This is a genomic window from Paenibacillus sp. FSL R7-0313, assembly GCF_037969885.1.
Lineage (GTDB): Bacteria > Bacillota > Bacilli > Paenibacillales > Paenibacillaceae > Paenibacillus.
In genome coordinates this window covers 920,779-978,449 of record NZ_CP150219.1, presented here as the reverse complement: position 1 = coordinate 978,449, position 57,671 = coordinate 920,779, and the positions used below count along the sequence as shown (strand labels likewise).

At 46.2% G+C, this 57,671-nt stretch carries 47 protein-coding genes, 1 tRNA gene and 1 other RNA gene (1 of these 49 running past the window's edge); 42 read left to right on the top strand and 7 right to left on the bottom strand.

The genetic code is table 11. The features are described from left to right. The 8 genes from NSQ38_RS04295 to NSQ38_RS04260 form a co-directional block, all read left to right on the top strand. Nucleotides 1-477: the final stretch of an AI-2E family transporter gene (locus NSQ38_RS04295; protein WP_339787376.1), read on the top strand. 594 nt of this gene lie to the left of the window's left edge; the window shows 477 of its 1,071 coding nt (coding positions 595-1,071); its start codon lies off the left edge, out of view; it ends in the stop codon at nucleotides 475-477. Nucleotides 478-923: 446 nt separating this feature from the next. After that, nucleotides 924-1,874 carry an ROK family glucokinase gene (locus tag NSQ38_RS04290; protein ID WP_062837749.1) on the top strand — a complete coding sequence of 317 codons (951 nt, stop codon included), beginning with the start codon at nucleotides 924-926 and terminating at the stop codon, nucleotides 1,872-1,874. Between the two features lie 51 nt (nucleotides 1,875-1,925). Beyond that, nucleotides 1,926-2,825, top strand: a complete 900-nt coding sequence (gene rapZ, locus NSQ38_RS04285; RefSeq protein ID WP_047841457.1) for an RNase adapter RapZ — start codon at nucleotides 1,926-1,928, stop codon at nucleotides 2,823-2,825. 13 nt (nucleotides 2,826-2,838) lie between these two features. Further along, complete coding sequence (locus tag NSQ38_RS04280) at nucleotides 2,839-3,825, top strand: YvcK family protein (RefSeq protein ID WP_017691250.1); 987 nt, start codon at nucleotides 2,839-2,841, stop codon at nucleotides 3,823-3,825. Between the two features lie 6 nt (nucleotides 3,826-3,831). After that, nucleotides 3,832-4,770 (top strand): DNA-binding protein WhiA, encoded by a 939-nt coding sequence (gene whiA, locus NSQ38_RS04275; protein ID WP_091038642.1) that lies wholly within the window; start codon nucleotides 3,832-3,834, stop codon nucleotides 4,768-4,770. Between the two features lie 255 nt (nucleotides 4,771-5,025). Then, nucleotides 5,026-5,295: an HPr family phosphocarrier protein gene (locus NSQ38_RS04270; protein ID WP_017691248.1), complete on the top strand. Its 270-nt coding sequence runs from the start codon at nucleotides 5,026-5,028 to the stop codon at nucleotides 5,293-5,295. A gap of 156 nt (nucleotides 5,296-5,451) precedes the next feature. Next, complete coding sequence (locus tag NSQ38_RS04265; RefSeq protein ID WP_074092967.1) at nucleotides 5,452-6,204, top strand: SIMPL domain-containing protein; 753 nt, start codon at nucleotides 5,452-5,454, stop codon at nucleotides 6,202-6,204. A gap of 388 nt (nucleotides 6,205-6,592) precedes the next feature. Further along, nucleotides 6,593-7,690, top strand: coding sequence for a DUF4163 domain-containing protein (locus tag NSQ38_RS04260; protein WP_339787373.1), 1,098 nt, complete (start codon nucleotides 6,593-6,595; stop codon nucleotides 7,688-7,690). Between the two features lie 166 nt (nucleotides 7,691-7,856). Here NSQ38_RS04260 and clpP read toward each other — a convergent pair whose 3' ends face one another. Then, nucleotides 7,857-8,453 carry an ATP-dependent Clp endopeptidase proteolytic subunit ClpP gene (gene clpP / locus NSQ38_RS04255; protein WP_017691245.1) on the bottom strand — a complete coding sequence of 199 codons (597 nt, stop codon included), beginning with the start codon at nucleotides 8,451-8,453 and terminating at the stop codon, nucleotides 7,857-7,859. 177 nt (nucleotides 8,454-8,630) lie between these two features. After that, a tRNA-Arg gene (locus NSQ38_RS04250) sits at nucleotides 8,631-8,705 on the bottom strand. A 426-nt stretch (nucleotides 8,706-9,131) separates the two neighbouring features. Between NSQ38_RS04250 and NSQ38_RS04245 the strand changes: the two genes are divergently transcribed. The 25 genes from NSQ38_RS04245 to NSQ38_RS04125 all read left to right on the top strand — a co-directional run bounded on the left by NSQ38_RS04245 (nucleotide 9,132) and on the right by NSQ38_RS04125 (nucleotide 40,239). Beyond that, nucleotides 9,132-10,157, top strand: a complete 1,026-nt coding sequence (locus NSQ38_RS04245) for a sugar-binding domain-containing protein (protein WP_221822444.1) — start codon at nucleotides 9,132-9,134, stop codon at nucleotides 10,155-10,157. Between the two features lie 106 nt (nucleotides 10,158-10,263). After that, nucleotides 10,264-11,271, top strand: a complete 1,008-nt coding sequence (gap, locus tag NSQ38_RS04240) for a type I glyceraldehyde-3-phosphate dehydrogenase (protein WP_017691243.1) — start codon at nucleotides 10,264-10,266, stop codon at nucleotides 11,269-11,271. Nucleotides 11,272-11,422: 151 nt separating this feature from the next. After that, on the top strand, nucleotides 11,423-12,604 hold the full coding sequence (locus tag NSQ38_RS04235; RefSeq protein WP_310342101.1) for a phosphoglycerate kinase: 1,182 nt from the start codon (nucleotides 11,423-11,425) through the stop codon (nucleotides 12,602-12,604). Nucleotides 12,605-12,640: 36 nt separating this feature from the next. Next, a complete protein-coding gene (tpiA, locus tag NSQ38_RS04230; RefSeq protein WP_036616221.1) occupies nucleotides 12,641-13,393 on the top strand; it encodes a triose-phosphate isomerase in 753 nt (250 codons plus the stop codon). A gap of 1 nt (nucleotide 13,394) precedes the next feature. Continuing rightward, nucleotides 13,395-14,939, top strand: a complete 1,545-nt coding sequence (gene gpmI, locus NSQ38_RS04225; protein WP_076333468.1) for a 2,3-bisphosphoglycerate-independent phosphoglycerate mutase — start codon at nucleotides 13,395-13,397, stop codon at nucleotides 14,937-14,939. A gap of 240 nt (nucleotides 14,940-15,179) precedes the next feature. Further along, nucleotides 15,180-16,466 (top strand): phosphopyruvate hydratase, encoded by a 1,287-nt coding sequence (gene eno / locus NSQ38_RS04220; protein ID WP_062837741.1) that lies wholly within the window; start codon nucleotides 15,180-15,182, stop codon nucleotides 16,464-16,466. 211 nt (nucleotides 16,467-16,677) lie between these two features. After that, nucleotides 16,678-16,911: a preprotein translocase subunit SecG gene (secG, locus tag NSQ38_RS04215; protein WP_062837740.1), complete on the top strand. Its 234-nt coding sequence runs from the start codon at nucleotides 16,678-16,680 to the stop codon at nucleotides 16,909-16,911. Between the two features lie 560 nt (nucleotides 16,912-17,471). Continuing rightward, entirely contained in the window at nucleotides 17,472-20,261 is a 2,790-nt protein-coding gene (gene rnr, locus NSQ38_RS04210) for a ribonuclease R (protein ID WP_339787370.1), read from the top strand. A gap of 260 nt (nucleotides 20,262-20,521) precedes the next feature. Beyond that, nucleotides 20,522-21,004 carry an SsrA-binding protein SmpB gene (gene smpB, locus NSQ38_RS04205; protein ID WP_036674736.1) on the top strand — a complete coding sequence of 161 codons (483 nt, stop codon included), beginning with the start codon at nucleotides 20,522-20,524 and terminating at the stop codon, nucleotides 21,002-21,004. A gap of 568 nt (nucleotides 21,005-21,572) precedes the next feature. Then, nucleotides 21,573-21,937, top strand: a transfer-messenger RNA (tmRNA) gene (gene ssrA / locus NSQ38_RS04200). An 805-nt stretch (nucleotides 21,938-22,742) separates the two neighbouring features. Beyond that, on the top strand, nucleotides 22,743-23,045 hold the full coding sequence (locus NSQ38_RS04195; protein WP_339787368.1) for an RNHCP domain-containing protein: 303 nt from the start codon (nucleotides 22,743-22,745) through the stop codon (nucleotides 23,043-23,045). A 416-nt stretch (nucleotides 23,046-23,461) separates the two neighbouring features. Beyond that, entirely contained in the window at nucleotides 23,462-23,659 is a 198-nt protein-coding gene (locus NSQ38_RS04190; protein WP_339787365.1) for a hypothetical protein, read from the top strand. Then, nucleotides 23,652-24,224, top strand: a complete 573-nt coding sequence (locus NSQ38_RS04185) for a zeta toxin family protein (protein WP_339787362.1) — start codon at nucleotides 23,652-23,654, stop codon at nucleotides 24,222-24,224. Before NSQ38_RS04190 ends, NSQ38_RS04185 begins: the two co-directional genes overlap by 8 nt. Before the next feature lie 545 nt (nucleotides 24,225-24,769). Continuing rightward, the gene (locus tag NSQ38_RS04180; protein ID WP_339787359.1) at nucleotides 24,770-25,696 is read left to right on the top strand and encodes a metal-dependent hydrolase; all 927 of its coding nucleotides are present in this window, start codon (nucleotides 24,770-24,772) and stop codon (nucleotides 25,694-25,696) included. 223 nt (nucleotides 25,697-25,919) lie between these two features. Beyond that, nucleotides 25,920-26,534 (top strand): uracil-DNA glycosylase, encoded by a 615-nt coding sequence (locus tag NSQ38_RS04175; protein WP_339787356.1) that lies wholly within the window; start codon nucleotides 25,920-25,922, stop codon nucleotides 26,532-26,534. 128 nt (nucleotides 26,535-26,662) lie between these two features. Beyond that, nucleotides 26,663-27,004 (top strand): hypothetical protein, encoded by a 342-nt coding sequence (locus NSQ38_RS04170; RefSeq protein ID WP_339787353.1) that lies wholly within the window; start codon nucleotides 26,663-26,665, stop codon nucleotides 27,002-27,004. A 639-nt stretch (nucleotides 27,005-27,643) separates the two neighbouring features. Beyond that, nucleotides 27,644-29,674 carry a sensor histidine kinase gene (locus NSQ38_RS04165; RefSeq protein ID WP_339787350.1) on the top strand — a complete coding sequence of 677 codons (2,031 nt, stop codon included), beginning with the start codon at nucleotides 27,644-27,646 and terminating at the stop codon, nucleotides 29,672-29,674. Further along, entirely contained in the window at nucleotides 29,665-31,431 is a 1,767-nt protein-coding gene (locus tag NSQ38_RS04160; RefSeq protein ID WP_339787347.1) for a response regulator, read from the top strand. Before NSQ38_RS04165 ends, NSQ38_RS04160 begins: the two co-directional genes overlap by 10 nt. Nucleotides 31,432-31,616: 185 nt before the next feature. Beyond that, nucleotides 31,617-32,930 (top strand): extracellular solute-binding protein, encoded by a 1,314-nt coding sequence (locus NSQ38_RS04155; protein WP_339787344.1) that lies wholly within the window; start codon nucleotides 31,617-31,619, stop codon nucleotides 32,928-32,930. A 214-nt stretch (nucleotides 32,931-33,144) separates the two neighbouring features. Then, a complete protein-coding gene (locus NSQ38_RS04150; RefSeq protein ID WP_339787341.1) occupies nucleotides 33,145-34,014 on the top strand; it encodes a sugar ABC transporter permease in 870 nt (289 codons plus the stop codon). A gap of 15 nt (nucleotides 34,015-34,029) precedes the next feature. Then, nucleotides 34,030-34,905 carry a carbohydrate ABC transporter permease gene (locus NSQ38_RS04145; protein ID WP_339787338.1) on the top strand — a complete coding sequence of 292 codons (876 nt, stop codon included), beginning with the start codon at nucleotides 34,030-34,032 and terminating at the stop codon, nucleotides 34,903-34,905. A gap of 187 nt (nucleotides 34,906-35,092) precedes the next feature. After that, on the top strand, nucleotides 35,093-35,734 hold the full coding sequence (locus NSQ38_RS04140) for a polysaccharide deacetylase family protein (protein ID WP_339787335.1): 642 nt from the start codon (nucleotides 35,093-35,095) through the stop codon (nucleotides 35,732-35,734). Between the two features lie 145 nt (nucleotides 35,735-35,879). Beyond that, nucleotides 35,880-37,133 carry a mechanosensitive ion channel domain-containing protein gene (locus tag NSQ38_RS04135; protein ID WP_339787330.1) on the top strand — a complete coding sequence of 418 codons (1,254 nt, stop codon included), beginning with the start codon at nucleotides 35,880-35,882 and terminating at the stop codon, nucleotides 37,131-37,133. 193 nt (nucleotides 37,134-37,326) lie between these two features. Further along, the gene (locus NSQ38_RS04130; RefSeq protein WP_339787325.1) at nucleotides 37,327-39,246 is read left to right on the top strand and encodes an AraC family transcriptional regulator; all 1,920 of its coding nucleotides are present in this window, start codon (nucleotides 37,327-37,329) and stop codon (nucleotides 39,244-39,246) included. A gap of 141 nt (nucleotides 39,247-39,387) precedes the next feature. Next, the gene (locus NSQ38_RS04125) at nucleotides 39,388-40,239 is read left to right on the top strand and encodes an aldo/keto reductase (RefSeq protein ID WP_339787322.1); all 852 of its coding nucleotides are present in this window, start codon (nucleotides 39,388-39,390) and stop codon (nucleotides 40,237-40,239) included. 234 nt (nucleotides 40,240-40,473) lie between these two features. Here NSQ38_RS04125 and NSQ38_RS04120 read toward each other — a convergent pair whose 3' ends face one another. Next, entirely contained in the window at nucleotides 40,474-43,644 is a 3,171-nt protein-coding gene (locus NSQ38_RS04120; protein ID WP_339787319.1) for an alpha-mannosidase, read from the bottom strand. Between the two features lie 198 nt (nucleotides 43,645-43,842). Between NSQ38_RS04120 and NSQ38_RS04115 the strand changes: the two genes are divergently transcribed. After that, entirely contained in the window at nucleotides 43,843-44,766 is a 924-nt protein-coding gene (locus NSQ38_RS04115; protein ID WP_339787316.1) for an AraC family transcriptional regulator, read from the top strand. A gap of 201 nt (nucleotides 44,767-44,967) precedes the next feature. Here NSQ38_RS04115 and pdxA read toward each other — a convergent pair whose 3' ends face one another. The 4 genes from pdxA to NSQ38_RS04095 form a co-directional block, all read right to left on the bottom strand. Beyond that, entirely contained in the window at nucleotides 44,968-45,969 is a 1,002-nt protein-coding gene (pdxA, locus tag NSQ38_RS04110; protein WP_339787312.1) for a 4-hydroxythreonine-4-phosphate dehydrogenase PdxA, read from the bottom strand. Continuing rightward, nucleotides 45,966-47,261, bottom strand: a complete 1,296-nt coding sequence (locus tag NSQ38_RS04105) for a four-carbon acid sugar kinase family protein (protein ID WP_339787308.1) — start codon at nucleotides 47,259-47,261, stop codon at nucleotides 45,966-45,968. Before NSQ38_RS04105 ends, pdxA begins: the two co-directional genes overlap by 4 nt. Before the next feature lie 93 nt (nucleotides 47,262-47,354). Next, on the bottom strand, nucleotides 47,355-48,341 hold the full coding sequence (locus NSQ38_RS04100; protein ID WP_338589963.1) for a 2-keto-3-deoxygluconate permease: 987 nt from the start codon (nucleotides 48,339-48,341) through the stop codon (nucleotides 47,355-47,357). Nucleotides 48,342-48,507: 166 nt separating this feature from the next. After that, the gene (locus tag NSQ38_RS04095) at nucleotides 48,508-50,190 is read right to left on the bottom strand and encodes a PrpR N-terminal domain-containing protein (protein WP_339787305.1); all 1,683 of its coding nucleotides are present in this window, start codon (nucleotides 50,188-50,190) and stop codon (nucleotides 48,508-48,510) included. 229 nt (nucleotides 50,191-50,419) lie between these two features. Here NSQ38_RS04095 and NSQ38_RS04090 point away from each other — a divergent pair, with 229 nt between their 5' ends. From NSQ38_RS04090 to NSQ38_RS04055, 8 genes are all read left to right on the top strand, one after another. Next, entirely contained in the window at nucleotides 50,420-50,638 is a 219-nt protein-coding gene (locus NSQ38_RS04090; RefSeq protein ID WP_338589967.1) for a hypothetical protein, read from the top strand. 227 nt (nucleotides 50,639-50,865) lie between these two features. Continuing rightward, on the top strand, nucleotides 50,866-51,567 hold the full coding sequence (locus NSQ38_RS04085) for a PspA/IM30 family protein (protein WP_339787302.1): 702 nt from the start codon (nucleotides 50,866-50,868) through the stop codon (nucleotides 51,565-51,567). A 191-nt stretch (nucleotides 51,568-51,758) separates the two neighbouring features. Then, nucleotides 51,759-52,790 carry a hypothetical protein gene (locus NSQ38_RS04080; RefSeq protein WP_047841485.1) on the top strand — a complete coding sequence of 344 codons (1,032 nt, stop codon included), beginning with the start codon at nucleotides 51,759-51,761 and terminating at the stop codon, nucleotides 52,788-52,790. After that, nucleotides 52,787-53,587 carry a TPM domain-containing protein gene (locus NSQ38_RS04075; RefSeq protein ID WP_339787299.1) on the top strand — a complete coding sequence of 267 codons (801 nt, stop codon included), beginning with the start codon at nucleotides 52,787-52,789 and terminating at the stop codon, nucleotides 53,585-53,587. Before NSQ38_RS04080 ends, NSQ38_RS04075 begins: the two co-directional genes overlap by 4 nt. Nucleotides 53,588-53,633: 46 nt before the next feature. Further along, nucleotides 53,634-54,677 (top strand): SPFH domain-containing protein, encoded by a 1,044-nt coding sequence (locus NSQ38_RS04070; protein WP_339787296.1) that lies wholly within the window; start codon nucleotides 53,634-53,636, stop codon nucleotides 54,675-54,677. 250 nt (nucleotides 54,678-54,927) lie between these two features. After that, nucleotides 54,928-55,155 carry a DUF896 domain-containing protein gene (locus NSQ38_RS04065; RefSeq protein WP_076333539.1) on the top strand — a complete coding sequence of 76 codons (228 nt, stop codon included), beginning with the start codon at nucleotides 54,928-54,930 and terminating at the stop codon, nucleotides 55,153-55,155. A 132-nt stretch (nucleotides 55,156-55,287) separates the two neighbouring features. Then, complete coding sequence (locus NSQ38_RS04060; RefSeq protein WP_339787293.1) at nucleotides 55,288-56,244, top strand: ring-cleaving dioxygenase; 957 nt, start codon at nucleotides 55,288-55,290, stop codon at nucleotides 56,242-56,244. A gap of 230 nt (nucleotides 56,245-56,474) precedes the next feature. Continuing rightward, the gene (locus NSQ38_RS04055) at nucleotides 56,475-57,563 is read left to right on the top strand and encodes a low temperature requirement protein A (protein WP_339787290.1); all 1,089 of its coding nucleotides are present in this window, start codon (nucleotides 56,475-56,477) and stop codon (nucleotides 57,561-57,563) included. Nucleotides 57,564-57,671: the final 108 nt, after the last annotated feature.

Here is a 57,671-nt window from a genome sequence, read left to right as displayed (position 1 = left end):
GGAGACAAATTCGTGTCTTCATTTGGTAAAGTCATCGAGGCACAGCTTCTGATTGCGGTGTTCAATACAGTGCTGACGATCTTGGGCTTATGGATTCTGGGTTTCCCGTATCTGTTCGCTCTGACCATTCTGGTGTTCCTGCTCAGTCTGGTTCCCGTTGCTGGGGTTATTATCTCACTTGTACCGCTCTGTCTGATTGGGTATCAGATGGGTGGACTGAAATTAAGTATTATTGTGATCATCATGATTATTGTAATTCATGCCTTGGAGACGTATTTCCTGAATCCAAAACTGATGGCACATAAGACCAAACTGCCGATGTTCTACACCTTTATCGTACTGATTCTGTCGCAACACTTCCTGGGGATCTGGGGGCTGATCATTGGTATTCCGATTTTCGTCTTCCTGCTTGATATTCTGGATGTGAATAAGATGGAGAAAACAGAAGAGCCGGTACGTTTGGAAACGAAGTTGTGACGTATAGCTGAAGAATGGCTGAGTTCAATCCAATTGAACAACTTCAGATATTTGTGAAAAGTAAGGTGCCTTCCAACCATGGAAGGCGCTTTTTTGTTGGCAATACGTCAATAGATCGCTTTCTGCATGGGAATGACAGGTGGTGGGGGGCATAAGACGAGTCACCTATATGAGGGGACGATGTTGATCTTTTATGAATGGAACGAGTGGTGATGCAATATCATGAGTTGAGGCTTCCTCTGTTATGGAGGAAGGAATGAAGCGTGCGTTTATAAATGAAGGTAATAAGATTGTATACGTATTCAAAAATGCTATGTGATGTGGTTCACAACCCTAACGGAGCATGGTGTATCCGAGTTCTTATCGTCTTGACCCAGGCGTATCCTTCAATTATAGTTGGTACGTAGGACTTAAACTATTTTAGATAGATAAAGGTGGCTTGCAGCATGTCTGAGAAAATCTACGTTGGGGTCGATCTCGGCGGAACAGCAATCAAGGTCGGTATATGCGATGAACAAGGTCAGCTAATGCATACGTATGAAGGACCGACTGAAGTGGATAAGGGCGTAGACACGGTCATCGCCAACATCGAGAAGTATGTCCGACATATCGTAGCCGAATCACCATACAGTTGGGAACAGCTTGAGGGTGTAGGTGCTGGAGTGGCCGGTTTCACGAATGTACGCGAGGGAATTATCGTTCATGCCCCTAACATTGGATTTCGGAATGTGGCCATTCGTTCGATTCTGGAAGAACGTCTGGGCAAGCCAATCAAAATAGATAACGATGCAAACGTGGCTGCACTGGGTGAAGTATGGGCAGGTGCCGGCAAAGGCGTAGACAACTGCGTATGTTATACACTCGGCACAGGCGTTGGCGGAGGCTTGATCTTGAATGGGAACATCTATCAAGGCTTCTCGGGTATGGCTGGTGAGCTGGGTCATATCAGTGTTGTACCTGACTTGGAGGCCATCAAGTGCGGTTGTGGTAAAATGGGATGTGTAGAAACAGTATCGTCTGCAACAGGAATTATCCGTATGGCGAAGGATGCAGTAGAACGTGGTGATCATACGTCACTGGCACTTGTCGACAAGATTGCAGCCAAAGAAGTATTTGATGCTGCCAAGGCAGGCGATGAAGTGGCACAGCGCATTGTAAACCGTGCGGCCTTCTACCTGGGCAAGTCCATGGCTACTGTAGCTGCTGTCATTAACCCGGAGATGTTCATCATTGGTGGTGGCGTATCCAAAGCGGGCAACTTCTTGTTCGATGAAATACGTACCGTATTTGCCAAGCTGACACCGGAACCGCTGCAAGAAGGGGTTCAGATTCTGGAAGCTACACTTGGTAATAATGCAGGTATTGTGGGTGCGGCAGGTCTTCTCTTGCGTTCCTAGTAACCTCGTAACAATATATGAATACAGCAATATGATAAGGAGGGGACATTTATGCTTGAAGGTGAAGGCTCACCAGGCACAGGCGCCACGCTCATTATCATTACGGGCATGTCCGGGGCAGGTAAAACCATTGCAGTACAAAGCCTGGAAGATCTGGGTTTCTTCTGTGTGGATAATCTGCCACCGGTATTGATTCCGAAATTTGCGGAACTAATTGAACAGTCAAACGGCAAGATTGGTAAGGTTGCATTGGTTATCGATCTGCGCGGGCGTGAATTCTTTACGGCTCTGTCCGAGTCTTTGAACTATATTAAAGATCATTTTACCATTCATTGCGAAATTTTATTCCTGGATGCTACAGATTCTGTACTTGTTCAGCGTTACAAAGAAAGCAGGCGCAGACATCCACTGGCTCCTGAGGGCATGCCGCTGGACGGCATCCGACTGGAACGCAAGATGTTGGAGGAACTCAAAAACTCTGCGACTCAGGTATTGAATACTAGTACAATGAAGCCTGCTCAACTGAAAGAACGCATCATATCCCGCTTTTCTCATCTGGAAAGCCAAATGTTGTCGGTGAATATTACGTCGTTTGGATTCAAGTATGGCATTCCGATTGATGCTGATCTGGTGTTTGATGTACGTTTTTTACCGAATCCGCATTATATTGAGCATTTGCGACCAAATACGGGACAGAATAGTGATGTGTACGAATATGTTATGAAGTGGCCAGAGACACAGGCGTTTCTGACCAAGCTGCTGGATATGCTGCATTTCCTGATTCCGCAATACCGGAAGGAAGGCAAAAGCCAGGTTATTATTGGAATCGGCTGTACCGGAGGCAAGCATCGTTCGGTAGCAATATCGGAATATTTGGGCAAGATGTTGGGAAGCAGCGAGACAGAAGCTGTCACCGTGAGCCATCGCGACGCTGACCGGGACCGTCATTGAAGAGGGTGAAGGGATGAAAGAGGCCGGACCACGAAGAGAACGTCCGAGAATAGTTGTAATGGGCGGCGGAACCGGATTATCCGTGATGTTACGCGGTTTGAAAGAGAAGCCGCTGGATATCACGGCCATCGTCACGGTTGCAGATGACGGTGGAAGTTCAGGCATCCTGCGCAATGAGCTACAAATGCCGCCTCCGGGCGACATTCGCAACGTGCTTACGGCACTGGCTGATGTAGAACCATTGCTTTCAGATATGTTGAAGTACCGTTTCAATACAGGCGCGGGGCTTGCAGGCCACAGCTTGGGAAATTTGATTTTGGCTGCAATGACGGATATTTCGGGCGACTTTGTGACCGCAGTGCGGGAGCTTAGCCGCGTGTTTGCCGTTCGAGGTGAGGTATTACCAGCCGCAGGCCAGGCCGTTGTGTTGCATGCCGAGATGGAAGATGGGACAATTATTACAGGCGAGTCCAAGATCCCTGAGGCAGGTGGACGCATCAAACGTGTTTTCCTTGAACCGGATCACGTGGAGCCGTTGCCAGAGGCAGTAGAGGCCATTCGTCAAGCTGACGCCATTCTGATCGGGCCAGGCAGCCTCTATACAAGCATCCTTCCCAATCTGCTCGTACCTAAGCTTGCAGAAGCTGTGGTAGAGGCTGATGCGGTGAAGATGTTTATCTGTAATGTTATGACACAGCCAGGAGAAACAGATAACTATACGGTAAGTGACCACCTTAAGGCGGTACATGAGCACATAGGTCATCAGCTCTTCGACTATGTTATCGTAAATAATGGTGATATTCCGCTGCAAGTGCAAAATAAGTATGCGGAAAAAGGAGCAAAACCGGTTGTACTGGATATGAATGTACTCGAAAGTGCCGGTTATCAGGTGGTTGCAGATACTCTTGTTCTGTTCAAAACCTATCTGCGTCATGATGCCGACAAGTTAAGTCATCACATCTACCAACTGGTACAAAATTGGATGTTACGGAAGAGGTGAAGTCCCATGTCGTTTGCAGCACAGACCAAAAAAGAGTTAACCATGATCGAGAGCGAACCGTGCTGCGAAAAGGCGGAACTTTCAGCCCTCATCCGTATGCTTGGTGCAGTGCAGTTATCGAATAAAAAAGTGATCTTGGATATTTCGACGGAGAATGCCGCCATTGCAAGACGGGCATACTCTCTGCTTAAAAAGCATTTTCAAGTGCATACGGAACTACTGGTCCGCAAAAAAATGCGGCTGAAAAAGAACAATGTATATATTGTTCGAATTCCAACTATGGTACAAGAGATTCTCAACAGTCTTCATATTGTATCGGAAGGTTTTCTGTTTACGCCAGGAATTAATACGGAGTTATTTCAGCAGAACTGTTGTAAACGTGCCTATCTTCGCGGTGCATTTCTGGCCGGTGGATCGGTTAATAACCCGGAAGGTTCCTCGTACCATCTGGAGATTGCGTCCATGTATGAAGAGCACTGTCAGGCACTAGTTGATCTGGCCAATGAATTTCATCTGAATGCCCGGTGCATAGAACGGAAAAAAGGATTCATCCTATACATTAAGGAAGGCGAGAAAATCATTGAGCTGCTCAGCATCATTGGTGCTCATCAGGCCTTGTTCAAGTTTGAAGATGTACGAATTATGCGTGATATGCGTAACTCCGTTAACCGGATTGTCAATTGTGAGACCGCCAACCTGAATAAAACGATTGGAGCGGCGGTAAGACAAATCGATAATATTCGGTTGTTACAAAAGGAAGTTGGTCTGGAATCGTTGCCTGAGAAACTTCGCGAGGTGGCGGAGGTTCGACTCGCTCATCCAGATATCAATTTGAAAGAAGTAGGCGAGCTCCTTAAAGGTACAGTTAGCAAGTCGGGAGTGAACCATCGGCTTCGTAAAATTGATGAGCTGGCTGAGAAAGTACGCACAGAACGTTATGGTTAAGACGGAGTAGGGTAAAGTAACAAGGTCGGCTGTTTCTGCTGAACAGAAAGGCCGGGAAAGTCAACCGTTAAGGACCTAGGGAACTTACTTAGGTCATTGGATGCGCTGTGCAAAAGATGAAATTAGGGCAAGATAATGTCCTCTAAAGCACCCTGAGTTTTTTCTTCTAGTGTCCTGCACGGGTTAATGGTATAATGTTGTATAAATATAATTGTGTATTTAATGTCCAGATTTCATAATAGGGGGTAAGTTTCCATGACAAAGCACCCGGTAGTTGTCCGTTTGAAAACGGGTCTCCATGCCAGACCTGCGGCACTGTTCGTTCAAGAAGCGAATAAGTACTCGTCTGAAGTGTTCGTCGAGAAGGACGACAAAAAAGTTAATGCAAAAAGTATCATGGGGATCATGAGCCTTGCAATTAGCACAGGTACGGAAATCCAGATTAGTGCAGAAGGCGCGGATGCCGAACAGGCTGTAAACGCTTTAGTTAGTCTGGTAAGCAAGGAAGAGCTCGAAAACCAATAAGATATGATCAATCCAATGAAGAAGTCCCGAAAGGGGCTTTTTTGCTTTATTGACGTATTTGCTATCGTCAAGTGCAACATTATGGAATTTGTCCCGTCTGTTAAGGTATCAAATCGATTAAAGTTTGAGATGTTAACACATAAGGAGGCTATCGTGATGGGTAAACAATGGATGAAACCGTTTGGTGCGGTGCTGGTGGCAAGTACGTTGCTTGTTGGAGGAACAGCATGGGTTGCACCAGGTAACTATGCTTACGCTGCAGAGGTTCAGGGAGTACAACAGAATGTGATTAATGTTGTGGGTAAAGGTGAGATTCAGGTGAAGCCTGATATCGCTTATCTGTCCATTGGTGTGAACAGTACTGCAGAGACAGCTGCATCTGCTCAAAAAGCGAATGCTGCGAAAGTTCAAAAGGTATCCAACTTGCTGAAGAATACGTGGAAGATCAGTGCAGACGACATTCAAACGAGTCAGTTCTCTGTACAACCCAACTATACGTATAGCGAAAAAGACGGACAACAAATTAAAGGATACACAGCGCATCATACGCTGACTGTCACATATCGTGAGATGGATAAGATCGGCGAGTTGCTCGATGCTGCTTCAGGGGCGGGTGCCAACAACATTGAAAACGTGCGCTTTACTGTAGAAAATCCGGAAAGTTATGAATCCCAAGTGATTGAGAAAGCTGTTGCCAATGCAGATGTGAAAGCAGGCGCCATTGCAAAAGCAGTTAAACGTCAACTGGGTGCTGTTCTTTCCGTGAGCCAAGGTGATGCCAATGTGCCTGTATTCTATGCAAGTGAGGCGCTGATGTCCAAAGCACAAGACACAGCAGGTGGCACTGAGATTGAAACAGGCCAGGTTAAAGTGAGCACAATCCTGAATATCACGTATGAAATGAAATAAACAAGATTGAACTAAGGATTGTAAGCTCAAGTAACCTTTTCAAGGGTCATTTGAAGGGTACAACGAAATGATGACAAAGACTTTGTCCTGTGGACAGAGTCTTTTTTTGTTGGAAAAGCAAACTTTGATGAAGTTAGATAGGAGGGTGCCTTTTTGAAGCAACATGAAATGCTGGTTATTGGTATCTTTTTTGTATAGTTGTTCGTGACAAAAAGGTCATATCCCGTTATATTTTCCGCTTGATATTCATCAACATTGTAACTCGAGCTGTAAACCTTTCCGAAATCGGGTTAATTATAATAGAGAGGTGAGCGTATGAGATATGCGATCAGGTCAGGATTACATACGCAATGATCCCTAATTGTGAATTCAGAGAGGAGTTTTATATATGACATCATGGAAAAAATGGACAAGTGCTTTGCTCGCAGCAGGAATTATTGTAGGTAGCGGTACGGTATGGCAGGACAGTTCGGTTCAGGCAGCATCGGTATCCTCGAAAGTGACAACCCCGGCTGAGGTAACTCTGAAATCGGGTGGGAAAACACTGACTCAAAAAGGACTTCTTCAAGGTGGCTCAACTTGGGTCTCTCTTACTGCAGTTAAAGATGTGGCAGGTGGAACGCTGAAATATGATGCGAAAACCAAGTCATATACGGTAACAGCAGCCAACAATGCGATGACCGTTAGCCTGATGGATGGACAGCCAAACGTTTATATTAACGGGTATTACCCTCAGGTGGAAGCAAAATTGATTCAGGGTCGATTATATATCCCATTCTCGGCAATGAGAGATTATCTGGGTGTACAGGGGAATTGGGATGGCAAAACCAAAACGTTGACACTCAGCAAGGTGAAACAAAATAACGTTAAAATTAAAGCGGCGACAGTTAATGTTACTGTAAAAAATGCTGAAGTAGATGTTCAATATCCACAGGTGAGTGGACTTGCCAGCAAAGAAGCTGAAGCAGCGATCAACAAAGTACTGAAAGACGAAGTGGATGCTTATGTAGCTGACTTCAAGAAACAGACATCTGAATTCGGCGGTGCTACAGCCAACCGTCCATATGCATTTGAGAGCTCTTATGTAGTGACGTACAACGAAAAAGGCGTGCTGGGACTCATTACACAACGATACGAAGATTATGCTGGCGCTCATGGTATGACATACCGTACGGGCCACACCTTTGCACTGGACACAGGTAAGGAGCTTACATTAGATGATGTGCTGCAAAATAACAAAACCATGCGCGAGACGTTGGGTAAAAAAGTGGGCGAGCAACTGAAAGCCCGCGGTGGATACCTCGATGGGTATAAAGGGTTAAATAAAGATCAGGATTTCTATGTTACACCAACGGGTGTGGTCGTGTTCTTCCAGCTGTATGAGTATACAGCGTACGCAGAGGGATTCCCTGAAATGCCATTTACGTATAAAGAGATTCTTCCTAAAGGCACAGAACCATTTAGCGATGTAACGGGAACCAAATAAAGAAACATTATTATGCACTCTTAAGTTATTTTTCTTATAAAATGAAAAAAGAAGCCCTCATCATGATCATGATGAGGGCTTCTTCTCGTATAGACAACACAATGAGGTGTTGCTGATTACGTTAGGTATTGATATATTAACGCGAAGACCGTGGTCTAACTAACACTTAGATTCCTTGGGAACCTACGTTTTCAATAACTTTATCAATGATACCGTAATCGGCAGCTTCAGCAGCACTCATGAAGTAGTCACGATCTGTATCTTTCTCAATCCGCTCCAGAGGTTGACCTGAACGCTCAGAGATGATGCGGTTCAACGTATCACGCATTTTCAGGATGCGGCGAGCACGGATTTCGATGTCGGAAGCTTGACCTTGAGCACCACCAAGTGGTTGGTGAATCATGATTTCACTGTTAGGCAACGCAAAACGTTTCCCTTTTGCACCGGCATTCAACAAGAATGCACCCATGGAAGCCGCCATACCTACACAGATGGTAGATACATCCGGTTTGATGAATTGCATTGTATCGTAAATGGCCATACCGGCTGTAATCGATCCGCCTGGGCTGTTGATGTATAAGTGAATGTCTTTCTCCGGATCTTCCGCAGCCAGGAACAACATCTGTGCCATAATGGCATTAGCCACTACGTCATTAACATCGCTACCAAGGAAAATAATACGATCCTTCAGCAATCTGGAGTAGATGTCGTAGGCGCGCTCACCCCGGTTGCTCTGTTCAACGACCATTGGAATAAAACTCACGTGAAAAACCTCCTTGGAATGTAAAATGTTATTGGTGTTTATACTTAAACTGTTACCGTATTACCCACATAATAAACAATTCCAAACAAAAAGTCAAAGAAAGTCAAACTAACTTGCAAAAAAAAGAAACCTTTCCGGTTTCATTGGTTAAATGGGTTATGAGCTGTTAAATAAAAATGGCGCGCCCGCCAAGAATCGAACTTGGATCTCAGGCTTCGGAGGCCTACGTCATATCCATTGGACCACGGGCGCACATTATGTGACAGCAATAATGATTATAGCTCATGAAATATTTAATTGCAAGCAGTTCGTTGTGGTATTGGTTTGGATTAACCCAAAAATGATCATGATGAAGAAGAGTGGATAAAGAGTGCATTTAAGTAAATGCTATTAGAGGTTTTGGACATGCCGTATGAAATGTGATTCTGAGCGATATGTAGATTGAATTCATTTGTTTCTTCTATATATGGTATGCGTGAGCTAGTCCTTGATCATGAAAGTCTAGGATTGTGAAAATAGGCGCGTACAAACGCTGAATGCGTGTCGAAATAACACGTTGAAACACTTGCATGTCACGTCAGTTTTAGGTAGAATAGACGTGGGACTTAAAAAGTTAACCCGGGACGTTTTAGGGCCACGAAAGAGAGCTTAGAACGAGAACTTGCGGGAGTGGAAAGCATGCGAACGATTTTAGAAGTACAAAAGCAGCTTCTGCCTGATCTCATGGATATCTTGAAAAAGAGGTATACGATTCTGCAACAGATCATGTTATCGGATGTGATCGGACGGAGAACGTTAGCTAATTCCATGCAGATGACCGAGCGGGTTCTGAGGGCTGAGACCGATCTGTTAAAGGCTCAGGGACTTATTGAAATTGACAGTGCAGGAATGAAGATCAGCGAGGCAGGGTATGATTTGCTGCAGCAGTTAGAGCCCGTAGCCAAAGAGTTGTTCGGATTATCCGAGCTGGAAGAGCGCATCAAGCAAGCCTACGGTCTGCAAAAGGTAGTTGTGGTTCCTGGTGATTCGGACGTTTCTCCATTTGCCAAAAGGGAACTGGGCAGAGCCGGAGCGAAGGCTCTCGGCAATATCATGAGTGACAACGACGTTGTCGCCGTTACTGGCGGATCAACAACGGCCGAAGTCGCAGAGCAACTGACTCCGCCAACATCGCTCAAAGGTGTCTGGTTCGTACCGGCACGCGGTGGACTTGGAGAAAGCCTTGAAATTCAGGCAAATACGATTGCATCCACAATGGCAAAACGGGTAGGAGCGCAATACAAACTCCTGCATGTACCGGATTTGCTTAGTGATCATGCCTACGAATCATTAATCCAGGACCCCAGTGTTCAGGAGATTCTGCAGCTGATTCGGAAATCGCGGATTGTAATTCATGGAATTGGTGATGCCGTGGAGATGGCGACAAGACGTAAACTTGCGACGGAGATTATCGATGAACTTCAGGAGCAAGGAGCCGTATCTGAATCTTTCGGTTATTACTTTAATGATCAGGGTAAGGTGGTACATACCATGCTTACACTGGGTATGCGACTTCAGGATATTGAACGAACCGATGTCGTGATTGGAATTGCAGGTGGCAAAAGCAAAGCTGCTGCCATTCACTCCGTGTTGCGATTTGGTCAGGAAGATATTCTGATTATTGATGAGGCTGCTGCCGAAGTCATCGTTGCTGAAATGGAATAAGGGTTTACTTTGCATCACAACTATTGTTGTCTTGACGGACTTCACCGTCTGTCTTGAATATATAAGTTTCATAAAAAATTAATCAAAACTTGGGAGGAACTTACTCATGATTAAAGTAGGTATTAACGGTTTTGGACGTATTGGACGCTTGGCATTCCGCCGTATTCAAAATGTAGCAGGCATCGAGGTAGTAGCAATCAACGACTTGACTGATGCTAAAATGCTCGCTCATTTGCTCAAATATGATACAACTCAAGGTCGCTTCGATGGCGATGTTGAAGTACACGATGGCTTCTTCAAAGTGAACGGCAAAGAAGTTAAAGTATTGGCTAACCGTAACCCGGAAGAACTTCCTTGGGGCGACCTGGGCGTAGATATCGTTCTGGAATGTACTGGTTTCTTCACAACTAAAGAAGCAGCTGAGAAACACTTGAAAGGTGGAGCTAAGAAAGTTGTTATCTCCGCACCAGCTACTGGCGACATGAAAACCATCGTTTACAACGTAAACCATGAAATCCTCGACGGTACTGAAACTGTAATCTCCGGCGCATCTTGCACAACAAACTGCCTGGCACCTATGGCAAAAACACTGCAAGACAAATTCGGAATCGTTCAAGGTTTGATGACTACAATTCACGCTTACACTGGCGACCAAAACACGTTGGATGCTCCACACCCTAAAGGTGACTTCCGTCGTGCTCGCGCAGCAGCTGAAAACATCATCCCTAACACAACTGGTGCTGCTAAAGCAATCGGTCTGGTAATCCCAGAACTGCAAGGCATCCTTGATGGTGCAGCTCAACGTGTACCAGTAGCTACTGGTTCCCTGACTGAGCTCGTAACTGTTCTGAACAAAAAAGTAACTGCTGAAGAAGTTAACGCAGCTATGCAAGAAGCTTCCGATCCAGAAACTTTCGGATACACAGAAGACGAAATCGTATCTTCCGATATCCAAGGAATCACTTTCGGTTCCCTGTTTGATGCAACTCAAACTAAAGTTCTGACTGTTGGCGACCAACAATTGGTTAAAACTGTAGCTTGGTATGACAATGAAATGTCCTACACTGCACAATTGGTTCGCACTTTGGAGCACTTTGCAAAAATGATTAAGTAATATCTGAAATAAAATAGAGCGGAAACAGATGCTATATTGTTTCCGCTCTTTATATATCTACATTTTGCAAATTTCTCAAAAACACCAGGATTGACAAGGGATTTTAGCTCTTGATTGGTCCACCAAATACATGGGTGCGGAGGAAATACAGATGAACAAAAAAAGTGTACGCGATATCGAATTGACAGGAAAACGGGCTTTTGTCCGTGTAGATTTCAATGTGCCGCTCGAAGATGGTAAAATTACAGATGACAAACGTATTCGTGCAACGCTTCCTACAATCAACTTCTTGATTGAAAAAGGCGCTAAAGTCATTTTGGCAAGCCACATGGGTCGTCCTAACGGCGAAGTGGTTGAATCCTTGCGTTTGACTCCAGCAGCTGAGCGTTTGTCTGAATTGCTTGGTAAAACCGTTGTTAAAGCTGACGATTCTGTTGGTGACGCTGTTAAAGCTCAAATCGCTGAACTGAACAACGGCGACGTATTGTTGCTTGAAAACGTTCGTTTCCACGCTGGCGAAGAGAAAAACGATCCGGAACTGGCAAAACAATTTGCTGAACTGGCTGACGTTTTTGTTAACGATGCGTTTGGCGCGGCTCACAGAGCACACGCTTCGACTGAAGGAATCGCTCACTTGCTTCCAGCAGTGTCCGGTTTGTTGATGGAGAAAGAACTTGAAGTGTTGGGTAAAGCAATCTCCAACCCTGAGCGTCCTTTCACAGCTATCATTGGTGGATCCAAAGTTAAGGACAAAATCGATGTAATCGACAACCTGCTGAACATTGCAGACAACGTGATCATCGGTGGCGGTCTGACTTACACGTTCTTCAAAGCACAAGGACATGAGATTGGACAATCCTTGTTGGATGAATCCAAACTTGATGTTGCTCTCGGTTTTATCGAAAAAGCGAAAAAACTGGGCAAAAACTTCTACCTGCCGGTAGATATCGTAGTGTCTGACGATTTCAGTGCGAAAGCAAACACACAAATCGTTGACATCGATGGCATCCCAGCAGATTGGGAAGGTATCGACATCGGTCCTAAAACACGTGAGATCTATGCTGACGTAATCAAAAACTCCAAATTGGTTGTATGGAACGGACCAATGGGCGTATTTGAAATCGAGCCATTCTCCCACGGTACTCGTGCAGTAGCAGAAGCTTGCGCTGAGACAGAAGCTTACACTGTAATTGGTGGCGGTGACTCCGCAGCAGCAGCAGAGAAGTTCAAATTGGCTGACAAAATGAACCACATCTCTACAGGTGGCGGTGCATCCCTCGAGTTCATGGAAGGTAAAGTACTTCCAGGCGTAGTGGCATTGAACGACAAGTAAGTTTTAGTAGTCTATAGCATGAAGGAGTTGAAACCCATGAGAACACCGATTATCGCAGGTAACTGGAAAATGTTCAAAACGGTTTCCGAATCCAATGACTTCATTCAGGAAGTTAAAGGAAAAGCGGAAGTTGAAGGCGTGGAAACTGTAATCTGCGCACCGTTTACAAATCTGCCATCCCTGGTAGAAGCCGTTAAAGGCACAAACATCAAAATTGGTGCACAAAATCTTCACTTTGAAGACAACGGTGCATTCACAGGTGAAATCAGCGGCGTGATGCTGAAAGACCTGGGTGTGGATTATGTCATTATTGGTCACTCGGAGCGCCGTCAATATTTTGCGGAAACCGATGAGACTGTTAATAAAAAGTTGCATGCAGCATTCCGTCACGGATTGACTCCAATCTTCTGCTTGGGTGAGACGCTTGAAGAGCGTGAAGCGAACCAAACAAAAGACGTATGCAAAGTGCAAACAGTAGCTGCTTTTGCAGGTCTGTCTGCAGAGCAAGCGGCACAAGTTGTTATCGCTTATGAGCCAATCTGGGCGATTGGCACAGGCAAATCCTCCACTTCCCAAGATGCGAATGAAGTTATTGCTTACATCCGTACGCTGGTGAAGGATCTGTACAACGAGACGGTTGCGAATGCAGTTCGTATTCAATACGGCGGCAGTGTTAAACCGGAGAACGTAACAGAATACCTCGGACAAAGCGACATCGACGGCGCACTTGTTGGCGGTGCCAGCTTGCAGCCGGCTTCGTTCATCGCGCTTGTTGAGGGGGCGAAGTAAGATGACAGCTCCAAAACCTGTAGCACTGATCATCATGGATGGCTTTGGTCTGCGTAACACGGTGGAAGGCAATGCGGTAGCGCAAGCCAAGAAACCGAACTACGACCGTTTTATGAGCCAATTCCCACATACAACTCTGACTGCTTGCGGTGAAGCTGTAGGTTTGCCAGAAGGGCAAATGGGAAATTCCGAGGTAGGTCACCTGAACATTGGTGCCGGCCGGATCGTATACCAGGATTTGACCCGTATCTCCAAATCCATTCGTGACGGCGAGTTCTATGACAATGAAACACTTGTCAAAGCTGTTCGCGAAGCGAAACAAAGCGGCAAAAAGCTTCATCTCTACGGCTTGTTGTCCGATGGCGGCGTACATAGTCACATCGACCACCTGTTTGCTATGCTGGATCTGGCCAAAAAAGAAGGAATGAATGATGTATATATTCATGCTTTCATGGATGGCCGTGATGTTATGCCAGACAGTGGTAAAGACTTCATGCAGAAACTGATCGCTAAGATTGAAGAAGTCGGTGTAGGTAAAATCGCAACGGTTCAAGGTCGCTATTACGCGATGGACCGTGACAAACGTTGGGAACGGGTTGAGAAATCATACCGCGCCATCGTTTATGGAGATGGACCGAAATACACTGACCCACTCAAAGCGGTTGAAGAATCGTATGAGAAATCCGTATTTGATGAATTCGTTGAACCAACGGTTATCGTCAAAGCTGATGGTGAGCCGGTAGGTTTGGTAGAGAGCGGCGATTCCGTTATCTTCCTCAACTTCCGTCCTGACCGTGCGATCCAGTTGTCGCAAGTATTCACGAACCAGGATTTCCGCGGTTTCGATCGTGGTCCGAAGTTCCCTGTAGGCTTGCACTTTGTATGTTTGACTTTGTTCAGTGAGACGGTTGAAGGTTATGTGGCTTATTCGCCGAAGAACCTCGACAACACCCTGGGTGAAGTTCTGGTACAAAACAATAAAAAACAACTGCGTATTGCAGAAACTGAGAAATACCCGCACGTTACCTTCTTCTTCAGCGGCGGTCGTGATGTGGAGCTTCCGGGCGAAACTCGCGTACTGATCAACTCACCAAAAGTTGCAACGTATGATCTGCAACCGGAGATGAGCGCGTATGAAGTGGCTGACGCATGTGTTCGCGAGATCGAAGCAGACAAACATGACGCCATCATTCTGAACTTTGCTAACCCTGACATGGTTGGACACTCCGGTATGCTGGAGCCTACCATCAAAGCGGTTGAGGTAACAGATGAGTGCATGGGCCGTGTTGTGGATGCAGTACTTGCCAAAGGCGGCGTTGTACTGATCACGGCGGATCATGGTAACGCGGATATGGTGTTCGATGAGCAAGGACGTCCGTTCACAGCTCATACAACGAACCCGGTTCCATTCATCGTTACGGATGCCAATGTAACCCTGCGTGAAGGCGGAATCCTGGCGGATATCGCGCCAACGATCCTTGACCTGATGCAATTGCCTAAACCGGAAGAAATGACAGGTACATCCGTCATCGCTACCCGTAAATAAGTTACGCAACAACATATATGAAATTGGGAAGTTTGGAGTTTACCCCGAACGAAGGAAGCAGAAATTGTCCGAAGAAGCAACGCGTTCGCCTTTATCACATGATTCCAACTTATGAAAATAAGTTCAATGGAATCAGGGGATAACAGCGATCAGAGGACGATTCTGCTGACGTAGTGGAAAAGGGAAAACACAAGTGGTCCTAATTTTTAATAAATTTAAATTTAAAGGAGATTATCACAAATGACTATTATTTCTGACGTGTACGCTCGCGAAGTCCTCGACTCCCGCGGTAACCCTACAGTAGAAGTTGAAGTATACCTGGAGTCCGGCGCAATCGGACGCGCAATCGTTCCATCCGGTGCATCCACTGGTGCCCACGAAGCAGTTGAGCTTCGCGATGGCGACAAATCCCGTTACCTCGGTAAAGGTGTTCTGCAAGCTGTTAAAAACGTAAACGAAACAATCGCTCCAGAAGTTATCGGTATGGATGCATTGGATCAACTGGGTATCGACAAATTGATGATCACTTTGGATGGTACGCCAAACAAAGGTAAACTGGGTGCTAACGCAATCCTGGCTGTATCCATGGCAGTAGCTCGCGCAGCTGCTGACGCTCTGGACCTGCCATTGTACGTTTACCTGGGCGGATTCAACGCTAAAGCACTGCCAGTTCCAATGATGAACATCATCAACGGTGGTGAGCATGCTGACAACAACATCGACGTTCAAGAGTTCATGGTTCTTCCAGTTGGAGCACCAAGCTTCAAAGAAGCTCTTCGCGTAGGTGCAGAGATTTTCCACAACTTGAAATCCGTATTGAGCTCCAAAGGCTTGAACACAGCTGTAGGTGACGAAGGTGGTTTCGCACCGAACCTTGGTTCGAACGAAGAAGCAATCACTACAATCATCGAAGCAATTGAAAAAGCTGGTTACAAACCAGGCGTTGACGTATTCTTGGGTATGGACGTTGCTTCCACTGAGTTCTACAAAGATGGTAAGTACACACTTGCTGGCGAAGGTAAATCTTACACTTCCGCTGAGTATGTTGACCTTCTGGCTTCATGGGTTGAGAAATACCCAATCATCACAATCGAAGACGGTATGTCCGAAGATGACTGGGATGGTTGGAAATTGCTCACTGAGAAATTGGGAGACAAAGTACAACTCGTTGGTGATGACCTGTTCGTAACAAACACTGAGCGTCTGGGCAGAGGTATCGACGAAGGTATCGGTAACTCCATCCTGATCAAAGTTAACCAAATCGGTACATTGACTGAAACATTTGATGCTATCGAAATGGCTAAACGCGCAGGATACACAGCTGTAATCTCCCACCGTTCCGGTGAGTCCGAAGACAGCACAATCGCTGATATCGCTGTTGCAACTAACGCTGGTCAAATCAAAACGGGTGCTCCTTCCCGTACAGACCGTATCGCGAAGTACAACCAATTGCTCCGCATTGAGGATCAACTGGGTGAACTGGCTCAATACAATGGTCTTAAAGGATTCTACAACCTTAAAAAATAAGCTGGATATCCAGCTTTTACGGGCAAGCCGGGTAATCGGCTTGTCTTTTTTATTGCAACGAAGTAATGGTATAACGTAAGGATCACGCAGATGGTGAAATTTAGGGCATCGTATAAACTGTACTACTTGTAGTACAACCATAGCTATGTTACAATTAAAGTAACTGTTTTTATGGTGAGATGTATGCCCACATGGGTAGGAGGTGGAAAGAATGGATATTGCTTTGAAATTGCTGCTCGTTGTTTTCTCGATCGGTCTAATCACTGTAGTATTGCTGCAGCACGGGAAAAGCGCTGGTTTGGCGGGTGCCATCTCCGGTGGTGCGGAACATCTTTTCGGTAAAACGAAAGCGCGCGGATTGGATCTCTTCCTGCAACGTGCAACGGTGGTACTGGGTGCAGGATTTATGATTTTGTCTATTATTGTTACGGTGGTTTCCAAGTAAGATTCGGAACTACTGTTCAATGAATAGCTTAAGCTAATGGCTTAATTGATGAACCTTCGTTTCGTGAAGAAACGGGGGTTTTTTAATAAATTCTTACGCGTCCAAACTTTTCCAACAATCTAATCTATAGACTCCATGATTTTCGGTCTTCTTCTCACTTCTGTTTGGTTTCCTTCCTTAACATGCAACACACTCCTATCATGTATGGTATGTCCCTCGCTTATTCGTTACGCGAACTCACTCCCTATAATGAACGTCATGTGTACAGAAAATTTTCGGATGTAGTCCTTTTTCAGATGCGCACAGCACGTGTATCGCATAAAATGTCTGTAGAGATACGTGAAAGCATGATTTTAGAGGAGCGCCCGGCAACTGTGGTTTTTTTGCGAGGTACGGATGGGCCGGATTGAATTCGTGTATACTAGGGTATGAGATAGTATGGTTGTACTACTACACTCTTCACAGCAGTGATAATGTATTGCATGAAAATGGTAAGAATTCCGATACATAAAGAGATGAGACTTGCTTACACTTTTATGTTTCCCGAGGTGAATATATTAATGATAACAGAACAACAATTGCTCGACTTCATGCGGGAAACCGCTTATAAACCTATGACTTATCAGGAGTTGGAACAGCACTTCGCTATTGAAGATGCAGCTGATTTCAAAGCCTTTTTGATTATGCTTAATACGCTGGAGGAATCCGGTAAAGTTTTGCTGACACGTAACAATCGCTATGGCATGCCAGAGCGCATGGATTTGGTACGCGGACGTTTACAAGCTCACGCCAAAGGGTTTGCTTTCCTTATCCCTGAGGATCGGGAGCACCCGGATGTGTACATTCACGCCAATGATATGAAGAGTGCGATGAATGGTGACACGGTATTGGTTAAAGTCACGTCTCAAGGACCTTCTGGCGGCCGCCTGGAGGGTGAGATCGTTCGTATTGTTACTCGTGCTGTGACACAAGTGGTTGGTGTGTTCCAAAGCCATGAGGTGTACGGATTTGTCATTCCGGATGACAAACGGATTAATCGCGATATTTTCATCCCACGTACCAATTTTGCTGGGGCGGTTGATGGACAGAAGGTTGTAGCCAAGATTGTCAGCTATCCGGAGGGCCGTGCGGCGGCTGAGGGTGAAGTGATCGAGATTCTCGGTCATAAGGATGAGCCGGGTATTGATATTTTGTCCGTCATTCGCAAGCATCAGTTGCCTGAAGCTTTCCCCGATGAAGTGGTAGAAGAGGCGGAAAAAGCACCTGAATCCATCACGGATGAAGAGATTGTACAACAGGGTCGCCGTGATCTGCGCGGACTTAACATTGTCACGATTGATGGTGAAGATGCCAAGGATCTGGATGATGCTGTAAATGTAGAGAAACTGCCTAACGGGAACTACCGTCTAGGTGTTCATATTGCCGATGTCGGCTATTATGTGCGGGAGAATTCCAAACTCGATCAGGAAGCCTACAACCGTGGATGCAGTGTGTATCTGGTGGACCGGGTTATTCCGATGCTGCCACAGCGTCTCTCCAACGGGATCTGTAGTTTGAACCCACAGGTAGACCGCCTGACCCTGTCTTGTGAGATGGAGTTCAACGACCAGATGAAGGTTGTAAAACATGACATTTTCACAAGTGTAATCAAAACCAAAGAGCGGATGACGTATTCCAACGTCCGTAAAATCCTTGAAGGTGAAGAGCCGGAATTGCTCGAGCGTTATAAGGATCTGGTAGATGATTTCCATCTGATGAAAGAGATTGCCCTGAAGCTTCGTGCTATGCGTATGCGCCGTGGTGCGGTTGACTTTGATTTTGAAGAATCCAAAATCATTGTGGACGCAGAATGTAAACCGATAGATATCGTGAAACGGGAGCGTTCGATTGCCGAGCAAATCATTGAGGAATTCATGTTGGCAGCGAACGAAACCGTGGCAGAGCATTTCCACTGGTTGAAGGTTCCGTTCATTTATCGTGTGCACGAAGACCCGGATCAGGAAAAACTGCAAAATTTCCTCGCCTTTGCGGCGAATTTTGGACACCAGGTCAAAGGACGTGGCAATGCGATTCATCCACGGGCGCTTCAATCGTTGCTTGAGGATATCAAAGAAACGAAAGAACAAACCGTGATTAGTACGATGATGCTCCGTTCCATGAAACAGGCGAAGTATGATTCTGAAATGTCAGGTCACTTTGGCCTCGCGGCAGAATTCTATAGTCACTTTACATCTCCAATTCGTCGTTATCCCGATCTTGTCATTCACCGTGTGATTCGCGAAGTCATTGAAAATAATGGTGCTTTGCCGGAGAATCGTCAGGAGTATTTGGCAGCACGTATGGCCGATATTGCGCAGCAGTCTTCGGAACGTGAACGTGTGGCAGTAGAAGCTGAGCGGGATACGGAGAAAATGAAAAAAGCCGAGTACATGCTCGACAAAGTAGGCGAAGAGTTCGAAGGCATGATCAGCAGTGTGACCAGCTTTGGTATGTTCATTGAACTGGAGAACACGGTTGAAGGCCTGATTCGCCTGAGCGCACTCACGGACGACTATTACCATTTTGACGATCAGCATATGGCTCTGATTGGTGAACGTACCTCGAAAGTCTTCCGCATCGGTGATGAAGTGAAGATCCGTGTGGCACGTGTAAGCATGGAAGAGTATACGATTGATTTTGAAATGGTGGACATGAAACCTCGTGCTGAACGTCCTGGCGGCTTCGGTGGCGGACGTGGCGGTAAAGGTGGACGTCCTAGTAGCGGCGGCGGACGCGGCGGTGCCAAGGGTGGACCAGGTGGATTCAGCGGTTCACGTGGCGGCAAAGGCAGTTCTACAGGTGCTGGAGCCAGCCGTGGTGGCAGATCAACGGAAGAAAGTAGCAAAGGTGGACGTGGCGGTCGCAGTGGAGCAGCGAGTGCAGGCGCAGGCTCATCCGGTGGCTACACAGGTAAAGGCGGCGGCAAGCCTAAAGGTGAGCGTCGTGCTGGTGATGCTGGCGGATCAACTGGTCGGGGCAAAGGCGCGGTGAGCTTTGGTTTTGGCTCAGGTAAAGGCGGATATAGCTCTACAACGGGTGGTTCGGATACTAGTTCAACCGGTGGACAAGGAAGTGGCCTGAACAGCGGCAGCGGTCGTGGTGAAGGCAGCTTTAAGTCCGGCAAGGGCGGCAATAAAGGTGGCAAAGGCGGAAGTGGACGTAAAAACACTTCGCCGAGCGGTGTATTTATTGGAGAGAATGCAACTCCTGGTGGCGCTCAGGAAGGCGGAGCACCACGACGCAAGCGGAAGAAGAGCAAAGGTGCAGCTGGTAACGGCACGGCAGCTTTTGTACGAAAAAAGAAAAAATAAAGCTAACGTAACTTGAAGAGATGGATTACAATTCGTTCCTCCAGGTTAAGCGTTGGAGAAAATAGTCACTTCAGCCGGTGTGTTGTTTCGCACAGTCTGAAAGTGGTGTAATGAGGAGGGGCGGCAGAGGTCGCCTCTTTCTTGATTTTAACAGCCGTACTTGCTACAATTAGGGTCTGGCACGTGGTACCTTGGTGCAACATCGGGTGCGCTGCTATAGAGCATGGTACCGGCTTATTTTACGGAGAAGGAGTGAGGACATGGGCAAGAATGATGGACAGAGTAAAGTGCTCGCACAGAATAAAAAGGCTTCCCATGACTACTTCATTGAAGATACGTATGAAGCGGGCATGGTGCTTACCGGAACGGAGATCAAATCTCTTCGTAACGGCCGTGCGAATATTGGTGATGCATTTGCCACGATTCGAAACGGTGAGATTCATATTCACAATATGCATATTAGTCCTTTTGAACAAGGGAACCGAAATAATCCGCTCGATCCAACACGTACGCGCAAGTTGCTGATGCATAAAGTGCAGATTCACAAGCTTCTCGGGCTGTCGAAACAGGACGGGTACAGCATTGTGCCGCTGAAAATCTATATCCGCAACGGTTACGCAAAGCTTTTGCTTGGACTGGGTAAAGGTAAGAAGCAGTATGATAAACGGGAGACTGCCGCGAAGCGGGATGCACAACGTGATATCCAACGGGTACTGCGCGAGAAGCAGAAGGTTGCGCGTTAAGTGGAGCGCTGGGTGTGAAGGCTTTACTTTAGGTGTATAAAAGATTGATGTACGAGTTAAGGAGTCTCAAGGTTTGTCCTGCAATGGGCAAGATTGGGGCTTTTTTTATTTGTATTTGGGGAAGGTGATTTGATGTGAATAGCTGAAGTGTATTGTGTGGTGACTTCCTTTGATATGTGTTGAAGGAAAGTCGGTAGGAGCATGGAGCTTGGCGCGTTGATGAATCAAAATTTTTAGCCTTTGCGTAGTTTGCCTGAAACGTGGGTAAGATACTTAGGTGCCGTTGTTCGTGATCCGATCTGGGTAAACTTTACTTCCGATGGGTGACGCGGTATAATATATAGACGATTGAGCCTGTTGTATTGGATAACCTTGTACACATGCTCAGCATGCTGGAATGTCTTCCAGCAATCTGTACTATTTCGGTGATGTGTCCTGTGTTATGATTACTCATGTAGCAGACAGGAATGCCGAGTTTGAAAGAAGCATCTTTTTACCTTGGAGGAAAAAGATGTGTAGCACCTTTGCTCCGTATTCACGGATTAATCCTGGAGCCCTTCTTCATTGAGGGGGCGTTTATGGATTCGACGGGGATAGTTCGAGCATGGGTAGCGGGTAGTGGGGACGCGTCCGCTTTATCAACGCTAAAGCCTATTAAACGGCAAACAACAAACAAACTACGCTTTCGCAGCCTAAGAAACTGTGTGCGTGCTTCTACCCTGCATCGCCCATGTGACAGGGATAGGGGCTAACTAGTAGTGGGATACGCTGTCACATCTCCGCCTGGGGTGTGCTGAAGAAGACAATCAGGCTGACCCAACGTATAGCCGGTTACGGGGCGATACTCGGGTGACATCAAAACTGTGACTACACCCGTAGAAGCTTATGTGCCGTTATCTTCGGACAGGGGTTCGACTCCCCTCGCCTCCATTAGTAGTATCAGTGACAGCCACCATTTGGTGGCTGTTTTTGCATGCTTGGATATGTGGTGGTAGGGTAAAGCGCTTTGGCTCTAGGGCTTCGGGGTTCTCTGACGTCAATTACGATATATCTCTGATGATGTACATGGCGGTACCCTCTGTAAGTATCAGTTTTGATGTCACCTTAGGTTTCCCCCGCAACTGGCTTCTACTTAGTTCAGCTTATTATTTTCTTCTGTTCACCTCAGGCATAGAGGAGATAGCGTATCACCTAGCTAGCAGAAAAAAACGATTTTTGAAGTTTCATAGTATCCTGTTAAGTATACCGCTGTGATTGTAGGAGATAAAGTAGGCTAATTAATGTTGAAACGGTCGTGGATTTGGACAAGAATGGTGCGGTTGATGTGATGGCTTATAGTCTGTTTAAATATTCACTAAGAATATATTTTGTTATAATTAAATATGGGACTAACTATTATCTCAAAGAAATGGAGTCTAATTATATGCACTTACTGGATAAAAGCCAACGTGTTCTTTTAGGGGACGAATGCCTTTGTCAGTGATTAGAGGTGAACACTTACTAGTGGAAGGTGGAGTAAGTCCGTCTTACAGTGGTTGATACAAAACTTGAAAATCAATCGTGGTCCGGATCAAAAGATGAAAGATGCTTTTGTGAAGTAGGAACTAGAAGTAATCGTTTTGCAAAACAAGACGGTGAATTTGTCACTTCCCTTTAAAAGCCTGAAACTATCTTGTGATAGGAAAACTAAACGGAACCCTTTCTTCAGATGAAATAATTCATCTTGGAGGAAGATACGTTGAGTAGAAAAACTGAAAATACAAGTTTCCGTTGTGAAAACTGTCATGCATATGTTGAACCATTAACAAACGGAAGCTTTAGAAATCATTGTCCAATTTGCTTATTTTCTAAGCACCTAGACAATAGACCAGGCGATCGTTTAAGTAGTTGTAAAGGATTAATGAAGCCCATTCAACTCGAATATTCTAGTAAAAAAGGATATCAAATTGTACATGAATGTACATCTTGCAAAAAAATTCAGCGTAATAAAATCGCTGTTGATACGAAACAAGAAGACGATATTTTAAGCTTCATGGCATAAAATCTTCCATATTAGAGTATTAGATGATGGTTAGTCCCACCCCTTTTAGATTCAGAACTGAAAGGGGTATTTCTATTGGAAATCTTTTGACCTGGATAGTGAGACAGACAAGTGTAAGTATTAACGGTAAATCGCAACGGGGTGATACAACGACAGCTGATCCACGCAGTGAGAATTTTAACTGAGTGAAGGAGTAGTAATTTTGGATCCGTACTTGAAAGAAGCGGGTTCTAACTTTATTGAGGGAAAATATGATGGAAACCTTCATATCTACAAAGAAACCACCAATGGTCAGTGGGAGGAAGTTATACCGCAATAGTTTGCTACAGCTTCTATCCACCACTAACCAGTGTTCTGGTTGGTGGTTTTTCTGTTTATGATATAATAAAACATAAATTTAGATTGGGGGACTCAAGATGGTTGAAAATCGAGAACAGCTCCAAGAAATTTTAAAAAAAGCAAATCAACATGCACGGAAACAAGCTAAAGAATCAGGTGCCTCTATATATTATATAAAGAATAACAAACGCGTTCGTGAAGATGCTGCAGGAAATAAATTTGAAATTATATTTGATGCTACTGGGAAACGCCAGGAGTTTGAGTATCATGAGTGAAATCAGACCAGTCATGACGGTGTTTGCTGGAACCAATGGAGCAGGGAAAAGTACACTCAGTATGCAAATGAGAGAGTGGCTTGGTGAACTGGTTGATCCGGATCAAATTGCAAGAGAGTTGAAGCCAGAGAATCCGCGCAGTGCTGACCTGTCTGCTGGCAGGGAAGCTGTAAAAAGAATCCGATCACTCATTAAAAGTGGTGTAAACTTCGCTATTGAAACGACATTGTCCGGATCATTTGTTTTAAAACATATGGAAATAGCAAAAGAAAACAAGTATGAAATTGTCGTTTATTATATCGGTCTTGAAGATGTTCAAATGCATATAGATCGTGTAGCCTCTCGTGTTGAACAAGGTGGACATTGGATTGCAGAAGAAGACATTCGTTATCGATATGGCCAGTCATTGAAGAACCTTAAACCGGCTCTAGCCATCGCAGATCAGGTTATCATCATTGATAATACATACGAGCCTTTAATTGTTGCAGAAATCATACAGAGTAAATTGATCTATTGTGTTGAGTCCATACCTGCGTGGGCTAATCCTGTTCTTGTGGGTTACTGATACACGGGACACCACAACATTGACTGTACCCGTAGAAGCTTTTGTGCCGTTATCTTCGGACATGGGTTCGATACCCCCTCACCTCCATTAGAGTAAGCAAAATCCACCAACCATTGTTCTGGTTGGTGGATTTTTATTTTATGATATAATAACCTAAATTATATAAATGGAGGGAATCGAGGTATATATAGGTCGAAAAGCTTTAAGGAAGTATATCAGGTACATTTAGGTTCTGAAACGTATATAGGTATCTATAGCCTGCTTTAACTAGACCAAATTATGATAATAGAAAATAAATACGGGCCATCCATTGTTATGAGGATTTTTAATAGCTTGTTGATTCTATTTTGTGGAGCCTACGTTGATTTGTGCTCGAATTTAATATTAAGAAATTAGATTAGGTAACATCCATACAGAGACTACTCCCCGCAGATCTTTGGAAGAGGCTTGACTCTCAGGGTCTATTTTATGAAAAACTAATTTTATAGTGTGTAACATTACATAGCACAATGTTGATTCTATAACAGAGTAAAGGAGTAGTTATTTTGGATCCGTACTTATATTTGTTTTTTCATGTTCTATCACATGCTCTTCTTGGGGCGGTAATTGCATACTGCTTTTTGCCAAGGGATACATGGAAAAATCTTATGATATGTTTATGTTCGGGTGCACTGTGTGGAATAATTCCTGATATTTTTGGGGATAGAAGTGTAGCTCCGTGGTCCCATTCTGTATTATTTACACCCTTTTTAGTTTTAGGAATAGCATATTTGACAAAATTATTCTATAAAAAGACAAGTTTCAAATTAATCTGGGGATCCTCTATTTTGTCTGTCTTGTTTGGACACTTACTTTTAGACTATATGGGACATGATTTACCAGCATTCTATCCCCTTAGCGATAAGTCATATATTATGGGAGCCATTACATTGGGAGATCCATGGATATGGTTTCCGTTAATTATTGGTCTTGGATTGAGTGTTTTTTTGAGGAACAAGCCTAAATTACCTGTAATTACTTCGATACTATTCATATTGGTATATTTGGTTTTTCGAATAATATCCAAAGAAATAATCGAGCACAAAGTTCAAGTTCAACACCCAGTTCCTGAAAAGTCATATATTATAGTGGAGCCCGATAGTCATTATGAATTTCCTTTAGATCCCAGAAAGTGGTTAGAGTTCAGGTTTCGAGTCATCAGTCCTCATTTCTCTAAAGGTGGTGATGCGGGTATACTGGGAGAGAAATCAGACAAACTATTCTGGTACGATTTTTATCCAGTAGCCTTTGAGATTAATTTATCAAGAGGGAAATACGATTTTAATAGTTCACAGAATTCTAAAGTTGTCCTATCTGTTACTAAGGAATGGAAAGAAGCGGGTTCTAACTTTATTCAGGGAAAGTTTGATGGAAACATTTTTACCTACAAAGAAACCACCAATGGTCAGTGGGAAGAAGTTATACCGCAATAGTTTTCTACAGTTTCTATCCACCATCAACCAGCGGTCTGGTTGGTGGTTTTTCTGTTTATGCTATAATCTTTGTAAAATAAGCTGATGCAAGCCCGATATACTCTGTAATCTCCCAAAGGAGGCAAAAAGCATGAGCGAAACGCAGCAGCAGATCCGCGAGTTTGTTGCAGGGGTGCAAGCATATGTCTCACCAGTAAATGTGATTAATCCTTGAAGAGATTATGTGACGGGTTATGATATCGGCCCCGAAGCGGTGGAGATTCGTTCGGAACATTTGGTCAGGTATTTGGAACCGAGAATGTCCAAGGCTCGGTACATTTTTATTGCTGAAGCTGTGGGATATCAAGGGGCGAGGTTCTCCGGTGTGCCCTTGACGTCTGAGCGAATGGTTACCGGGAATCACTCGCTGTTGAATTACCAGATGATTTTTGCAGGTGAGCCGGGTGTCCGAACAAGCCTGCCCAATATCGTCAAACCTAATCGGAGTCAGGCACTATATGGATTCGCAGAGCCGACAGCATCTATTATATGGGGTGAAGTGTTATCCAGTTCAAGGTGGAAACCAACGGACTTTATATTTTGGAACATCTATCCCTTTCATCCTTATCACTCTTCTGAAAACAGGATGACGAATCGAACACCGACTTTGGCAGAGTTGGAGGATGGTTTGCCATTTGCCAGACAGCTTATGCAACTGAATCCTGATGCTCAGATCGTGGCTATTGGCAGAAAGTCAGCAGACACGTTAAGCTCCCATCTCATTAAACATCACCATGTTCCTCATCCTGCAAATGGAAGGGCAGTACAATTCCAAAAAGCAGTAAGGTCAATGATCTAGCCCATTTTGAACTGGAGGAGTGTAAGGCTGAGATATGAACTCTTATCGTCTAAGTGTCCGCACATAACGTAATGCCCTATCATATAAAGATTGGTTGGTGAAGCTGAATGAATGAAAAATACTGACTTGTGGTGCAATATCCGCTGAAGAGCGCGCAGGGCAGCAAACGAGATCATTGGTTGAAGGAAAAGGTGATGGAATATCTGGAAACCGTTCTGACCCAGGCGGAGTTGGGAGAGGTGGATGGATGTGATCTAGGTAGCCGCGTGGGTGATCCGAAGGAATATGTAATGAACATTTTCTGTGTGGTAACGGACGAGGATCGGAGTATAGCGCTTATTAAAAAAGTGCTGAGGGAGAGTCGGCTGGATTACACCCGCATCCAAATCGCTACGATGCCATATGGCACAGAAGGAAGCTACACGCTGAAATATGCCTCCAAAAAAGGCGTTACCGAATTCTCGCTTTAATCACGATTCGCTGTTTCGTACCATAACGAACTCTGTACTTGTCCTGCCCTCGGGTAGTTTGCCCCCGACACTTTCCCCAATTAAATTCATCATACGAGAAGACCATAATTGGACTTCCCAACCTTAATCACTCGATCAGCACTCTGTAAGTAGTAAGATTATGCCCGTAGATATTGTAATCTTGCTCAAAAGTATGCGCATCTCAAGCTAGACGTTTATCATCGTCTTTTGTGTGTTCAGATCCTTCGCGTCCCCCGCTTCACTCTCCATCCGGCACAAACCACAACTTATTATCTGTACCTCCAACATTTTATAAAGTAGTACTCCTTGCGGCTCCAATTACGGTGCCCTCACCCACAGCATTCACAGTAATTGTCTTCCCAAAGCCTGAATCTACTTCACTCAGTCAAGCCATCCCCAAGCGATAAAAAGAGTTGAGCCTGCCCCTTACACAGTCCTATAATATACAATTGTATAAAATCCGAGAGAGTGGTGGATATCACAACAAGGTCATCCGATCACAACCGATAAACCCATCACACATCGGAACCAAAGGAGGGTCACAGTGAATCAAAGAGCAAAAGATGCGACAACAGATGAAGAAGCAAGAGAAGTAACAGAAGGGGATGAAAAATAGAAGTGAAAGCAACAGCCCAATCAGATATTGAGAGCGATGCAGAAGCAAACGCAAATGCAAAAGCGCACACCAGCGCAATGAAGACGAATTGGACTCCCCGTTTCAAAGCGTTCATTCAACGCAAGCCCAAGACACTCGCTTTTAAAATCCCGTTTGCCTACTTTGTCATTATTCTGCTAACGGTGGCGTTCAGTGCATTGGTGTTGAATCGAATCTCGGAAAATGACGCGCAGCGAAAGATCAATGAAGCATCACTGCAGACAATTACATCCATTGAGACCAACGTTAATCTGATGATCGAGAACGTGAACAATTATTCGAAAATGATTTTCTCCGATCCCAACTTGCAGAACCTGCTGCGGCAGGGTAATGTGTACTCCAATTTACAGACACAGTCCAAGGTCAGCGCGTATTTGACCAATCTCATGCAAGCGGTTCCAATTATCGATTCAGTCTATATTTACGATAATTCGGGGCACCGATTCTCGGTTGGTACACAAGAATGGCCCACGTTTATGGAAGCAAATGTGAAGGAAGCGCCGTGGTACGAACAGGCACTGAAGCACAACGGACGATATCTGCTCAGGTTGAATAGCGGCAACAACGACAGCGGGGTCTCGGCGACGGGGGAGAATGATGGGCACGAGGTGGTCTCATTTATTCGACTCATTCGGGATTTGGATGATACGTCTCCACTTGGATTTCTGGTCATGAACATCAAGGGCATATCCATCGCTCAGGCCTATGCCAACCTGTCTGCACCGGATTCATTTCAGGTCGCCATTCTGGATGAGCATCAGCGGGTGATCGCAACCAACGCTACCGATGGAAAGAAGGCTGTGCCTGCTGTATCCGACGAACCTATATCTGCCGCTTCTGGACAGGATGGGATGTACGAGATGTTAGAGGCTAATCAGGCCAAGTTAGCACAAACATTTCAAGAGCAATCCTCCGGCTTCATCACCTTGCAATCGGCTGGTCAGGAATATGCGGTGACTTATCGTTCGGCTGGTGATGATCAGTGGAAATTTATCAGCATGAGTCCATACCGGGCTACGGATACCCGTAATAAATCCATGGTGCTGCTTGCGTTGATTCTACTGGCAGTGAACGGAACGGTCTTTTTTGTCAGTTCATTCATCATCTCGCGCAGCGTCATTAAGCCGATTCACAAGCTGCTTCGTTCCATGCAGAAAGCGCCAAGCGGCAACTTCCGCAAAGTGACGGTTGAGCTGAACAGTTACGAATTCGCACAGCTATATGGAGGTTACAACCAGATGATCGAGCAGATTGAGCAGATGTTGAAACGCATCATTCAGGAGCAGCAGACGATCCGCCGAGCAGAGCTGAATACACTTCAGGCGCAGATCAAGCCACATTTTCTATATAACACACTTGATTCCATTACCTCCCTGGCGATGTCGGGCATGAACGATAAGGTATGTGAGCTGTTAGAAGCACTCGGAAGTTACTATCGGCTGAGTGTCAGTAAAGGGCGCGAGCTGATTACACTGCACGAGGAGGTTGAGATTGTACGCAATTATCTGACGATCCAGCAGGTACGATACCCCGGTGTATTTGAGGTGCAGTACGATATCGATTCAGGCTGTGAACGGGTGATGATTCCCAAGCTTGTGCTCCAGCCGTTGGTGGAAAATTCGCTGTATCACGGTATTCGTCCCAAAGGCAGCCCAGGCACGATACGCATTCAAGCTCGTCGATCCAAGGAGGGAGTAGTTCTAACGATCACTGACGACGGAGTCGGCATGTCCGAGGAAGAAGTGAAGCAGATTCAACCCACAGAAGTGAACAGGTCTAATCGTTCTAACTCATCTAACTTTGCTAACTCATCTAATCCTTCTAATCCTACTTTTAACTCTAAACACAATCCAAGCTTTGGCTTGTGGGGAACGATGGAGCGGCTTCGCATTTTTTATGATAAAGAAGATGGACTCAAGCTGCAGAGCGAGGTTGGAAAAGGAACAACCATTATCATAACGATCCCGAAGGGAGCCGATGCATCATGGAATTGACTGTGGAACCACTAAAGGTATTGATTGTGGATGACGAGTACCTCATCCGAAATCTGCTGCGCATGCGTATCGATTGGGAGAAGCAAGGCATGGCCATCATTGGTGAGGCCTCTGATGCTGAAGAGGCTTTGGATCAGGTTGAGCTGTTGCGTCCAGACATCGTGTTCACGGATATATACATGCCAAAGATGGACGGCATTGAACTGAGCGGCATCCTCATGGAACGTTACCCGAACTTAAAAATCGTGGTTGTGACGGGGCATGATGAATTTGAATATGCTCGTCAGAGTGTGAAGCTGGGCATATCCGATTTTATTTTGAAACCCATTCGTGCTTCTGAGTTATTACAGGTTACGGCGAAGCTGCGAGTGGCAATCGAGCAGGAGATGGGGCGTGAGTACGAGCTGATGAAGCTGCGGGAGGAGATGAAGCAGAGCCTGCCTTATCTCAGGGAGAGGTTTGTAAATCAATGGTTAAGTGATGTGATGCCTGAGGATGAACTACAAGAGAAGGCGCGTTTCTTTGACATTCCTATCTCTTCATGCGAACCAGGATTGCGCATCGCAGTAATGGAGGTGGAGGTTGCTGTATCGCAAGCGAAGATAGCTGCACCAGAGGTATATCCACATCTGTCCGAACCATATCACCAAACACCCCAAACATACCAAGTACAACGAGGGCCTCAGCAACAACAACATCAACACGGTCAGCCCCAATTAAGCCAGCATCAGACAGAAGCCCATCCACAAACCGTTGAGGAAATACATATTCTGCTGCGAATGGTAGGCATGAAGCAGGTGCAGGCCTTTTATCCCCAGGATTCGCATACGATTATCGTCATGGACTCGCATAACCGGATAGTTGTGCTCTCACTTGGTGGGGATACGGAATTTGCCAATCAGGTACAGCAGCTTCAGGAAGAACTTCAACATACGCTTAAGCTCGAAGGGTGTGAAGTTGATGTGACCGTAGGGATTGGGCAATGGCAATCAGGATGGGGAAAGGCCTGTGTGGGATACCGGGAAGCTTGTCGTGCACTTGATTATCAGGCGTTTGTGGGAAAAAATCAGGTCATTTGCTTCGAGGATCTGGTCATCGAAGGCGGTAAAAAGCCCTACCACTCGGATGCTCAGCTGCTCCAACAACTGCAATTTTACGTCAGTGTTGGTGCGGGGGAAGAAGCCGTATTGTTGCTGGAGCGTATGCTGTCTGTGCCGTTTTCGGACGTTTCACAGTTTCGGATGGCAGCCATGGATGTGGTTACGGAGTGCCAGCGTGCTGCCATAGAGCAACAGATTGAGGGAGAGCACGCATTGAACAAAGAGGCGGTTGCGGCCATTTTTACAGCAGATCATCTGCCCGAACTAAAAAGCATGCTGGAGCAGCATGTCCGCACCGTATCGGATGTCATACAAGCCAAGCGACAGGCCAAGGAAGGTAATCTGATCGACCGGGTGAAGGCTTATCTTGAAGAGAACATGGGCAATGCGGAAGTAGGGCTTTCTAGCACCGCGGCTGCTTTTTACGTAAGTTCGGGCCATCTGGGGCGGCTGATGAAAAAAGAAACCGGGCAGACATTTGTGGAATATCTGACCCAACTCCGCATGAAGAAGGCTGAAATGCTGCTGAAACAGACGGATATGAAAGGATATGAGATTGGGGAGCAGGTAGGCATCCCGGACCCACACTATTTCAGCGTCTTGTTCAAAAAACATATTGGCCGATCCATGAATGAGTATCGGAATGTAAAAACCTGAAAAACGAGAATGCAAAAATGGGGAGTGTGGGGGAGTGCAGAAATGGTTTGAGCGTAAACGCACTTCCACTTCCACATATGTTCGAATATTACAAATCGATGCCTGTTTTCTAAATGGAGAACAAAGCACAGTTTGCCTAAAATATGGGCTAGAACCAACTAAAACGCATAGGGAGGTCCATAGAGATGAAAGCGCTATTAAAAAAATCAGCAAGTCTAATTCTGACTCTGGGCATTGTAAGCAGTCTGGTGGCATGTTCATCCGGTTCGTCCGGCGGAGCACAGGGGGAAAGTAACGGCAAGATCAAGCTGACGCTGTGGGATCAATCGGTCGGCAATACCGATCCTTCGGCCAAGTTACTGCCCGAGATTGTTGAGAAATGGAACAGCGAGCATCCGGACATTCAGGTTGAACGTACGGGCACGACAGGAGAACAGTACAAAACCAAAGTCAAAACATCGATTGCAGCTGGTGAAGCGCCAGACCTGTTCTATGGCATGGGTGGCGGCAGCTTCATGCAGCCGTACATCAAATCCGGCAATGTGCTGGAAATCTCAAGTTACCTGACGGACGATATCAAAGAACGAATGGGGCCGGGTATGGCGGAGGCCATCAATATGGACGGCAAAATCTACACATTGCCCGTGTATACCCATATCGCCAACCTTTACGTGAATACGGAATTGTTCGAGCAGGCGGGTGCCAAGATTCCGACCACATATAACGAACTGTTGGATGCAGTCACCAAGCTGAAAGCGGCAGGAATCACCCCGGCTGTGATTGGGGAAAAGGATCGCTGGCCGGGCATGTACTGGTACGACATTATTGCGATGCGTCAGGCAGGCAATACTGCGGTGATGGAAGCTTTTAAAGATCCGTCAAAGTGGAATTCGCCCGACTTTGTTGCCGCCGCGACCAAAATGCAGCAGCTTGCACAAGCAGGAGCGTTCAACAGCAGCATGTTCAGCATGAGCTATGACGAGATGCTCGGGGCATTTAATGCAGGCAACGGGGCGATGATGTTCCAGGCCAACTGGGTGAATGCAGGAATTGAGGACCCGTCCTCCGCAGTCAAAGGCAAAGTGAAAGTGATTCCGTTCCCGGTATTTGAGGATGGCAAAGGCACAAATACCGAAATCTTTGGCGGAGCCGTCGATGGTTTCTACATCAACCAGAATACCAAACATCCGAAGGAAGCCGTGGAATTCCTCATGTATCTGAGTGAGCAGCTTGGTACACAAGGTTTTCTGGCTGGGGCGGGTCTGCCAAGCTGGAAAACCGATGCACTCGACACATCCAGCCTGTCCTCCCTTGATCTGTCTGCGGCAGATATTATGAAAACGGCGACCTCATTCATCGCGTGGTGGGATAACATTCTGCCTGCGGAGTCTGCCGAAGCGCACAAAAATCTGATTGCCCAGCTGCTTGCCGGCGATGTAACACCGGAGGAGTTCTGCAAACAGATGGCACAGCTCAAACCAACAGAGCTAAGTCTATAGAAAACAGGTAGGCAGGTATACGTGCGTGCAAGCTTACAAGCTTAAATGCTTACAGGCCTTAGGTCCTTACACTACAAGTCTTTGCAAATTGCCTGTAAATATCTTGCGCATAGACCTTGTGAGCTTGCAATGCTACCGCTTCTAATCATGAAGATGAACCCAAACAAGGCGTGGTCCGGAATATCCCGGTCACGCCTTTGAGAGGAGAACAATAATGAACTCTGTATTTTCCAATAAAGGCACGATAGCCGTCTTTGTACTGCCGACGCTGCTTCTGTTCTGCGGCATTGTGCTTATTCCGATCTTTGTCTCCAGTTATTACAGTCTGCTGGACTGGAACGGCGTGGGCAGGGGTACATTTATCGGCCTGGACAACTATGTAGAGATGTTTAAAGACACCCGTGTGCTGAATTCGATCAAAAACTCCCTGTTATTCGCGGGTGCTTCGGTGTTCATTCAACTGCCAATTTCGCTGGTGCTCGCACTGATTCTGGCGTCCAACGTCAAGGGTGAAGGCTTCTACCGGACCGTGTATTTCATCCCGGTGTTGATCTCGACGGTGGTTATTGCCCAGTTGTGGTCAAAAATCTACAATGCCGATTATGGCCTGCTGAACGTGCTGCTGCAAAGTATTGGCTTATCCAGCCTGGCACAGGACTGGCTGGGGCAGAAGGACACCGCCTTGGTTGCATCGTTTATTCCGACCTTGTGGCAGTACGTCGGGTATCACATGCTGCTGATGTATGCAGGAGCAAAGTCCGTGTCTCAGGATGTGCTCGAAGCTGCTCGAATGGATGGTGCTTCCCGTATTCGCACGGCGTGGTCCATTATGATCCCGCTGATGAAGCCAATTCTGAAGGTAAGCCTTGTTTTTTCCGTCATCGGTGCGTTCAAGGTGTTTGACCTGATCTATGTGTTGACGGGAGGCGGACCGTTCTACACCACTGAAGTGCCGAGCACACTGATGTACGCTACCATTTTTGATACGTTCCGGTACGGATATGGCAGTGCGATCTCGGTTTTCATCATTGTGGAGTGTTTGGTGTGTACGATCCTCATTAATTCATTGTTCAAAACGGAGTAGAGGGAGGCAAAAGGCATGAGTACCGTAGAAGTCATGTCGCAAAAAAAGCCCAAGCCGAGGTCCATCTCCGGACCGATCGGGAAAGTGTTTCTGCAAGCGTTTCTGATCCTGGTTGCGATTGTGCAGATCTACCCGCTCATCTGGCTGGCGCTGTTTTCCCTGAAGGATAACAGTGAGATTTTCAGCGGTGATGTAGCCGGGTTGCCCAAAGCGTTCCTATGGAGCAACTACACCAAAGCAATGTCCGACGGCCATGTGCTGACCTATTTTATGAATAGTGTGCTGGTTACTGCGGCGTCCATTGTCTTGGTACTGATCCTGTCCTCCATGACGGGTTACGCAATCACGAGAATGAACTGGAAGCTCAGCGGGTTCACGATGACACTCATTTTGCTGGGCATGATGGTGCCGATTCATGCGGCGCTGCTGCCATTGTTTATTATTTTGAAGAATCTGAGCCTGCTCAACAGTTACTGGTCACTGATCATTCCCTATGTGGCATTTGGCATTCCGATGGCGGTATTCATTCTGGGCAGCTTTTTCAAAGGTATCCCGAGAGAGATGGAGGAGTCGGCAGTTATCGACGGCTGCGGCATATACCGGACGTTTTTCTCCATTATCCTGCCGCTTGTGCGTCCGGCCATATCAACTGTAGCGATCTTCACATTTCTGTCTTGCTGGAACGAGCTGATGTTTGCAGTTACGTTTATCAATAACACGGCTTACCAGACATTGACGGTGGGCATGATGTCGATGGTGGGAACGTACATTACGCAATGGGGCATCATTGGTGCGGGACTGATGATTACGACGGTGCCAACGGTAGTCATCTATCTGCTGTTGAACAAACAGGTGCAGAAGAGCATGATCGCAGGTGCGATCAAAGGTTAGCTGGAGGCTGGACTGGAGGGCGTGGCGGTAGAAGGGATTGCTGCTTGCTCGCTGTGCTCTCTTTCTGGTAGATATCGGCTTGATTCGGGATTTCGCAAGGTGTGATCTCTGGACTGGACCGCGGCGTATGGACATGGAATAATAAGGGGGATATAGCCAGTCAGTTGCAGAGAGGGGTCATTATAGTATGGTCAATATTGCGATGGTAGAGCAGGAGTCTGTTCGGGAAAAGGTTGTTGCGTTCACGTTTGATGATGGGCCACATCCGGTGTACACACCTCAAGTGCTTGAGATATTCCGGCGTGCCGGTGGGCAGGCGACGTTTTTCATGATTGGCCAAGAGATGGAGAACCACCCGGAGATTGCGGCGGAGGTGCATCGTGAAGGGCATGAGATCGCCAACCATACGTACACGCATCCGGACCTGACCAAGCTGACACTGGAGGAAGCCGGGGAGGAGCTGCAACGCGCAGAACGTCTTGTTCAAAAAGTTACGGGGCAACCTGCCCGCTGCTTCCGACCGCCGTATTTTGGCGTAAACGATGATATACTGTCTCTGGCAGCGGAGCGTGGATATCGCACGATTGGTGCGGTCAACGGTGATGCGAGGGATTGGGACAATCCTGGCGTTGAGCACATTCTGGAGCATAGCCGGTCTGCGGTGAAACCTGGCAGCGTGCTCATATTCCATGACGGGTACGGGAATCGTTCCCAGACGGTGGAGGCGGTTCGTGTGCTGGTGGAGGAACTGGTTGGGGAAGGGTACCGTTTGGTAACGGTGAGTGAGTTGTTAGACATTTCTCGTGAGTATGATGAAAAGACGACATAATGAAGTGGACCCATCATTCTTTGAATGACAGGGTCCTTTTTTAAATATAATGCATAGGAAGAACGGAGCGGAAGCACAAACTTTGCTTGCCCTCTCAAACTACTTTATAATAATAGGCTAAACTAGATTATGTCAGGAGGAAACAATGGACTTTATCAGAAATCAACTAGAAGAACTCGGCATGAGTGGACCCTCCATTGGTTATCTTTCAAACATCATTATGATTATTTTTATAGCAGTGATCTCGATATTGGCAAATGTGATTGCCAAGCGAGTGGTACTGAAGACGGTTCATCGTATCGTAAGTAACAACCGTTTCAAGTGGGGCCATATTGTGGTTCAAAAAAATTTATTTCAGAAGCTGTCGCATCTTGTGCCAGCCATTATAATCTATTATTCTGCTTATATTTTCCCGCCCTATCAGGCTTTGATTGAAAAATCAGCAATGACCTATATGATTGTTATCATGATTACGGTTCTGAATGCTCTGCTGAATGTCTTCGATGATATCTATCGTACCTATGAGGTGTCGAAGATTCGCCCAATCAAGAGTTATATTCAGGTAGCCAAGATTGTCCTGTTCATTATCGGGGGCATTATCGTCATCTCCAGCCTGATCGGACAAAACCCGCTCATTATCCTCAGTGGACTTGGGGCGTTATCGGCGGTATTAATGCTCGTATTCAAAGACTCGATTCTGGGCCTCGTGGCCGGTGTACAGCTATCGTCGAACGATATGGTACGCGTTGGTGACTGGATCGAGATGCCAAAGTATAATGCGGACGGTGACGTCATCGACATTACATTGAACACGGTAAAGGTTATGAATTTTGATAAAACCATTACGATGATTCCAAGCTACGCCCTCATTTCGGATTCGTTCCGTAACTGGAGAGGCATGCAGGTGTCCGGTGGCAGAAGGATTAAGCGGAGTATCTATATTGATATCAGCAGTATCCGTTTTTGTACGGAAGAGATGGTGGCTGAATTTGAGAAAATCCACTACCTGACTGATTATGTCACAGCAAAATTGAAAGAAATTCAAGCGTATAATATGGAGCACCAGGTGAATACCGAAAGCAACGTGAACGGCAGACAGCTCACAAACGTCGGTGTGTTCCGGGAATATATCCATCAATATCTGAGAAATCATCCGAAAATCAATAAGGATATGACGATGATTGTGAGACAACTAGCACCGGAAGATCGCGGACTGCCTCTTGAAATCTATGCATTCAGCAATGATATCAACTGGGGTGTGTATGAGAATGTGCAAGCGGATATCTTTGACCATATCTTCGCGGTAGCGCCAACATTTGGACTGCGGGCCTTTCAGAATCCAACCGGACATGACATTGTGCAACTGAAAGAGGATAAGCAATATGCGCGAGAGTATTAGGATTTTATTTCAAAAATGGATGCGATAAAATTATTTCATAGTTATCTATTACGATAGATATGACATCATAACAGCTTTGCCTTTTTTCAATATGCCGTTTCAATTCATAAGCCGTTAACCCATCTGGGTTGAGGGCTTTTTGTCTGTGATATAATAGGCATATTTTAAGAACGAAGAAGTAGGGGGAACGCGTATGGATTGGGAAGCCCATATCGATCGGTGGAGTCGAACGGCCGTTAGATTGCTAGATATTCGGTATTATCGTGCGGAGCATGGAACGGTTCCTGATCACTATGTAGCGCATACCAGCTTTTTCTTAATTACTACTCATGGAGAGGCTAGGGTAAGTATATCAGGAAAAGTCTACCAGAACCGTTCACCCTACATACTACATGGGGGAGCAGATGCTGAGCTGAGTATTATACCGCTGGATCAGGACTTTGCCTGCTATCTGATTTTATATACAGCGGAGTGTGCATCGCCGGAAGATCAGAAGAGCTTCCAAGTGACGTATGGGTTCGCCCCGTATGCAATACTCCCTGTTCAGGAAAAGTGTGAAGCCATGAACCGTCTGTGGCAAGAGCCAACCTCGATAGACAAGCTACAGGCGCAATCGGTCTTTCTTCCATTGGTGTACGAGATCATGCGGCAACAGATCCAGACATCGGCCAAAAAGGAAGGCAGCAGATCCAACATCGTCACTGAGGCAATCCACTACATTCACAATCACTATAGTGAGCCGATTACAGCCGAGGAACTAGCCAAGAGATACCATTGCAGCGCCAGCTATTTATCCCGTTTGTTCAAAAACCAGATTGGACTAGGACCCATTGAATATCTCATTCATGTGCGTGTTCACAGATCAAAGCAATACCTTCTAAGATCCGAGGCCCGTATCCAGGAGATTGCGAGCAACGTAGGTTATGCAGATGTGTATTATTTCAGTCGCTTGTTCAAAAAGCATACCGGCTTATCGCCACTTCAGTTTCGTGCGGAACATCGGCAAAAGATTCAGGTTCAGTATAATCCATTGCGCGGGTTAGAATCGTCTATTGTAACCCCTAAATCCTTTTCTCATAATGAGAATGAGACTTATTATCAACGGATTAGGGAAGGGGACACATCCATGTTTAGATTTTCACGACCGGCCTTTGGGGCGATGATGTTACTATGTACATCCTTGCTTCTAAGTGCATGCCAGACAAGCAGTACTTCAGGAGCAGCGGCTTCCCAGCCAGCTTCATCAGATACGACTACTGCTGTAACTACAGACAGCGCAGCTACGGAAACGCGGATGTATAAACATCTGAAAGGCGAAACCGAGATTCCTGTGAATCCACAGCGAGTCGTCAGCTTTTATCACTTGGGTGAGTTAATGGCGCTTGGGGTGAAGCCGGTTGGCACAACGACATTTATTTTAGATAATCCACTTATAAGTGATACTTCCGGTATTGCAGATGTGGGTGTTCCGCCAGATGCCGAGAAAATTCTGTCACTGGAGCCAGATCTGATTGTTACAACGGCAGCATTTGTGGAGGCTGTGGAAGGCGGGTATGATGCACTAAGTCAGATTGCTCCAACCATTGTTGTCGAGCAGTACAACGACCCGATTAAAGATGTGGAGATGTTTGGTGATATTCTTGGGAAGCAAGAAGAAGCGCGGTTATGGAACGAGCAATTCAAGGCCAAAATCGCGGAGTATAAAGAAAAAATTAGCCCTTATGTAGGTGCCGATGAGACGTTCTCCATATTAAACGTACGTCCAGATGCTCTTTTTGTATACGGGGATACCAATATGGGAGGCAATATCATCTACAAATATCTCGGGTTGAAGCCAACCGCCAAGGTAGAGACAGACGTGATCAAAGGTGAGACGTGGGAAATTTCTTCTGAGGTGATTCCTGACTTTATTGGTGACCGGTTATTCCTTGCTGTCAATGACGGGGCGGAGGATAAACTCAAGGATGTACAGAAACTGATTGAGCAATCGCCAGCAGGGAAAGCGAATAAGGTCTACAATATTGATTTCGACGAGTTTCTGCTCAGTGACCCCATTTCGGTAGAGCAACAGCTGGACATCATTGTTGATATACTGGTCGGAAACAACGAATAGAACGTCCAATACCTTGTAGTCTCTCTTATGCCAAATTGATTCAAGCCCACTGGGAGGGGTAGAATAACGAGAGGACGATCAATTTCTAACAGTCTAATCTCGGAACGATAATCTAACCTTTTGGCAAAGGAGAGTTCTCACATGAATCATATTCCGGAATATACATTGAACGATGGCTTGAAAGTACCTGCAATTGGATTTGGTACCTATAGTTTAAAAGGTGAAGAAGGCGTTAAATCGATTGCGTCCGCAATGGATGCGGGTTATCGATTAATTGATACGGCGTATAACTATGAGAATGAGGCAACCGTGGGCAGAGCAATCAAGCAAAGCTCCATCGCCAGAGAAGAACTGCTCATTTCCTCGAAGCTGCCGGGTCGTTATCACGCTCATGATAAAGCACTTGTGGCGATCCAGGAATCCCTGTACAGAGCCGATCTGGATTATTACGACCTGTATCTGATTCACTGGCCCAATCCGAAGAAGGACATGTATGTCGAGGCATGGCAAGCGCTGATCGAAGCCAAAAAACGTGGATATATCCGATCCATTGGAGTCAGCAACTTCCTGCCTGAGCACAATGAACGCCTGATTAAGGAAACGGGGATAGCGCCGAGTCTGAATCAGATTGAGCTGCATCCATTCTTCGACCAATCCGATCAGCGGGAACAGGATACGAAGCATGGCATCGTGAACGAATCCTGGAGTCCGATTGGACGTGGCAATGATGCCGTACAGGATATTCTGAAGGATGAGAACATTCTTCGGATTGCGGAAACGCATGGCAAAACGCCAACTCAGATCATTCTGCGCTGGCATGTTCAGCTAGGTTCCATTCCCATTCCGAAAGCTGGCTCCTTGCAGCATCAGCAGGAAAATATCGATATATTCGATTTTGAGTTGAGCACAGAAGAGATGCAGGTCATCTCTGCATTTAATCGTCCTGATGGACGGTTATGGGATCAAGATCCAAGCGAGTATGAAGAATTTTAAAGAATGACGTATCCGATGGCTAAGTTGGTTGCTCTATAATCTACCATCGGTGATCAGAAACCCCTGTGAATAAACATGGTAAAGCCTTCTGGCTCTACCGATGATATTCCGGGGGTGTTTTTGTATATCTAGGGATGGCAGTCTGGTAAAAAGAAAAAGAGTGCCCTTGTCAGCCATGACAAGAAGCACCCATAATATGAACGGCTATGCTACATATTCACCGAAAAATGCCGGCTACACGCTCGGAATCCGGAAGGTCAGAATCTCATACGGTTTGATATCAAAAGAAATCCGACCATTTTCCACGGTGCATTCCACTTCGTTGTTCTCAAGCAAATCACACGCGTACGCCGTTGTACCTGCTCCCTCAGGCAATTGCAGGGAAGCACGGCTGCGGCGGCCGTGTGCTTCATAGAGACGGATGATCATATCATCGTTGTTCTCGGCTTTTTTGATAACCTCCAGCACGACATTATCCTGATCGACCGATGCGAGTGACCATGTTCCCGGCAACGTACCGGTTTGCGATGCAATCTCACGAGCAACCAGCGGACGGTTGAGATCATAAGCAGCTTGTATGACACGTCCTTCACGGAAGTCGCCCTGATGCGGATAGAGCGCGTAGGTGAATACGTGCTGCTCTTTGTCGGCATTTTCATTCGGGTACGTTGCGCTCTTGATCAGTGACAGTCGCATCACCGAGTTATGAATATCATATCCGTATTTGCAGTCGTTCAGCAGAGCAGCACCGTACCCGTTCTCCGCCAGATCGGCCCACTTCTGTCCGCATACTTCAAACCGGGCTTGATCCCAGCTCGTATTACGGTGGGTAGCGCGCTCAACGTTGCCGTACTGGATTTCGTAGACCGCTTTCTCACTCCAGATATCGAGCGGGAAGGCGGCTTTCAGCAGCAAATGTTCCTGTTTCCAATCCACAAACGTACGGAAATCAATCCGGCGTGTATGTGCGTAGAAGATGATCGTTTGCTCAATGACCGAGTCCAGGAACTGTCGCTTCACTTGAAGCACGGAACGTACCGGCCCGCTTTCAACCCAATCCAGCGACAGCAGGTCGTTAATCTCCCACATATGCTGTTCATAATAATCGTCAATGTTCCATGCCTCGTATTCCGCAGGTCGATCCTCGAACACTTGCAGCACGTTACCGCGCTTGCCAGACTGAAGAAGCTCACGGCCCTCCAGCTTGTCCCAAACGGATGTGAATTCGGCACTTTCATTCAGTTGAATATCATACCAAGGTGTATGGATGTGGCGCTGATCTGCTTCCCACTGTACAACCGATACCCCCGCGACAAGCTCGTCTGTCAGATCCGGTGTAATTCGGAAGGATTTATACCCGGATGCAGGCACGTTCTCTGCAAGGAACACAAGTCCGCCTTCGGGAGTTCGCTGGCTTGGTACAGGGTGATCTCCATCGTAGACGGTTACTTTTCTTGCAAAAGCAGGCAGTTCAACCACATCCGTGCGTACAAATCCGGTGGTGTTAAATACCACAATGGCTTCGCCATCAGATGTAATTCGGCTGGCAATGCCGTTCAGTGCGCTGTCTTTCAGCTCATCTGTGACACGCAGAACTTCTTCATATTGCTCCTGGGAATCCACATATACCTGCTCAATGGAGCTGCCCGGGAGAATATCATGGAACTGGTTCAGCATCGTCAGCTTCCATGCATGCTCCAGTGCATTGGTTGGATAGGTCGCCTGTGCATTTGCCTGACGATGAATCATGGCATAAAGCTCGGCATCGGCCAGCGCAAATTCGCTATGACGGTTGTACCGTTTGTTGCGTGCCATGGACGTGTAGGTACCCCGGTGATACTCCAGATACAGCTCTCCCGACCAGCGGGGAACGGAAGGAACATCCGCCAGATTTTGCTCCAGCTTCTCAAAAAACTCGCGTACAAAGGTACGTTTCACCGCGGGTACACCCGGCAATCCAACATCAAGTCGTCTGCCATGCTCCAGCATCTCCTCGGTTGGTCCGCCGCCGCCATCCCCGAATCCGAAACATTGCAGGACATCTGCATTGATGTTTTTGTTCTGGTATCGCTGCCACGTGCCTTTTACTTGCGAAGCATTAAACCGTCCATTATAAGTCGTTTCGAATCGGCGCTGCCTGAAATCGGGATGTTTGTCATAGTCTGTTGCTGTGATGAAATGGGTCAGGACCTCTGATCCGTCGATTCCTTTCCAATACATCGTGTCGTTTGGAATCTGGTTTGTATCATTCCAGGCAATTTTGGTTGTCATAAAATAATCAATACCGCTCTTGCGCATAATCTGCGGCATCGCTGCACTATAACCAAATACATCCGGCAGCCAGAGAACACGGTTCTCCACACCGAATTCTTCCTTGAAGAAACGTTTGCCGTAGATAATCTGACGGATCATGGATTCACCCGAAATCAGGTTACAATCGGCCTCCAGCCACATCGAACCTTCCGCTTCCCAGCGGCCTTCGGCCACCTTTTCCTTGATTTTCTCATATAGGGACGGGTAGTCTGCTTTCAGGTATGCATACAGCTGGGGCTGAGAGGACATGAAGGTATACTCCGGGAACTTGTCCATCAAGTAGAGTACACTCGCGAAGCTGCGAATGACCTTCTCACGAGTCTGATCCAACGTCCACAGCCATGCCACATCGATATGCGTGTGTCCGATACAGTGCACGGTAGGGATGTGATCACCAGCAGGGCGGATATCACCATAGACATGATCTTGCAGATATCGGCGCGCTTCCAGTACCGAAGTATGGAATTCTGCGCTGTTCTCCTGACGCAAATCCAGCAGATTCACGGCTTTATTCAGATGTTCGATCAACTTCAGCCGCTCCAGATCATCCTCACGCAGCAGATCTGCAGCATCCAGCGCAGCCTTGAGATCGTAATATAAATCGGAGACTTGCTGATGATGCTCGGCAATATATACATTCAGAAAAACATCCGCGGCAGAAGTACTGCAATACGCATATAATGCCAGTTCGAATTCATCACCTTTTGCCGCAGCGGATGTCAGGTCGATCTCCGTATGATTCACATCCAGACCGCAGATCAATTCCCCATTGAGGAATGCCAGAAATTGCGGATTATCGTAATTCCAGATGTCATCAGCACCAGTGACGATGGCACACACGACCTTTTTTCCCTCCAGATGATCCGGAATCTGAATGCGGGTTTTGAAGCAGCTGTGTACGTCTTTGCCACCCCAGCCATCACCCTTACGGAATACGTTCCAGGAGGAAGGGTCCTCATGCACCAGTTCCCAGGAGTGGTAACCACTTTCTTTATGATAAAGCTCAGGGATATATGTCTTTGAGGTTAGTCGTGCACGTTCCAAGTGTTTAACAATGGTATGGATTCGAGTATACAAGGAATTCATTTTCATGTTGGTTTCCCACCTTGGTTTGTAGTAAGTACAGGCTGTAGTCGTTGTTGGAGCGAGATTATTGCAAGCGCTAACATATCAACTTTATCATAACAAAAGAGAAATGGGCGAAACTACGTATTGTATGCTGAAAATAACGTATTTTTATTGCATTTCATGCTAAAATAAACTCATTAGAACCAGGATGGAGGCATGTTCATGACACAATCGGTTTTGGCATACGAGCAGGGATATGCGGTCCATGTGAACCAGCCTGGAGATTCGCTTTTTTATCATCTGGATTATGACGAGCGTTCTCATGATCTAAATATGGAGTTTCAGCATTTCCATGATTTCTATGAAATCTGTATTCTTCTGGATCGAACAGCTGCGCACATCATTGAAGGCAGTTTATATGATATCCAGCCTCTGGATATCGTTCTGCTGCGACCTTCTTTGCTGCATAAAACGCAATATCCGAAGGGTGCCCCGCCGAAACGATTGATGATCACCTTTGCCATGCCACGTAATACACCTGGTCTTGAGAACGATTACAATGAGCTGTTTTCGATTTTTGATGAACCCATTCCGATATTCCGATTTACAGAAGAAAGACGCAAGGAAGTCCTCGCGCCGATCAATGATATTTTTGCTATATCGCAGCATCCTTCTGCACTTCAATCGGTTATGATTCATAGCAAGTTCATGGAGTTTCTCTGTGCCCTTCATCGTTATTCGGCAGAGAACGGGTATGTGCGTGAAGAGACAGGATCATCGATGTCCCGACGTATGTATGCCATTGCATCCTATATTCATAGTCATTATCAGCAGGATTTATCTCTGGATGAGGTATCCAAGCGCTTTTATGTAAGTGCCCATCACTTGTCTCGCCAATTCAATAAGGTTACCGGCTTCACCTTCACGGAGTATGTGCAGATGACGCGTATTCGGAATGCCCAGCAATTGCTGCTGAATTCGAGTGAGAAAATCACAGATATTGCTGCACAGTGTGGGTTCACAAGCTTTTCCCAGTTCAACCGCATCTTCAACAAACAGAACGGAATGTCACCAAGTGCATATCGCCGAAGCAGACATTCGCAGAGCGAGCGTGAAGTGATATCCTTGGGTAGGCCTGAGCGCTGACTGAAGACAGAGATGATCGGGAAATGTCCATGGAGATGTGCTGCATGAATGGCGATAGCCACAAATATATGAATATATAGAAAAGGGCAAACCCTCCAAGTTACAAAGGGATTGCCTTTTTCCTTCTATTATATAGATTACGTCTACCTAGTGATGGTGGCACAACCAGAACTACTCTTGTGCCCCGTATACCGGCTACTCTTAAACTTGATCCTTCGGCGCCAGCTCAATGGCAGAGCGAATGGCAGCCAGCATACTTTTATCATCGGCGATGTTTTTGCCAGCGATATCGAAGGCTGTACCGTGGTCAACGGATGTACGGATGATGCCGCCTTTCAGGCCAACGGTGATGTTCACGCCTTCCTCGATGCCCATTACTTTGATCGGCGCATGGCCTTGGTCGTGGTAGCAGGCTACAACGATATCGAAGTCCCCGCGACCAGCGCGGAAGAAGAGTGTGTCCGCCGGGAGTGGACCAACGACGTTAATGCCTTCCTGCTGTGCACGCTCAATGCCGGGCTGCAGCTTCTCTTCTTCTTCACCATTACCGAACAAGCCGTTCTCTCCGGCATGAGGGTTGATTCCGCATACGGCAACGCGCGGATTCTCAAAGCCTGCTTTTTTCAACGTATCATGAGCAAGCTTCACAACGGTGTACGTTCTTTCCGGGTTGATACTTGCAATGGCATCGATCAGACCCATGTGTGTTGTCAGGTGAATAACGCGCAGATTCGGCGTGGTCAGCATCATAGAGAAGTCCTGCGTATCCGTCAGATCCGCCAGAATCTCGGTGTGTCCCGGGTACAGGTGCCCCCCTTGGTGCAGAGCTTCCTTGTTCAAAGGCGCGGTGCAGATGGAGTGAATCTGCTGTTTTTTGGCAAGATCAATGGCTTTGGCGAGAAACTGGAATGCTGCATCCCCAGCCACGGCAGATACTTTACCGTATTCCAGATCCGCTGGAACGAGATTCAGATCGATCACATCTACAGTACCGAATTCGTATTTGGCTTCGGAAGGCTCTTGAATAGCATGGACGTTCAGCGTTGATCCGATAACCGGCAGCACACGCTCCAGAATCTTCGCATCACCAATCACGAGTGGATTGCACTGATCGTACATCTCTTGATGACCCAGTGCTTTCATAATAATCTCCGGTCCAATACCTGCTGCGTCGCCCATCGTAATTCCAATTGTAGGTTTCATACAAGAATACCCCCTTTTAATTTTTGAATCGCATGAATAAAGACATCGGGTTTGCCGAATCCGCCTGCTTTGGTAATCACATGCAGATCATCAATCCCTATAAACTTGGAGATCGGCACGCCGATTTCAAGCTCATCCAGCAGCTCGAAGCCGCTAATATTCCATTTCAGACAGATTTGTTTTGCCGTATCGCCACCGGTCATGGATACCCCTTTGAAAAGTCCCTCTTCCAGCAGTCTGGCACAGATCTCACCCATCGCGAGTACAATTTGGTTGCTGACTTCCGTGTGATTGAGACCACGAACTTCGCCCGTTGCCCGTGCCAGTTCGATATCCACCTGTTCAGCGGTGGAGTAGAGGACAACATCTTGTCCTTCCAGCGCTTTGTCGCGGACCTCCTTATAGACACGTTCCATCTCTTCCGTGCGGTCTGCGGTTGCAGATACCGCTTTGAAGGAATGGAAAGAGACTGAAGCTACGCGGGACTTGCGCATCAAGCGATGCAGCTGCTCACGGGAATTCTTGTTTACGCTGCCTACTACCGTGAGGATGGGACCGGAATTCTCCGGGATATCAAGTGAAGCAGCTCTGGATTCCAACGCGTAATGCGCGGGGAGGTAATTGGCAATGCCTGCCGAACCTGCCCAAGCAAAGGTATAATCCATCTCGTGGGTCATCTGCAGAATCAGTTCCAGATGGCGTTCTTCGGTGGAGTCCACCATTACATACGGGATGTTATTTGTTTTCAACTGCTCCAGTTTGGTGCGAATATGATTCTGCCCGCCTTCCAGATCGGCGACGGTGATCTCGCCAACTTCGTACTTGGTCTGTTGTTTCAATAAGTCCGGAAGGTAGGAAATCGTTACAGGTGTCTTCGGATCATGGGCAATTTCAGTATCTGCCAGCGGAACGCCGTTCAGGTAATGAATTCCTTCTAGTATCGTCCGGTTATTTTTTGGATAACCCGGGGCAATCATCATAAAGTCCGGCTTTACGACATCATATACAGCATCAATCTCGATACCGATATTACCGCGCATGGTGGAGTCCATTTTTTTGAAAATCGTCTCAAATCCATTGTTTGTCAGCAATTCAGCAGCACGATATACACGATCATACGCTTCTTGCGAGGATATGGAACGACTATCTGTATCAAAGACGACAGCATCATATCGTGTAAGAGGTCCTTCATCCATATTAAAAAGAACACTGGTCTTCAAGCCATGACGGGCAAGCTGCACCCCGCTGTCATTGGCACCGGTCAAATCATCTGCAATAATAGCTAATTTCATGCAGTCATCCCTCCTTGTAAGCAAAATTTCATAATAAGTCCGTCAGATCATCAATTGGCACAGATTAAGCATATCGGATCAGGTGATAACCATTTATGTGGTTGGTCGTTGATTGTATTTCTCGACTCCACCTGACTTCTCCAGTCGTTTGGAGAGGAAGCCGATGAAGATTGGCAACAGGATGGCCGTCGTTACAACACTCGCCGCAATCTGCACCGTAGCAATCTCGGCAATCGGGCCAAATGAAGCATTAGCAGCCACGATGGCAGCAGGTGTACCTACGGCATTCCCGGCTGTTGAACCTTCGGAAGCACCAACGATGGGGTTCCAGCCAATGGCTTTAAAGAGCAGGAAACCGATTCCGCCCGTTAATAGCACGGTCAACACACCCAGTAAAATTCCGCTAAGACCACCTTGAATGATGGAGGAGAAGCTAATGTTCATACCCAGAGCAAATGCGAAGAACGGAACAAGTTTGTCACTGCCTTTATGCAGCCACCCCGCCAGATTGCGGTCCAGATTACCAATAATGACACCAACGATGAGCGGAAGCAATACCGCAACAAAGGCCATAGGGGAGAACATGCCGTTGGCAAAACCCATCGCACCAAAGATGGAGAGCGCTACCATGGTCAGGAATGGACCATCACTGAGTGCCAGGAAAGGGTAGGCTGCCTTGTCATCTTCTTTACCGTATTGACCAGCGAGTGCGATGTACAAACCGCCATTGGAGTTAGTCATCGCAGCAATAATGGCAAGCGGGGCAAGGCCGAGAAATAACCCGTTTGAATCCGCAAACAAAATAGCGATAAAACCAAGGGCTGCACCAATCACCCATTTGAACGTAAGCAAGGTCAAACCTTTGCCGACAGAGGAACCTGCTGTTTTAAACGTAATCTGTGTACCCGCAATGAACAGGAACAGGGCAATCAAAGTACTGGCACTGTTGACAAAAAGGGCTTCCGTGAATCCGCCAATGCGCAGAGCATTCGGGAAGAATGTATTGATGGTTGCACCAAGTAACAGGGGAACGACCATCATACCGCCAGGGATGCGATCTAAAGTTGCTTTAATGTTCATAGTAGTAGCTCCTTATGAAGTAATCGTTTTTATGAAGCGCTTGCAGGGATTATGTTATCCCATATCGTTTAATATAGCAACAATAAATTATTGTAAATTTTAAATACTCGGTAAACTGTTTAAAAATGCAACATATAAAGACGATAAAAAAGACGCAAACTTAAAGTTAATCTTTAAGTTTACGCCATAATGTGGCCCGGTTAATCCCCAGACGCTCTGCGGCCTTCGATTGATTGTTATTTTCCTCCTGAAGCACGAACTGAATAACTTCCTTCTCAATCTCCTTCAGCGTACCGTTCAACTTCATTGGGCTTGAAGAAGGCTGCTGATCCAGCAAGCGGGATAAGGTAGCCGTGGTGATTACATACTCCTGTTCATTGAGTGCAGCCTGCTTGATCAGATGTTTCAGCTGGTTGACATTCATATGTGTGATCTGATCTTGGATCAGCTGCAGTGCATCTTCTTTTATTCTCACCGCAGTAGTTCCGTATTGCTGGTAGTAACCCGTAAGGAAATGCTGCATCAGTGGAGCCAGATCCTCGGGTCTATCCGCAAGATTTGGCATCATGATTGTATTAAGCTCCAGATCGAGTGACCAATGCGGGTTCAATATCTGTTCCCCGAGTATAAATACCCCAATCTGATTTTGAAGGCAGTTCTGGATAAAGGAGAGCAACTCCGGATCTTCCATACGTGTTTCCATGTGGTTAATCTCTACATTTCGAACCTTGGCGAGTGGTATCTTGTGCAAATGACCGGGCGGAACTTGCGAGAGATCCATCTGTAATAACAGTCCGCCACCGGAGTACATCTGATGAATATGTTTGACCAGAAAAGATTTACCGGAATCCGCTTCACCCAGCAGATAGATCGGTTCATGATGCTCGTAAAGTGCCCGAATGTTCTTTAATACCGCCTGCATGGCAGGGGATTCAGCAACAATAGGCTCCATCGATGCGTCCGTGAACGTTGTTATGCCAAATTGTGCAAAGGCATAGGGTTGTCCTTTTTCCAGCATATATACCTTGTAGTTCCTGTTGTCCAGGGTTGTTTCATAGGCATTAACCGTGAGCTGGTAATCGTCCACCATGAACACATTTTGGATCTGGGATTGATGGAATTCCAGACTGGTGTTGGTCAGATACATGTGATTATCGGTCAGCGGATTTTTCTCAAAATCAGTCAGGTTCTCGAATACCACTTCATTCCGTTCATTTAAAATAAGTAAATTCGGATGTTCCCGTGTAACCAGGTCATTCAGGATGATCGATATCGCATGATTTTTACTCAAATAACGGTAGACTAGCTGTGCATCCTCCATCGCTCTAAGAATGGATTCCTGGCCAGATTGAATTAACAATCCCTCCAGACCATAGGTCTTCGCGGTGTTGACGGTGATCACATCTCCGACAATCTGTCGGTACCCGGAAGCCTTCAACTCCAAGAGCAATCGTGCCACATCTTCCGAGCTATGTATGGTATAGACCTTGAGGGGCAGATCCATCAGATCAATAATGGATTGTGCACCAGAGGTGATGTTGGAGAAGCCAACAATGGCTGTTTGGCCGTTAAACTGGCTTGCTAGTGTAAGTGAACGAATCATATCATAGCCCGATAACTGCACATCAATGACGGGAATGGTCACTGCTTTTTTAATCAATTGGGCGGTTCCGCCGCGGCTGATGATAATCTCTGCACCATTTTTCTCAGCTTGAGTAGCTAATTCCACACCGTTTGCCAAGTCGCCCACGTCCGTCTGAATGGTTAACTGGGGAAAGCGAGGAATGCACTCTTGTATAATAGGAATCATCGATTCGTAGGGAGCAATAAAGTGAACTCGTGTACGCATAATTTTCCTGCCTTTATAGAAAACTTTGATCCCCTTATTATAGCCAACTTACGAAGGAATGGCACCTATGGGGGAACCAACACGGTTGTGTCTGCAAAATGCCTGTTTGATATGCCTTCATAACTCTCCCGAGTGGAATGTGATGAAGTACACTGAATCGAATCGTTATGTATTTCAAAATTAATGCATAATTGCACACGATAAGTGTAGAGAAATGAGGAGATTTCATATGGGAGACATTCATAAAGTAGCGGAGCCGGATCACATCATTAAGGATGTTGTCGGAAAGTTTTCGTGCAGGGTACTGTGGAGTGAGGGCCGTCCATGTCTGGAGTATCAAAGGGAAGAGGATGTGGCGTTAATCACAGAATACGTCCGCATTACGTACAAAGTTGAACTATTGGATGTGTTTTTCACAGCGGTGGAGAGTCTTCCGGTGGAGCCATAGTTAGGTAGGGATTTGTAGAGTGCGGGCAAAGGGTTAGTACTTACGTTTTTGTGTGTTTATACAAGGTCATGAGGCGACACTATAGGTGCTCGTCTTTTTTTTATTACTCCATTACTTTCTGACTTTGGATCGTACGGACTCCACTTGCCAACGTGAAATGTGAAACGTATGTGGGTGTATTCATGTATTATAGTATACATATGAACTTTTCGGAGGAGGAACAAGTAATGGGAATCTTATCGAGGTTTAGAGACGTGATGAAGGCGAATGTGAACCACATGTTATCTCGGGCGGAAGACCCGGAGAAGAGCGTGAATGAGTATATGCGAAGCCTGAGCAGTGATCTGGGTCAGGTGAAGGCTGAGACAACGGCGGTGCTGTCAGATGAGAGCCGGGCGAAGCGAGCATTGGATGAGTGCAGTACCGAGGTCAAGAAATTACAGCGGTACGCTGAGAAATCAGCGGAGTCGGGAGACGAAGATAAGGCACGTGGTTTTCTGGAGAAGAAAGTGAAGCTTGCTGACAAATTGAATGAATTACAAGCCGCCTATGAACGTGCTTCCGCCAAAGCCAAGATGATGAAGCATATGAACGATAAACTGGTTGCAGATCTGGGACAACTGGAAGCAAGGCATGCAGAACTGAAAGGTCGCATGGCAGATGCAAAGGCGCAGCAACAGGCTAATGAACGGAATGCATCTGCGGGCAGAGCTGATGCCGCATTGAAGGCCATGGAAGACAAGGCGAACCAGGCGCTGAACGAAGCAGAGGCTTTGGCAGAACTTCGAGCTGGGGCACAGGAAGATGATTTGGACGAATTAATTGCCCAGTTGGAGAGGGACATGAACGCCCAAGCGGGTAATAATGAAAATACGTCGCCAAATGCGGAGGAAGAACTCGCAGCGATTCATGAAAAGCTGAAGAAGTGAGTTTAACTTGTACACTACAAGTAGAGGGCAGAAATAAGCTGAAGAAGCGGAGCGTGCGCCTTTATCACCGGATTTTACCCATACAAAGGGTAATCAAAAAATTCGGGGATAAGAGCGATCGGAAGTTTGTTCTGCCAGCGAAGTTTACAGTGTCAATTAGAATCATATTTCGTTAACATTGAGGTGAGCAGATGCCGGTTATTGAATATAAATGTCCCAACTGCGGCAGTGGTATGATCTTTGACAGTGTATCAGGTGCATTATCCTGTCCCAGCTGCGGCCGACAGGACAACATAGAGCAGATTCCAGATCCGTTGAAGAGACAAGTGTTTACGGAGAATGAGGTCAAGGAATACCACTGTAACAGTTGCGGAGCTGACATTGTCACGGAGCCGGAGACCAGTGCGACGACATGCAGTTTCTGCGGTGCAGCGGTTGTACTCAGTGATCGGCTGACGGGCAATCTGGCCCCCGCGATGGTGATTCCCTTTTCGATCAACAAGGATCAAGCCAAGCAGGCTTTCAAAAAGTGGTGCAAAAACGGCCTCTTAACGCCAAGTGGTTTCATGTCCGCCGATCGTATTCAGAGCATTACTGGTATGTACGTGCCGTTCTGGTTGTACGAGTTACATAATAAAATCGAAGTGCATGGTCGTGGCACCAAGGTCAGATCTTACACCCAGGGCGACTACCATTACACGGAAACACAGCATTTTGATATATACCGCCGAATTCGGCTGAATTATGTGAATCTGCCCATTGATGCGTCGGAGAAAATGAAGGATGAACTGATGGATAAGCTGGAGCCTTTCCCATATAATCAGCTGAAATTGTTCAAGACCCCGTATCTGGCGGGGTACATTGCGGAAAAATACAGTTATACGGACGAGGAACTTTTTCCACGGGCCAAGGATAAAACGAGATCGTACATTGATTCTTATATTGCTTCAACCGTATCCGGATATAGCAGCGTGAGCTACACGGACAAACAGATTGATACTACGCTCAAAAATGCAGACTATGTGCTGCTCCCGGTGTGGATGGTCAACTATGACTATAATCGTGCGCAGTATACCTTTGCCATGAATGGCCAGACAGGTAAAGTGGTCGGTAAACCGCCGATCAGCAAAGCCAAAGTAGCTGGATGGTTCGCAGGAGTCTCTGCGGTTTCCTTGCTATCACTGAAGCTGGTTTCCTGGATGATGGGAGGTGGATTCTTATGAGAAAAAGAACCCCTCTGGCCGTGATCGCTACGCTTATTTTACTTATGATAACCCTTGTCGCTCCGTTGATTCCCATGTCATCGGCATCCGCAGCGGAGAACAAAAATCTCATCTACGATGAGGCCAACCTGCTGAGTGAGCAGGAGAAAAGTGAACTGAATCTACTTGCGAATCAGTATGGCGCGGAACGGCAGACGGACTTTGTTATCTATACAACGAATAATGTTGAGAATAAGGATGTTATGCTCTTAACGGAAGATTTTTATGATGAGCAGGGGTTAGGGTACGACAAGAAATTTGGCAATGCTGTCATATTGACGATGGATATGAATAATCGCGAAGTGTATCTGGCTGGATTTTATAAGGCTAAAGAATATCTCAGCGATCAGCGGCTTGATGCGATCCGTACCCGAATTACCTCTGAATTGTCCAGCGGAGATTATAAACTCGCATTTGAGAAATATATTGAGCTCTCTTACAAATATATGGGGTATGAACCCGGTGTGAATCCGAACAATATTTTGTTCAACGGCTGGTTTCAGTTAGGAGTATCGGTGGTCCTTGGTGGTATTGTTGTTGGTATGATGACTTATCGTTCCGGTGGGCGTGTCACGGTCAATCGTGCGACTTATGAGGATTCAAGCAATTCCAGTGTAATTGATCGTCAGGATCGTTACATCCGTACAACCGTAACCAAGCGCAAAATCGAGAAGAACAATAACAATGGTGGAGGCGGTGGAGGTGGAGGTACCTCCCGAGGCGGTCATTCACACAGTGGAAGTAGAGGTTCGTTTTAGTAACGGAGTCTGCGAATTATGTTAAATAGAAGGGATGGAAACGAATATGGGATTTTTCAGAAATCAATTTTCGAATGTGGTGGAATGGGAAGAGTTTAGAGATGACATGATATTTTGGAAGTGGAGCAACCGGGAGATCAAGAAGGGGAGTAAACTGATCATCCGCTCCGGTCAGGACGCGATTTTCCTGAATAACGGTAAAGTGGAAGGCATTTTCGAGGACGAAGGATCGTTTAATATTGATTCCGAGATCATTCCGTTCCTTTCTACCTTAAAAGGGTTCAAATTCGGATTCAACAGCGGCATGCGGGTCGAAGTACTATTTGTAAATACGAAAGAGTTCACCGTGCGCTGGGGCACGCAAAGCCCTGTATTGATTCCAACACCACAACTCCCGGGTGGGATGCCGATTCGGGCCAACGGCACATTTAATTTTAAAGTAAGTGACTATGTCACCCTGATCGATAAGATTGCAGGCATTAAGCAGAGTTATCTGGTGGAGGATGTCAAAATCCGAATCACTTCCGTGCTGGATCAGCTTCTAATGAAGTGGATTAGCCGTGAAGGGAAGGATATGTTCAACCTGCAAGCCAATGCATCGGATATTGCCAAAGGTATTCAGGAAGATCTGGATATGCAGATGATGGATATCGGCATTGGGATTACCGGTTTCCAGGTGATGAGCTTCAATTATCCGAAAGAGATTCAAGATATGATTACGAAGACCGCTTCGCATGAGATGATTGGTAATCTGCAAAAGTATCAGCAGGTCAGCATGACAGACGGCATCTCATCCGGTAAAGTGCAGGGCGGCGGGGCGGCCTCGGATATGGCAGGCATGATGATGGGTATGAACATGGCCAATGAAATGATGAAAAACATGAACCAGAACCAAGGCCAGAACCAGAACAACAATGCCAATTCGTCTTCGAATCAAAATAACGACCAGATGCCAGCGGGAAATAGCAACGGTGATTCAGGTAACTCTTCATCTACAGAAGGCAACAAAAAGCCAAACTTCTGCCCGAACTGTGGAGCCAAAAATGAAGGAGCCAACTTCTGTCCAAATTGTGGTCAAAAGCTGGGCTAATCAAATAAATACATGTAGGGCTAGGTTCGTAGTAAGTGAAATTACTGCGGAGCTAGCCCTTTTTTTGTGGAGTGCATAGTTGAAGCAATATGACACAGAGCGGGAAGCAAGTTCATTTAATTTAGTTTAGATAAAAGAGTTGACAACCGATCACAAATCATTTATCTTTAACTTAAGATATTTAATTTGAATATAAATAACAGCCAAGAACAAATATCTTTAATCCATTACATGAGGAGAGATCAAGATGATGATCCCAACATTGACCAGAATAAATGAACTTTCAAGAAAAGCCAAAGAGGGCGGATTGACGGAGATGGAGAAAGAGGAACAGGCTCGTCTTCGCAAGGAATACCTGCAAACTTTTCGCGGTTCGGTCAACGACATTCTGCTGAATGCAACCATCTATGATCCAAACGGCGATGACGTGACTCCTGATAAATTGAAACAAGAACAGGCCAATCAAAATAACGACTAGCATATAATTCGCTAGATCATATATCTTAATTTAAAGATAATGCAAACTTACTATAAATCAACTAACTAACTCAAATATCTCTAACACCTAATCAATTTAAAACATGCTTACCAAACCAAGGAGGAATTAATCATGACTATTCAAACAGCAGGTATTCACCATATTACAGCTTTCGCAGGCGATCCACAGGCCAATGTTGATTTTTATGCCGGAGTTTTGGGACTTCGTCTCGTGAAAAAAACAATTAACTTCGATGCACCTGATGTATATCATCTGTACTTTGGAGACGAGCACGGAAGCCCGGGTACCATCATTACCTTCTTCCCATCGGCTGGATCACCACGGGGCAAAATTGGCGGAGGTCAGGTCGGCATCACTTCCTATGTCATTCCTCCTGGGTCGATTGGCTTCTGGCAGAACCGGTTGGAACAGTATAACATTGAGGTAACCAAAACAAGTCGCTTCAATGAAGAGCTGCTTCAATTCGAAGATAGCGAAGGCCTGCGGCTTGAGCTCGTTGAACGGGAAGAAGGAGCAACCAGCACTTGGGCGCATGAAGGAATTCCAACAGATAAAGCGATCAAAGGCTTCGGCGGTGCTGTCCTGTTCAGTGTTAATCCGCAAAGAACGATGGATGCTCTTGAAAAAATCATGGGATTTGTCAGAGTGAGTGAAAATGATGAGTATGCTCGTTTCCGGTCCAGCGGGGATATCGGTAATGTCGTAGATGTTCCAGTGACCCGTATACCTCTGGGTATGGGCGGCGCAGGAACCGTGCACCATATTGCATGGCGCGCAAAAGACGATGAGGAGCATGCACAGTGGAGCGAAGCTGTACGTGATTACGGGTACCAACCGACTCCAGTTCGGGATCGTCAGTACTTTAACGCAATTTACTTCAGAGAAGCTGGTGGCATTCTGTTCGAAATTGCTACAGATCCTCCGGGCTTTGCCAAAGATGAACCTGCTGACTCGCTTGGACAAAAATTGATGCTGCCAGAGTGGTTTGAGAAATACCGCCCTCAAATTGAGGACAATCTGCAACCAATTGTGGTAAGAACGCTCGCACCTGCTACAGCTGCGAATTAATAAGAAAACCTGAAAAAGCGAAGCGTTCGCCTAAAAACTTTCTGAAAGAAAGCTACATCGGAAGTATACGCTATCCCCGGATTTTTCCTTAGGAAAAGGGAATCAAAAAAATCTGGGGATAACAGCGATTGGAGGGTTATTCTGTCATCGGAGTGTATGTGTGAATCATCTTTAGTTCAACTTATATAGCTGACGTTAGATTATGAGAATAACCAAAGGAGCAACGAAGGATGATGGAGAAAAAGGTTACCTGGCTGGAGCTGTTTTACGATCTGCTCTTTGTAGCAGCGGTCTCCAAAGCGGGTCATGTCTTGTTACATGCCGAACACGGAGTAATTACGTTTGAATATTTAATGAAGTTTGTGCTTATTTTCATCCCTGTTTGGTGGGCATGGGTCGGTCAGACCTTGTTTATTAACCGCTATGGTCAAGACATCCTGATCCATAGAATATTTCTCATCCTTCAGCTTCTGTCCGTGATGGTCATGACGGCGAGCCTTTCTACCCATTTTGACCAATACTACCTGTCCTTCTTCATTGGATATATCGGCTCAAGGGCATTTACGGCGATTCAGTATCTGACGGCTCACAAGTCAAAAGGCGAGCATCAGCAGCAAGCGGCTCGTTACTTGGGCATCTGTTTCCTTATTGGGATATTAATCTCATCGGGCTCACTATTCTTCGATTCCTGGTTGCGCTACTTGATTTTGTATGTGGGGATTGCCGTTGATATTGTGCTTCCCCTGATCGGACGCAAAAACTTGGTGAAAGTGCCCGTTCAGACCCATCACTTGTTGGAACGTTTTGCGCTCTTTACACTTATCCTGCTGGGTGAATCGGTGGTAAGCATTATCGCTGTGTTGCAAGCCGATCATTGGGATATGAAATCGATTTTGTTTGCCGCCTTTACGTCCATCTTTGTCATTGCGATGTGGTGGCAGTACTTCGACAACGTGGAGAAAAAGGTCAGCAAAGAGATCCGTACTGCCGGGCAAGCGATCATATACGGCCATCTGTTCATCTACATCTCCATGAGTATGATCGCTGCTTCAATTCAGCTGTTATATCAGAATCAGTTAAACTATGTGTTCATGCTAGGGTTTGTATTTGGATCAACGCTGTTGTATTTCTTGTCAACTTCCCTTGTGTTTCATCGCTACAGACACGCACATCTGCGGCTGGGCCCGCGTCATCTGGCGGTCATGGTAGGGTTGCTTGTGGCATTTGTCCTTGTGGATCTGGTCTACCAGGTTCCGGGTTATGTCATCATGGGCGAAGAAATGTTATTCTTCCTGGTGTATGCGAAACTTACGACTTAATATGAGTAATATAAAATCAAGAAAAGTCACGGACAACAGATGTCCGTGGCTTTTTATTATGCCGCTAATCCTGGACATGTTTTAATTAAATAAATAAAGCACAAATCT

Bases quoted from the DNA above. Each gene is read 5' to 3' on its own strand.
- NSQ38_RS04120 (WP_339787319.1), bottom strand. From the start codon at position 43,644: ATGAAAATGAATTCCTTGTATACTCGAATCCATACCATTGTTAAACAC.
- NSQ38_RS04070 (WP_339787296.1), top strand. From the start codon at position 53,634: ATGGGATTTTTCAGAAATCAATTTTCGAATGTGGTGGAATGGGAAGAG.
- NSQ38_RS04280 (WP_017691250.1), top strand. From the start codon at position 2,839: ATGAAAGAGGCCGGACCACGAAGAGAACGTCCGAGAATAGTTGTAATG.
- pdxA (WP_339787312.1), bottom strand. From the start codon at position 45,969: ATGAAACCTACAATTGGAATTACGATGGGCGACGCAGCAGGTATTGGA.
- NSQ38_RS04290 (WP_062837749.1), top strand. From the start codon at position 924: ATGTCTGAGAAAATCTACGTTGGGGTCGATCTCGGCGGAACAGCAATC.
- eno (WP_062837741.1), top strand. From the start codon at position 15,180: ATGACTATTATTTCTGACGTGTACGCTCGCGAAGTCCTCGACTCCCGC.
- NSQ38_RS04085 (WP_339787302.1), top strand. From the start codon at position 50,866: ATGGGAATCTTATCGAGGTTTAGAGACGTGATGAAGGCGAATGTGAAC.
- NSQ38_RS04150 (WP_339787341.1), top strand. From the start codon at position 33,145: ATGAACTCTGTATTTTCCAATAAAGGCACGATAGCCGTCTTTGTACTG.
- NSQ38_RS04140 (WP_339787335.1), top strand. From the start codon at position 35,093: ATGGTCAATATTGCGATGGTAGAGCAGGAGTCTGTTCGGGAAAAGGTT.
- NSQ38_RS04245 (WP_221822444.1), top strand. From the start codon at position 9,132: ATGCGAACGATTTTAGAAGTACAAAAGCAGCTTCTGCCTGATCTCATG.
- NSQ38_RS04260 (WP_339787373.1), top strand. From the start codon at position 6,593: ATGACATCATGGAAAAAATGGACAAGTGCTTTGCTCGCAGCAGGAATT.
- NSQ38_RS04105 (WP_339787308.1), bottom strand. From the start codon at position 47,261: ATGAAATTAGCTATTATTGCAGATGATTTGACCGGTGCCAATGACAGC.
- NSQ38_RS04125 (WP_339787322.1), top strand. From the start codon at position 39,388: ATGAATCATATTCCGGAATATACATTGAACGATGGCTTGAAAGTACCT.
- whiA (WP_091038642.1), top strand. From the start codon at position 3,832: ATGTCGTTTGCAGCACAGACCAAAAAAGAGTTAACCATGATCGAGAGC.
- NSQ38_RS04115 (WP_339787316.1), top strand. From the start codon at position 43,843: ATGACACAATCGGTTTTGGCATACGAGCAGGGATATGCGGTCCATGTG.
- gap (WP_017691243.1), top strand. From the start codon at position 10,264: ATGATTAAAGTAGGTATTAACGGTTTTGGACGTATTGGACGCTTGGCA.
- NSQ38_RS04060 (WP_339787293.1), top strand. From the start codon at position 55,288: ATGACTATTCAAACAGCAGGTATTCACCATATTACAGCTTTCGCAGGC.
- NSQ38_RS04160 (WP_339787347.1), top strand. From the start codon at position 29,665: ATGGAATTGACTGTGGAACCACTAAAGGTATTGATTGTGGATGACGAG.
- NSQ38_RS04075 (WP_339787299.1), top strand. From the start codon at position 52,787: ATGAGAAAAAGAACCCCTCTGGCCGTGATCGCTACGCTTATTTTACTT.
- smpB (WP_036674736.1), top strand. From the start codon at position 20,522: ATGGGCAAGAATGATGGACAGAGTAAAGTGCTCGCACAGAATAAAAAG.
- gpmI (WP_076333468.1), top strand. From the start codon at position 13,395: ATGACAGCTCCAAAACCTGTAGCACTGATCATCATGGATGGCTTTGGT.
- NSQ38_RS04135 (WP_339787330.1), top strand. From the start codon at position 35,880: ATGGACTTTATCAGAAATCAACTAGAAGAACTCGGCATGAGTGGACCC.
- NSQ38_RS04155 (WP_339787344.1), top strand. From the start codon at position 31,617: ATGAAAGCGCTATTAAAAAAATCAGCAAGTCTAATTCTGACTCTGGGC.
- NSQ38_RS04095 (WP_339787305.1), bottom strand. From the start codon at position 50,190: ATGCGTACACGAGTTCACTTTATTGCTCCCTACGAATCGATGATTCCT.
- rapZ (WP_047841457.1), top strand. From the start codon at position 1,926: ATGCTTGAAGGTGAAGGCTCACCAGGCACAGGCGCCACGCTCATTATC.
- NSQ38_RS04145 (WP_339787338.1), top strand. From the start codon at position 34,030: ATGAGTACCGTAGAAGTCATGTCGCAAAAAAAGCCCAAGCCGAGGTCC.
- secG (WP_062837740.1), top strand. From the start codon at position 16,678: ATGGATATTGCTTTGAAATTGCTGCTCGTTGTTTTCTCGATCGGTCTA.
- NSQ38_RS04100 (WP_338589963.1), bottom strand. From the start codon at position 48,341: ATGAACATTAAAGCAACTTTAGATCGCATCCCTGGCGGTATGATGGTC.
- NSQ38_RS04235 (WP_310342101.1), top strand. From the start codon at position 11,423: ATGAACAAAAAAAGTGTACGCGATATCGAATTGACAGGAAAACGGGCT.
- NSQ38_RS04090 (WP_338589967.1), top strand. From the start codon at position 50,420: ATGGGAGACATTCATAAAGTAGCGGAGCCGGATCACATCATTAAGGAT.
- NSQ38_RS04265 (WP_074092967.1), top strand. From the start codon at position 5,452: ATGGGTAAACAATGGATGAAACCGTTTGGTGCGGTGCTGGTGGCAAGT.
- NSQ38_RS04080 (WP_047841485.1), top strand. From the start codon at position 51,759: ATGCCGGTTATTGAATATAAATGTCCCAACTGCGGCAGTGGTATGATC.
- tpiA (WP_036616221.1), top strand. From the start codon at position 12,641: ATGAGAACACCGATTATCGCAGGTAACTGGAAAATGTTCAAAACGGTT.
- NSQ38_RS04130 (WP_339787325.1), top strand. From the start codon at position 37,327: ATGGATTGGGAAGCCCATATCGATCGGTGGAGTCGAACGGCCGTTAGA.
- NSQ38_RS04190 (WP_339787365.1), top strand. From the start codon at position 23,462: ATGGTTGAAAATCGAGAACAGCTCCAAGAAATTTTAAAAAAAGCAAAT.
- NSQ38_RS04185 (WP_339787362.1), top strand. From the start codon at position 23,652: ATGAGTGAAATCAGACCAGTCATGACGGTGTTTGCTGGAACCAATGGA.
- NSQ38_RS04065 (WP_076333539.1), top strand. From the start codon at position 54,928: ATGATCCCAACATTGACCAGAATAAATGAACTTTCAAGAAAAGCCAAA.
- NSQ38_RS04055 (WP_339787290.1), top strand. From the start codon at position 56,475: ATGATGGAGAAAAAGGTTACCTGGCTGGAGCTGTTTTACGATCTGCTC.
- rnr (WP_339787370.1), top strand. From the start codon at position 17,472: ATGATAACAGAACAACAATTGCTCGACTTCATGCGGGAAACCGCTTAT.
- NSQ38_RS04270 (WP_017691248.1), top strand. From the start codon at position 5,026: ATGACAAAGCACCCGGTAGTTGTCCGTTTGAAAACGGGTCTCCATGCC.